The 52,218-nt window shown below is 50.4% G+C and carries 48 protein-coding genes and 1 pseudogene; 23 read left to right on the top strand and 26 right to left on the bottom strand.

Going from position 1 to position 52,218, the window contains the following annotated elements:
- The 5 genes from AC0QH1_RS14075 to AC0QH1_RS14055 all read left to right on the top strand — a co-directional run.
- Positions 1 to 1,941 (top strand): CHAT domain-containing protein (locus AC0QH1_RS14075; protein ID WP_324631795.1); only part of this gene is annotated, 1,941 nt, incomplete at its 5' end.
- Positions 1,942 to 2,145: 204 nt separating this feature from the next.
- Entirely contained in the window at positions 2,146 to 2,862 is a 717-nt protein-coding gene (locus AC0QH1_RS14070) for a hypothetical protein (protein WP_324631794.1), read from the top strand.
- Between the two features lie 177 nt (positions 2,863 to 3,039).
- On the top strand, positions 3,040 to 3,855 hold the full coding sequence (locus tag AC0QH1_RS14065) for a DUF1822 family protein (RefSeq protein WP_324631793.1): 816 nt from the start codon (positions 3,040 to 3,042) through the stop codon (positions 3,853 to 3,855).
- Between the two features lie 430 nt (positions 3,856 to 4,285).
- Positions 4,286 to 4,732, top strand: coding sequence for a hypothetical protein (locus tag AC0QH1_RS14060; protein ID WP_324631792.1), 447 nt, complete (start codon positions 4,286 to 4,288; stop codon positions 4,730 to 4,732).
- 317 nt (positions 4,733 to 5,049) lie between these two features.
- Positions 5,050 to 5,805, top strand: coding sequence for a gamma-glutamyl-gamma-aminobutyrate hydrolase family protein (locus AC0QH1_RS14055; protein ID WP_324631790.1), 756 nt, complete (start codon positions 5,050 to 5,052; stop codon positions 5,803 to 5,805).
- Positions 5,806 to 5,906: 101 nt separating this feature from the next.
- Here AC0QH1_RS14055 and AC0QH1_RS14050 read toward each other — a convergent pair whose 3' ends face one another.
- The 3 genes from AC0QH1_RS14050 to purS all read right to left on the bottom strand — a co-directional run bounded on the left by AC0QH1_RS14050 (position 5,907) and on the right by purS (position 8,107).
- Positions 5,907 to 6,986 (bottom strand): tetratricopeptide repeat protein, encoded by a 1,080-nt coding sequence (locus tag AC0QH1_RS14050; RefSeq protein WP_324631789.1) that lies wholly within the window; start codon positions 6,984 to 6,986, stop codon positions 5,907 to 5,909.
- 135 nt (positions 6,987 to 7,121) lie between these two features.
- Positions 7,122 to 7,820 (bottom strand): phosphoribosylformylglycinamidine synthase subunit PurQ, encoded by a 699-nt coding sequence (gene purQ / locus AC0QH1_RS14045; RefSeq protein ID WP_324631788.1) that lies wholly within the window; start codon positions 7,818 to 7,820, stop codon positions 7,122 to 7,124.
- The gene (gene purS, locus AC0QH1_RS14040; protein WP_324631787.1) at positions 7,817 to 8,107 is read right to left on the bottom strand and encodes a phosphoribosylformylglycinamidine synthase subunit PurS; all 291 of its coding nucleotides are present in this window, start codon (positions 8,105 to 8,107) and stop codon (positions 7,817 to 7,819) included. The genes purQ and purS overlap by 4 nt, the downstream gene beginning before the upstream one ends.
- A 165-nt stretch (positions 8,108 to 8,272) precedes the next feature.
- Between purS and AC0QH1_RS14035 the strand changes: the two genes are divergently transcribed.
- On the top strand, positions 8,273 to 8,680 hold the full coding sequence (locus AC0QH1_RS14035) for a Fur family transcriptional regulator (RefSeq protein WP_324631786.1): 408 nt from the start codon (positions 8,273 to 8,275) through the stop codon (positions 8,678 to 8,680).
- 228 nt (positions 8,681 to 8,908) lie between these two features.
- Here AC0QH1_RS14035 and AC0QH1_RS14030 read toward each other — a convergent pair whose 3' ends face one another.
- Both AC0QH1_RS14030 and AC0QH1_RS14025 read right to left on the bottom strand, forming a co-directional pair.
- Positions 8,909 to 9,877 carry an SPFH domain-containing protein gene (locus AC0QH1_RS14030; RefSeq protein ID WP_324631785.1) on the bottom strand — a complete coding sequence of 323 codons (969 nt, stop codon included), beginning with the start codon at positions 9,875 to 9,877 and terminating at the stop codon, positions 8,909 to 8,911.
- 106 nt (positions 9,878 to 9,983) lie between these two features.
- Positions 9,984 to 10,412: an NfeD family protein gene (locus AC0QH1_RS14025; RefSeq protein WP_324631784.1), complete on the bottom strand. Its 429-nt coding sequence runs from the start codon at positions 10,410 to 10,412 to the stop codon at positions 9,984 to 9,986.
- Between the two features lie 356 nt (positions 10,413 to 10,768).
- Here AC0QH1_RS14025 and AC0QH1_RS14020 point away from each other — a divergent pair, with 356 nt between their 5' ends.
- Both AC0QH1_RS14020 and AC0QH1_RS14015 read left to right on the top strand, forming a co-directional pair.
- Complete coding sequence (locus AC0QH1_RS14020) at positions 10,769 to 12,670, top strand: protein phosphatase 2C domain-containing protein (protein ID WP_324631783.1); 1,902 nt, start codon at positions 10,769 to 10,771, stop codon at positions 12,668 to 12,670.
- A 178-nt stretch (positions 12,671 to 12,848) separates the two neighbouring features.
- Positions 12,849 to 13,073: a ferredoxin-thioredoxin reductase variable chain gene (locus AC0QH1_RS14015; protein WP_324631782.1), complete on the top strand. Its 225-nt coding sequence runs from the start codon at positions 12,849 to 12,851 to the stop codon at positions 13,071 to 13,073.
- A 107-nt stretch (positions 13,074 to 13,180) separates the two neighbouring features.
- Here the strand turns inward: AC0QH1_RS14015 and AC0QH1_RS14010 are convergent, their stop codons facing one another.
- The 9 genes from AC0QH1_RS14010 to AC0QH1_RS13970 all read right to left on the bottom strand — a co-directional run bounded on the left by AC0QH1_RS14010 (position 13,181) and on the right by AC0QH1_RS13970 (position 23,293).
- On the bottom strand, positions 13,181 to 13,408 hold the full coding sequence (locus AC0QH1_RS14010; protein WP_324631781.1) for a hypothetical protein: 228 nt from the start codon (positions 13,406 to 13,408) through the stop codon (positions 13,181 to 13,183).
- Positions 13,409 to 13,831: 423 nt separating this feature from the next.
- Positions 13,832 to 14,626, bottom strand: a complete 795-nt coding sequence (locus AC0QH1_RS14005; RefSeq protein WP_324631780.1) for a YdcF family protein — start codon at positions 14,624 to 14,626, stop codon at positions 13,832 to 13,834.
- Between the two features lie 273 nt (positions 14,627 to 14,899).
- Positions 14,900 to 15,916, bottom strand: coding sequence for a cytochrome d ubiquinol oxidase subunit II (gene cydB / locus AC0QH1_RS14000; protein WP_324631779.1), 1,017 nt, complete (start codon positions 15,914 to 15,916; stop codon positions 14,900 to 14,902).
- Between the two features lie 8 nt (positions 15,917 to 15,924).
- Positions 15,925 to 17,367: a cytochrome ubiquinol oxidase subunit I gene (locus AC0QH1_RS13995; protein WP_324631777.1), complete on the bottom strand. Its 1,443-nt coding sequence runs from the start codon at positions 17,365 to 17,367 to the stop codon at positions 15,925 to 15,927.
- Positions 17,368 to 17,659: 292 nt separating this feature from the next.
- Complete coding sequence (locus AC0QH1_RS13990) at positions 17,660 to 17,950, bottom strand: hypothetical protein (RefSeq protein WP_324631776.1); 291 nt, start codon at positions 17,948 to 17,950, stop codon at positions 17,660 to 17,662.
- Positions 17,951 to 18,090: 140 nt separating this feature from the next.
- Positions 18,091 to 19,635, bottom strand: coding sequence for a bifunctional aminoglycoside phosphotransferase/ATP-binding protein (locus AC0QH1_RS13985; protein ID WP_324631775.1), 1,545 nt, complete (start codon positions 19,633 to 19,635; stop codon positions 18,091 to 18,093).
- A gap of 212 nt (positions 19,636 to 19,847) precedes the next feature.
- A complete protein-coding gene (locus AC0QH1_RS13980; protein ID WP_324631773.1) occupies positions 19,848 to 20,837 on the bottom strand; it encodes an adenosine kinase in 990 nt (329 codons plus the stop codon).
- Between the two features lie 193 nt (positions 20,838 to 21,030).
- Positions 21,031 to 21,693 (bottom strand): 50S ribosomal protein L25/general stress protein Ctc, encoded by a 663-nt coding sequence (locus tag AC0QH1_RS13975; RefSeq protein WP_324631772.1) that lies wholly within the window; start codon positions 21,691 to 21,693, stop codon positions 21,031 to 21,033.
- A gap of 256 nt (positions 21,694 to 21,949) precedes the next feature.
- A complete protein-coding gene (locus AC0QH1_RS13970; protein WP_324631771.1) occupies positions 21,950 to 23,293 on the bottom strand; it encodes an adenylosuccinate synthase in 1,344 nt (447 codons plus the stop codon).
- A 221-nt stretch (positions 23,294 to 23,514) separates the two neighbouring features.
- Here AC0QH1_RS13970 and AC0QH1_RS13965 point away from each other — a divergent pair, with 221 nt between their 5' ends.
- Positions 23,515 to 24,570, top strand: a complete 1,056-nt coding sequence (locus AC0QH1_RS13965) for an adenosine deaminase (protein ID WP_324631770.1) — start codon at positions 23,515 to 23,517, stop codon at positions 24,568 to 24,570.
- Between the two features lie 197 nt (positions 24,571 to 24,767).
- Here AC0QH1_RS13965 and AC0QH1_RS13960 read toward each other — a convergent pair whose 3' ends face one another.
- The 3 genes from AC0QH1_RS13960 to AC0QH1_RS13950 form a co-directional block, all read right to left on the bottom strand.
- Positions 24,768 to 25,298, bottom strand: coding sequence for a Uma2 family endonuclease (locus tag AC0QH1_RS13960; RefSeq protein ID WP_324631769.1), 531 nt, complete (start codon positions 25,296 to 25,298; stop codon positions 24,768 to 24,770).
- A gap of 39 nt (positions 25,299 to 25,337) precedes the next feature.
- Positions 25,338 to 25,934: a Uma2 family endonuclease gene (locus AC0QH1_RS13955; RefSeq protein ID WP_324631767.1), complete on the bottom strand. Its 597-nt coding sequence runs from the start codon at positions 25,932 to 25,934 to the stop codon at positions 25,338 to 25,340.
- 307 nt (positions 25,935 to 26,241) lie between these two features.
- Positions 26,242 to 26,403, bottom strand: a complete 162-nt coding sequence (locus AC0QH1_RS13950; protein WP_324631766.1) for a hypothetical protein — start codon at positions 26,401 to 26,403, stop codon at positions 26,242 to 26,244.
- Positions 26,404 to 26,483: 80 nt separating this feature from the next.
- Here AC0QH1_RS13950 and AC0QH1_RS13945 point away from each other — a divergent pair, with 80 nt between their 5' ends.
- Positions 26,484 to 27,728 (top strand): family 10 glycosylhydrolase, encoded by a 1,245-nt coding sequence (locus tag AC0QH1_RS13945; RefSeq protein WP_324631765.1) that lies wholly within the window; start codon positions 26,484 to 26,486, stop codon positions 27,726 to 27,728.
- A 57-nt stretch (positions 27,729 to 27,785) separates the two neighbouring features.
- Here AC0QH1_RS13945 and AC0QH1_RS13940 read toward each other — a convergent pair whose 3' ends face one another.
- Entirely contained in the window at positions 27,786 to 30,473 is a 2,688-nt protein-coding gene (locus AC0QH1_RS13940; protein ID WP_324631764.1) for an ATP-binding protein, read from the bottom strand.
- A 507-nt stretch (positions 30,474 to 30,980) separates the two neighbouring features.
- On the opposite strand from AC0QH1_RS13940, the pseudogene AC0QH1_RS13935 reads away from it, so the two are divergent.
- Positions 30,981 to 31,578: pseudogene (locus AC0QH1_RS13935) on the top strand (HD domain-containing protein).
- A gap of 14 nt (positions 31,579 to 31,592) precedes the next feature.
- On the opposite strand, the gene AC0QH1_RS13930 reads toward AC0QH1_RS13935, so the two are convergent.
- Positions 31,593 to 32,468, bottom strand: a complete 876-nt coding sequence (locus tag AC0QH1_RS13930; protein WP_324631763.1) for a lipid kinase — start codon at positions 32,466 to 32,468, stop codon at positions 31,593 to 31,595.
- 265 nt (positions 32,469 to 32,733) lie between these two features.
- Here AC0QH1_RS13930 and AC0QH1_RS13925 point away from each other — a divergent pair, with 265 nt between their 5' ends.
- A complete protein-coding gene (locus AC0QH1_RS13925; protein WP_324631762.1) occupies positions 32,734 to 33,888 on the top strand; it encodes a DUF262 domain-containing protein in 1,155 nt (384 codons plus the stop codon).
- Positions 33,889 to 34,015: 127 nt separating this feature from the next.
- On the opposite strand, the gene AC0QH1_RS13920 is transcribed toward AC0QH1_RS13925, so the two are convergent.
- Positions 34,016 to 34,936: a histone deacetylase family protein gene (locus tag AC0QH1_RS13920; RefSeq protein WP_324631761.1), complete on the bottom strand. Its 921-nt coding sequence runs from the start codon at positions 34,934 to 34,936 to the stop codon at positions 34,016 to 34,018.
- Positions 34,937 to 35,091: 155 nt separating this feature from the next.
- Between AC0QH1_RS13920 and AC0QH1_RS13915 the strand changes: the two genes are divergently transcribed.
- From AC0QH1_RS13915 to lnt, 3 genes are all read left to right on the top strand, one after another.
- Positions 35,092 to 35,244, top strand: a complete 153-nt coding sequence (locus AC0QH1_RS13915; RefSeq protein ID WP_324631760.1) for a hypothetical protein — start codon at positions 35,092 to 35,094, stop codon at positions 35,242 to 35,244.
- 357 nt (positions 35,245 to 35,601) lie between these two features.
- Positions 35,602 to 38,190 carry a DNA gyrase subunit A gene (gyrA, locus tag AC0QH1_RS13910; RefSeq protein WP_324631759.1) on the top strand — a complete coding sequence of 863 codons (2,589 nt, stop codon included), beginning with the start codon at positions 35,602 to 35,604 and terminating at the stop codon, positions 38,188 to 38,190.
- Positions 38,191 to 38,450: 260 nt separating this feature from the next.
- Entirely contained in the window at positions 38,451 to 40,037 is a 1,587-nt protein-coding gene (gene lnt / locus AC0QH1_RS13905; protein WP_324631796.1) for an apolipoprotein N-acyltransferase, read from the top strand.
- A gap of 105 nt (positions 40,038 to 40,142) precedes the next feature.
- On the opposite strand, the gene AC0QH1_RS13900 is transcribed toward lnt, so the two are convergent.
- From AC0QH1_RS13900 to AC0QH1_RS13890, 3 genes are all read right to left on the bottom strand, one after another.
- Entirely contained in the window at positions 40,143 to 40,376 is a 234-nt protein-coding gene (locus tag AC0QH1_RS13900) for a hypothetical protein (protein WP_324631758.1), read from the bottom strand.
- 270 nt (positions 40,377 to 40,646) lie between these two features.
- Positions 40,647 to 41,642, bottom strand: coding sequence for a CBASS cGAMP-activated phospholipase (locus tag AC0QH1_RS13895; protein ID WP_324631757.1), 996 nt, complete (start codon positions 41,640 to 41,642; stop codon positions 40,647 to 40,649).
- Between the two features lie 73 nt (positions 41,643 to 41,715).
- Positions 41,716 to 42,096: a dihydroneopterin aldolase gene (locus AC0QH1_RS13890; RefSeq protein ID WP_324631756.1), complete on the bottom strand. Its 381-nt coding sequence runs from the start codon at positions 42,094 to 42,096 to the stop codon at positions 41,716 to 41,718.
- Positions 42,097 to 42,528: 432 nt separating this feature from the next.
- On the opposite strand from AC0QH1_RS13890, the gene AC0QH1_RS13885 reads away from it, so the two are divergent.
- Positions 42,529 to 42,978, top strand: coding sequence for a DUF4864 domain-containing protein (locus AC0QH1_RS13885; RefSeq protein ID WP_324631755.1), 450 nt, complete (start codon positions 42,529 to 42,531; stop codon positions 42,976 to 42,978).
- Positions 42,979 to 43,214: 236 nt separating this feature from the next.
- Here AC0QH1_RS13885 and AC0QH1_RS13880 read toward each other — a convergent pair whose 3' ends face one another.
- Positions 43,215 to 44,285, bottom strand: coding sequence for a M28 family peptidase (locus tag AC0QH1_RS13880; RefSeq protein ID WP_324631754.1), 1,071 nt, complete (start codon positions 44,283 to 44,285; stop codon positions 43,215 to 43,217).
- A 391-nt stretch (positions 44,286 to 44,676) separates the two neighbouring features.
- Here AC0QH1_RS13880 and AC0QH1_RS13875 point away from each other — a divergent pair, with 391 nt between their 5' ends.
- From AC0QH1_RS13875 to AC0QH1_RS13865, 3 genes are read left to right on the top strand one after another with little or no spacing between them, the layout of a single operon-like run.
- Positions 44,677 to 45,147, top strand: coding sequence for an ATP-binding protein (locus tag AC0QH1_RS13875; RefSeq protein WP_324631753.1), 471 nt, complete (start codon positions 44,677 to 44,679; stop codon positions 45,145 to 45,147).
- Positions 45,148 to 45,167: 20 nt separating this feature from the next.
- The gene (locus AC0QH1_RS13870) at positions 45,168 to 46,277 is read left to right on the top strand and encodes a TRAFAC clade GTPase domain-containing protein (protein WP_324631752.1); all 1,110 of its coding nucleotides are present in this window, start codon (positions 45,168 to 45,170) and stop codon (positions 46,275 to 46,277) included.
- A 12-nt stretch (positions 46,278 to 46,289) separates the two neighbouring features.
- Positions 46,290 to 47,081, top strand: a complete 792-nt coding sequence (locus tag AC0QH1_RS13865; protein WP_324631751.1) for a hypothetical protein — start codon at positions 46,290 to 46,292, stop codon at positions 47,079 to 47,081.
- Positions 47,082 to 47,356: 275 nt separating this feature from the next.
- Here AC0QH1_RS13865 and AC0QH1_RS13860 read toward each other — a convergent pair whose 3' ends face one another.
- Positions 47,357 to 47,506: a hypothetical protein gene (locus AC0QH1_RS13860; RefSeq protein WP_324631750.1), complete on the bottom strand. Its 150-nt coding sequence runs from the start codon at positions 47,504 to 47,506 to the stop codon at positions 47,357 to 47,359.
- A 42-nt stretch (positions 47,507 to 47,548) separates the two neighbouring features.
- On the opposite strand from AC0QH1_RS13860, the gene AC0QH1_RS13855 reads away from it, so the two are divergent.
- Positions 47,549 to 48,784 (top strand): LL-diaminopimelate aminotransferase, encoded by a 1,236-nt coding sequence (locus tag AC0QH1_RS13855; RefSeq protein ID WP_324631749.1) that lies wholly within the window; start codon positions 47,549 to 47,551, stop codon positions 48,782 to 48,784.
- 306 nt (positions 48,785 to 49,090) lie between these two features.
- The gene (locus tag AC0QH1_RS13850; RefSeq protein ID WP_324631748.1) at positions 49,091 to 49,744 is read left to right on the top strand and encodes a Uma2 family endonuclease; all 654 of its coding nucleotides are present in this window, start codon (positions 49,091 to 49,093) and stop codon (positions 49,742 to 49,744) included.
- On the opposite strand, the gene AC0QH1_RS13845 is transcribed toward AC0QH1_RS13850, so the two are convergent.
- A complete protein-coding gene (locus AC0QH1_RS13845; RefSeq protein WP_324631747.1) occupies positions 49,741 to 49,926 on the bottom strand; it encodes a hypothetical protein in 186 nt (61 codons plus the stop codon). The two genes, AC0QH1_RS13850 and AC0QH1_RS13845, sit on opposite strands and share 4 nt — an antisense overlap.
- A 178-nt stretch (positions 49,927 to 50,104) precedes the next feature.
- Here AC0QH1_RS13845 and AC0QH1_RS13840 point away from each other — a divergent pair, with 178 nt between their 5' ends.
- Together AC0QH1_RS13840 and AC0QH1_RS13835 are read left to right on the top strand one after the other, a co-directional pair.
- Complete coding sequence (locus AC0QH1_RS13840) at positions 50,105 to 51,241, top strand: AAA family ATPase (protein ID WP_324631746.1); 1,137 nt, start codon at positions 50,105 to 50,107, stop codon at positions 51,239 to 51,241.
- Positions 51,238 to 51,807 (top strand): hypothetical protein, encoded by a 570-nt coding sequence (locus AC0QH1_RS13835; RefSeq protein WP_324631745.1) that lies wholly within the window; start codon positions 51,238 to 51,240, stop codon positions 51,805 to 51,807. Before AC0QH1_RS13840 ends, AC0QH1_RS13835 begins: the two co-directional genes overlap by 4 nt.
- Positions 51,808 to 52,218: the final 411 nt, after the last annotated feature.

Genomic DNA, 52,218 nt, shown 5'->3' with positions numbered 1-52,218 from the left:
GACCTGCCCACCGGCGATCGCGCCGCCCACCTGCAACGGGCAATTGAGTGCTACCAAGCCGCCCTCACCGTCTGGACGCCGGAGCTCTTTCCCCTGGAGTGCCTGCAAACCGCTCGCAATTGGGCCAACCTAGAATTTACGGAAGGGCATTGGCAAGCGGCCTTAACCCAGTACCAGGTTGCCATTGAAGCAATCGAACGGTCTCGCCGTTCTGCCCTCAGTGAAGACCGTCGGCAGCAGATTGTGCGAGAGTCTCTTCATGTTTACGAAAACGCCATCCAAGCGGCTATCAACCTCAACCGCATCTCCACCGCCCTGGAAATCGTGGAACGAGTGAGAGCCAAACGCCTGGTAGACTTGATGGCCACTGCCGACCTCTATCAAGGGGGCGATATCCCCCGGGAAGTGCGGCAATGCCTGCAACGTCTGGACGAGTTAGACGGGGAAATCCTGCAAAAACGTCAGGAATACCGGGAACCAGAAACGGCAGACAACCCCCCATCGCCAGGGGACGACCCGCAGACCCCCTCCAAGTCCCGGGTTTCTCACCGCCGCCAACTGCGCGCCGCCACGGAGGTTACGGTTGAAATTACCCACCTGGAAGACCAAAAACAAGCCATCCTCGACCAACTCAGCGGCATGGATGAAGCGGTTGCCAAACTGCGGGAACTCCAACCGCCGAAACTGGCGGATTTTCAACCCCTCCGGCAAGAGAAAACCGCCCTGCTGAGCTTCTATACCACCGATGCGGATACTCATATCTTCATCCTCCGCCCGGGAGCGCACCAACCCCACTGCTTCACCTGCAAAGGACAGGGCTACGAAACCCTACAAGGGTGGTTGTGGGAAAAGTGGGTGGTTCCCTATGCCGGGTATGGCGGGCAGAACGAGAAACCCAAACCGCGCAAACAAAAATGGAAACGGGAATTCCCCAGATTGCTGGCCGAACTCTCCCAACGACTGGAACTCGATCGCCTGATTCGAGAGTACCTGGAAGACATGGAGGAACTGGTGCTGGTGCCCCATCTGTTGCTGCATCACATCCCCTTCGCCGCCTTGCCCTTAAATACCGCGAAACAAGGCCAATCCCAGGCGCAACAGCCCACGGCAGCGGCTTTCCCCGAAACATATCTGGGAGATAAATTCCTTCTGCGTTATGCCCCCAGCTTGCAAGTGCTCGGCTTTTGCCACAATCGCCCCTCGGTTTCCGATGCCACCTATGCCACGGCAGAAAACGCCACCGATGACCTGCCTTTCAGTTGTTTTGAAGGGATGAAAGTGGCGGAACTGTTCCAGGTTGACCGACAACGGCGACTCATCGGGGCCAACGCCACCCGGGAAGCGTACCGCCAGTTACTCGCCACTGCCAACTGCCTGGTCAGCACTCACCACGCCCAAAGTCGCTTTGACAATCCTCTGGAGTCCGGGTTGCGGCTGAGTGATGGCACAATTAGCGTCAGTCAACTGTTTTCTCCGGCTTGGCGTTTCCGGCAACTGGAGGAGGTTTACTTGTCTTGTTGCGAAACCGGCCTATTTCTGCCCCGCAGTGGAATTGACGAACCGGTGGCGGTGAGTACCGGCTTCCTCTGTGCCGGGGCGCGGGGGGTGATTGCCAGTCAATGGTCGATTTACGATTGTTCCTCGGCGTTGCTGTCCAGTTTGTATCACAAATACCGCCAGCAGGGGCGGAATCGTCCCCGGGCGCTGCAACTGGCACAACGGGAGATGCGGCAAATGACCGGGGCGGAGTTTCGCGAGCATCACAGCAAGGCGATGAAACGGGCGGTGAAGGCGGAAGGGGAACGCCTCGACAAGAACGGGAAACCAGTGGAACCAGCAACCGATGCAGAAAAGTTGATTCGCCAGTATGCAGCGGATAAGGGATGCCCGTTTCAGCATCCCGTGCATTGGGCCGGTTTGGCGTGCTATGGATTGGGGTGAATCCGCTGGTGAGCGTGCCCTCCCCTCCATGACGGTGGGATCTGCACGTAGATGGATTGGGGGGGGAGGCGGAGCCTCGAGCGGGGCGTTCCCAGCATGTGCTGGGAACGAGTTAAACAGCCAATAGTTTCTTTTACTGGGAGGTCAAACATGCAATTGATGAGGGATAATCGTTTCCAGTCCACTAACTTGAGGAGGGGAACGGTGACAGAGGATTTGAATCATCCTATCCACGAAGAGTTGAAAGGGATTTTTCGCGAGGCGTTACGGGCGAAGTCAGCCAAAGCGCGCAAACGCCTGCGAAAGCAGGGATTGCGTCGAATGATGCAAGCGCCACCGGGCTGTTTTTGGCGGGGGGAAGCCCCGCAGTGGGATAACGACCTTCTCTATCTGGAAGCTTCCCATCGCGCCTGGGACTACATCGAGCGCAAAATCAATGGTGAGATTCGCGGGAAAGGGACGGCGGCGGAAAAAGCCTATGACCCGGATAAAGGCGGTGCTAGCCCGATTACCCTTTGGAATAAATATTGCAAGGGAGAGTATCGCAGGTTCCGGCAAGAACACCAAGCGTCGATTCATTCTCACCCCAGGGATGCCAGAACGGGAGAACGCCTGAATCTGGATGAGGTGGCTGTTCCCGATGGGGATATCCCGCGACTGGAATTGGTCCGCGAGGAGTTTGAAACCGACCCTACCGGGGAGTTACGGAGAACGTATGTCCGCAAGAGTCCACCGCCTCCGATTACGGCGCAAGCGGTGCTGCTGAAGATTTATGATTGTGCGTCTTGTGGGGAAAAATGGACTTTGAAAACAGTGGCGGCAGCGTTTGACATGCCGCCAGGGGCGATGAATTCAGCCTGGAGTCGCACTCTGAATCCGCTACTGAAACGGATGGGCGATCGCCTTCGCGATCGAGTTTAATCTCATGTCTGGAGCGATTCTCACGAAAGGAATGAGTCGGCGCGGGGGAACGATGGCGCTGTGGCGCATGGCTTGGCTCGGGCTGGCTCACGTGCGATTTCTATCCCGGGCGTTGATTGTAATTTCCCCATTTTGTCGATTGCTTTTGCACACTCACAGTATTTGAAGAGGTTGATTATGACTGCCGAACTGAACGTGGCACAATTTGGCCAAAGGGTTCCGATTCCCCCGAGTTTACACCAGCGCCTCGCTGAGTTGACCGCTGGTGTGAGTCCGGAACGAGTGGAGGGGGTTCGTCAACGGGCGATCGCTGTTTGGGTGGTGGCTCGCTATCTGAATCGTTTTGGCTATGATTGTCGGATAGATAACAGCAGTGCTTGGAATCTCTATTTGCAGGTTCTCTCAGATTTTGCAGAGTTAGAGATTTTTGAGGACCAGTGCTTTTTAGGAACGGTGGAATGTCTGCTACTTCCGCCGGATGTGGAAAGTTTGGAGATTCCGGAACATTTGGTGATGGGCGATCGCATCGCCTATGTTGCAGTGGAAGTGAACCCGCAACAGACTTGGGGGGCGATCGTGGGTTTCACCCCGGCCCTAGAAACCGAGTTCCCAGAACTGAGCTTCGAGCGAGATGAACTCTTTTCCGCAGATAGACTGTTAGATTTACTGGAAATGGCCGAACCCTTGGCAGAAAATGCGGTTTTTTCTGAGTTAGAATCCTATTGGGAAAAACAACAGGCGAGTTGGTCGGAGCAACGGCGACAAGCGATCGTGGCCAAACTCGAGCGGGTTTTACTGGTAAAGGATATTGAATCGTTACAACTCGCATCAGCGGCTCAGGAATTAGAAGCCTTAATCCATGAAGACACTGGGGGCACGGTAGACCGAGAATTGGCATTCAGGGAGGAGGATGACAGGGAAAGCGGCGATCGCGCTGAGTTATACTCGATTTTGCGGCGAATTTTTCACTCTGTGCGAGAGGCGTTAGAATAAATACCAGCTTGGCTGGAAAAAGCCCCGCCCCCAGGGTGGGGTTTTTGCGTTCGGAGCCGCTCTGAGGCGAGTTATGTGTGGTTTGTCCTATATTTTTGGCCTGAATGATGGGGAGGAAATATAAGCAGGTGGCAGGCGGTGTGCTGACAGTGAGTGAGTCTGTAGGAAGGTTGAAAAAATGGCATGGGCGAGCGATGGGGATATAATATCTGGCGGGTTGGCAAAAAGGCGGGGGTTGAGGGCGGTTGATAGAATGAGGCAGAGCTTCGGGTGGGGTGCCTCTGCTGCACCGGAGAAGGAGCGATCGCGAATCACTCAAGGGAGTTAAACGGCGCGAACAATTCTGATGGATATGCCCTGCGGCGATCGCAACGCATAAAAAATCGCCTCCCAATAATAAAAAGAGTGTTACCTCAAAGAGGACAGGATTATGACCGATCGCGTAGATTATCATCCCAACTGTGGCGATCGCCGGTTTCCCAACCCCACTCGCCAAGGCTCGAAAGTGCGAGTCTGCCAGCACTTCACCCGCCACATCCGCGTTTTAATTCCCACCACCGAGGATATCGACCATCCCGCCAATACCGCCGCATGGGTCGATCGTGCCAATCAGCTCTTCTCAGCGCATTTTGGTGGAGCAACCTGCAAACCAGCCGCTTTGGGCTTTTACATCAGCGAAAATCACGGATTGGTCAAAGAAACGGTGTTTGAAATTGAAGCTTGGACGACTGAAGTGGGTCTGAAACAAGCGAAAGCAGCCCTTGAGGAGTTATTGGCCGAAATTTTAGTAGAATTGGGTCAAGAGACGGTGTTTTTGGCGGTTAATAATGAAGCCTATTTGGTGACATTAGCCCCGGGCAAAACTCAGGCGGCTTAATGCGATCGCCAGAGTTACAGGGTGCAAGGGTTCGTAGAAACTCTATTTGCATGCAGATATCTTCTAAAAACGGTTTGAGCATCATGGCCAAGGGCAATAAACCCATGAGTTACTGTTTTCCCAGATTAAGGTGTGTGGCCCCCGCGACTGAATGGGTAGGGCGATCGCCCAATCGAATCCGGGGGTCACGCACCAACGCCTAACAGCCATAAAAAAACGCCAGCCGATCGCGAATTTTTCCGGAAAATGCGATCGGCTATACTGCTTTTCTCTGTCAAACCCCGAATATAGCAATAGACCTTTCAACCCATTGAAATATGACGCAATCTCTAAAAGCACCCCTTGTGGGAATTACCACCTCTGGTCGAAATGGAGCCACCGCTTTTTCCCTGATGGCGATCTATGTGGATGCGGTGCGTGCGGCGGGTGGCGTCCCGGTGATGTTACCGCCGGGAGAACCGGATCCGGAGGCGATTTTAGACCGATTAGATGGTTTGATTTTATCTGGCGGTGGGGATATCAACCCCGCCTTATATAACGGGACGGCGCACGAATTCACCTACAATATAGACCGAGAGCGGGATGAATCGGAACTGGCTTTGGCACATTTGGCACTGGATCGAGATGTCCCGGTTTTGGGAATTTGTCGAGGGATGGAACTGCTGGTGGTGGCCTGTGGCGGCACGTTAATTGCTCACATACCGGATGAGTATGGCACGAAAGTCAACCATCGCCTGAATCCCTCCCCGGGACTTCTTTATCCCTCGCAGCACTATGTGAGAGTTGCGCCGGGAAGTCGTCTGGCGGGGATTGTGGGGAATGCGGAATTGGCGGTGGTGTCGTGGCATCACCAAGCGGTGCGGACGATTCCGCCCGGTTGGCGAGTGGTGGCACATTCGGTGGAAGATAACGCGATCGAGGCGGTGGAACATCAGCACTGTGGGTTTGCGATCGCGGTTCAATGGCATCCGGAACTCTCGCCGGGGGATACTTCTCATCAGCGGATCTTTCAATCCTTGGTCGCCGCAGCACGTCAGCGATCGCAGTTGCCCTTCCAAGAAGCGATCGCCTAATCAAGTGCGGTCGTGCTTGTGCGAACTTCGGCGAGGCGCACCCTCGGGAGTGGCGTTCCCCCCTCGGGGGAACGAGGCCAACGAATCACCCTGTCAGGGGCTTAATTCCCTGCCGAAGCTTGACGCAGATTGTACTGTGCGGGTTGGTAATTCGGGTCTAATTCAATCGCCCGCTCAAACTGGACGATCGCCGCTTCAGTTTTCCCTTGCTCTTGCAGCACCAACCCCAACCCATTATAGGCCAAAGTGTGAGCGCTGGCGGGTAAGGCGGGACGATCGGGGTAACTGAGGGCTTGCTGATAAGAGGCGATCGCCTCGTCGAGATTGCCCTGCTGGCGATAGACCACCGCCAAACCATTATACGCCGTTGCCAGTTCCGGTTCGATGGCGATCGCCCGTTGATATGCCTGCAGCGCTTCATCCCAATTTTCTTGGCGGCGGAACATCACCCCCAAGTTATTATATGCTTCTGCTAAATTCGGATTGATTTCCAGGGCTTGACGATATGCCGCGATCGCCTCGTCGATTTTATCCTGACTTGCCAGCGCTAACCCCAAATTCAAATAAGCCTCGGGATACTCGGCATTATACTGAATCGCTTGCCGATAAGTCGCGATCGCCTCATCCAACTGATTCTGACGTTGCAGCAAGAGACCCACTTTCACATAGGCTTCTGCGTCGTCGGGATTGAGTTCGATCGCCCTGCCATAGGCCGCGATCGCCTCATCCAGTCGATTGGCCGCACTCAGTGCCACCCCTAAATTATAATAAGTCTGCGCTTGATTGGGATTGATTTGCAGCGCTTGGCGATATGCCGCGATCGCTTCCCTGGCATTATTCAACTCATTATACGCATTTCCCAAATTATTATAAGCGCTGGCATTCTCCGGATCGATTTCCAGGGCATTGCGATAGGCGGCGATCGCATCCTCCACTCGCTCCTGATAAAATAAAGACAGTCCCAACCACACATAAGCTGCCGCATCATTGGCATCCTGGGCAATCACCTGACGCCAGATTTCTGCCGCCGCGTCAAAATTGCCCGCATTAAATGCGGCATTGCCTTGCTGATAAAGCTCTTCCACAGTTTGACCTACTGCCAATTGTGGCGTCATCGCCACGGACAAGGCCATAACTAAAGCCATTAACTTCGGCGATCGCACGGGTTCACCTCCATCCATTGTAGCCGAATAAAACGCAATGTATCCTCTAACTATTCCACCTGAAATTACCAGTAGAAAAACGGGCTTGCAGCTAAGAATCAAACCGGGAGAGTCATCAAACACTCTCCCGCCACCCCCCACATTTTACCCGGATTAAACTGCGGCAAATGCAGGGCTTAACAAACTTTCAAACAACTTTCTGCCATCGGTGGGACCGAGCATGGGATCCGAGGCGCGTTCCGGGTGGGGCATCATGCCCAACACATTCCCTTGGCGGTTGCAAATCCCGGCAATATTGTTCAAAGACCCATTGCAATTCCCCGCCACATTGACTCCCCCGGCGGGCGTACAATAGCGGAAGACTACTTGGTGATTGTCTTCCAGTTGCGCCAGGGTATCTGCATCGGCATAGTAGCGCCCCTCGCCATGCGCGATGGGAAGGGAGACCACTTCCCCGGGGGAATATGCCGAAGTCCAGGGCAAATCGGTATTTTCGATTTTCACCGACACCGGATCGCAGATAAAGTGCAAATCCCGGTTGCGGATCAGCGCCCCAGGTAGGAGTCCCACCTCAGTTAGCACTTGGAAACCGTTGCAAATGCCCAACACCAGTTTGCCGCTTTCGGCATGGTTGATAATTTCCGGCATTACCGGAGAAAACTGGGCGATCGCGCCGCAGCGCAGGTAATCCCCGTAGCTGAAACCTCCCGGGAGAACCACCACATCGAGATCCGAGATATCCGTTTCCTGATGCCATACCAAGCGCGTGGGTTGGTTGAGCAACCCTTGCGTCACCCACACCACATCGCGATCGCAGTTCGAACCTGGAAAAACGACTACGCCAAATTTCACGCTTTTGCCCCCGCATTCATGGTTGCAGACACTTCATTCAAATCGAAGCGATAATTTTCAATCACCGGATTTGCCAAGAGTCGATCGCAAATCCGATCGAGTTGTTCTCTCGCCTCCTCTTCGCTACCCGAGGAGATAGTTAGTTCGATGTACTTGCCAATCCGTACCCCCTCTACATTGTCATATCCCATATTTTGCACCCCAGACTCTACAGCGGTTCCTGCCGGATCCAACACCGAGGGACGCAGAGTAACATAGATATGAGCCTGATATTTTTTTTGAGTCACAGCGATTCGCCCTCAATTCTTGCGATAATGCTTAACAGTTGCTGGTGTCTCTTTCATTTTAATCCCCGAACTCGCAATATTTGCGTTTTCGTTTTTCACCTCTTGTGGTGTTAAATTATTAATTCACCCAGGCTCACCCAGAAAAAGCCGATAACCACAGTGACCATGACAGTCAAACGCACTCGCTCTCAAGAACGGATTCTCAACCTGCTTACCACCCTGGATCGCTCGATTTCGGCTCAGGATATGTATGTGGAGCTACGCAAGCGCAATCAAGGGGTGGGACTGGCAACGGTGTATCGCGCCTTGGATGCGTTGAAGCTCGAAGGAGTGGTTCAGGTGCGGACGTTGGCAAATGGCGAGTCTGTTTATAGCTGCATTCATCAAGACCAGCATCACTTGACCTGCTTGCAATGTGGCGCATCCATTCCGATTGATGAGTGTCCGGTTCACGAGTTAGAAAACCAGCTACAAACCACGCACCAGTTCAAAGTATTTTATCATACTTTAGAATTTTTTGGTCTGTGCGATCGCTGCGCTCTCGAACAGGAAAAAGACTCCACTGCAGAATAGAATTCTCCGAGGTTGTGTACTGCTCACCCCCCACCTAAAGCGAGGGATTTTCTGTGCTTTTTAAGGGTTAAAAATCGACTCAAAAAAGCCGACTAAATCTCGAATTGAATAACTTTTTTAAAAGATATTTTTCGGGGCAAGCGAGGAATTTTTTGGTCGGAGAACGAGTCAAAGAATCACGAAAGGATGAAGGAAGTTATTTTTCCTTCATCCTCGGGGGTTTAGCCGTTAGACGGTTTCGCTATTGTTCGGTTGTTCGCTGACAATCGAGCGCATGCCTTCCAAGGTAGCTGGGATAGTGCGCGGGTCCATAAACATCACCTTACTGCTATCGCTGCTGCCAATTTTCAAGCCCATTTCAATATAATTTTGAGCCAGTAAAAATTGTAGGGATTCGCGAGCTTGCGGGTCAGTTTTCAGGGTTTTGGCAATAATTTGCAGTGCTTCTGCAGTGGCTTGAGCTTTCAGCACTTGTTCTTGACGTTGAGCTTGTGCTTTGAGAATAATCGCCTTTTGTTGCGCTTCAGCATCGAGAATAGCTGCTTTTTGTCGTGCTTCTGCATCTAACACTTGCGCCTCGGCTTTACCTCGGGCATTGTTAACCGCAGAATCCCGTTCCCCTTCCGAGGTTAAAATAGCCGCGCGCTTGCGACGTTCCGCCGCCATTTGCAATTCCATCGAATCCTGGACTGCCTTCGAGGGAACGATATCGCGCAGTTCCACCCGCGTCACTTTCACCCCCCAAGGGTCAGTAGAGATATCCAGTTCTCGCAACAGGATTTCATTAATTTCCGTGCGGGCGGTAAAAGTTTGGTCCAGTTCCAGTTTGCCCATTTCCGAGCGAATTTGAGTCAGCACCAAATTGACCATTGCCGACTGGAGATTTTCTACCTTATAATAGGCTTTCTCCATATCCATAATCCGCCAATACACCACCGCATCCACGGTAATTGCCACGTTATCCCGAGTGATACATTGCTGCGGGGGAATATCTAATACTTTTTCGCGGATGGTTTCTTTGAAAACCACTTGGTCTAAAAAAGGCAGCACAAAGTTGAGACCGGGTTCGAGTTTTTTGCCGCTATATTTTCCCAAGGTTTCCACCAAGGCTTCGTTTCCTTGGTTGATGATTTTGACCGAGCCGGCGATGCCAGAAAATCCGAAAAGAGCGGCAGCAATGATAAAGATTGATTCCACGTTAAACCTCCGGGTTTGGGTTTGTTAAAATCGTCGTATCGAGGGAGAATAGCGGGGATTTAACCCCAGGGGAAGCCTCAGAAACGCCGGATTAGAAAAAAGCGATTTACGAATGCAGGAGAGATTCGGGAACGACAACCAAGGTATTGCCTTGGCGGCCCACCACCAGAACTTTTTGATTGGGTGCGATCGCCAGTTGGGGGTCGTCGCAACGCGCTCGCCAGGAGTTACCATCGTAGAGGATCCGTCCCGCTTCTCCGGGGGGAATTGCGGTTAAGGTTTGGGCCTCTTGGGCGTCGGCGAGGGTATGAGGGAGTTTGCCGCGAGACAGGATCCGGCGGGATAAGAAAATCGAACCTGCCGACAGTGCAATCCACAGTACCACCTGGAGGGCGAAATTCGGCACCACCAGAGCGATAGCGGCGACGGCGAGGGCACTCAAACCCATCATAAATTCCACGAAAGCGGTGGGGACAAACAGCTCCATCAAACAGAGAATTGCCCCCAGCAATAACCAAAGGATTGTTGGACTCATTTGATAAACCATCTGTAATAGAGTCGGGGTGGCGTTGATTGGCATAATGTCACCTTATGGGGTGAGGTTGGTATGGCGGTGCAACCTGCGCGATCGCGATCGCCGTGCTTGCGAGAACTTAGGGATAGAATTAGGGTGATGTTTTTCTAGTCTAAACGGCATCCCCGATCCAGTAAGGGGTAATTCATCCAGTGTCTCTAGAAAAACCGAGAGCCGATCGCCGTTGTGGGTATCCCGGACCGAAGCAGAGTGTATTTCGTTCCGGTCAGCTCAAATCCGTTTTAGCTGGTGTCAGCCCTTTGATGCTAGCGCGATCGGGCGCTCTTCACACTGTTGTGTACCACCTCGTCTAGTTTATGAGCAGTTTTGAGCCGCTGTTGTCTTGCCCTAATCCCGCTTGTGGCAAACCGGATAACGCCTTGGGGAGTCGGTTCTGCGAATCCTGTGAAACCCCGCTGATTTATCGCTATTTGTGGGCGGTGGGGTCAGCGGCGGCCCAGTATCGCGAGGAATGGGTGGGCGATCGCTATGCTGCGATCGCGCCGCAAATATGGCTCGATACCCAACCGGCAACGCCACCGTTTTTCCCCGAAGACCTGCCAGAAGCGATTCTTCCCTATCTCAAATTATATCCACTGCAACTCCACATTCCCCAAGTGTATGGCTTTTGTCCCCTGGGGGACCAAACCCAATCGGCAAATCTGCTATTACTCGAGAATGCCCCCATCGATGGCAAAAGCGGCACCCTCTATCCGGCAATGCTAGACCTGTGGTCGGAAGCGCCACCGGTGCGCCAAGTCTATTGGTTGTGGCAAATTCTGGAATTGTGGACGCCCCTGGTAGAAGTCGGGGTCGCCTCGAGCTTACTGCAAGCGGACAATATCCGGGTGCAGGGGTGGCGCGTGTGGTTGCGCGAACTCTATGCTGATGCGGGTTTGATTACCAAACCGGATTTGCAGGATCTCGGCTATCACTGGTTGACTTGGGCGGGCAAGGTTCCCCCACCCCTGGGCGATCGCCTGCAAGACATCGGCAAGCAAATGCGCCGTCCCGATGCGGATTTATCCGCCATTCTCCCCCAAGTCAATCAACTGCTGCTCGAACTGGCGGGTCAGTTGCCCTTGCGCTGGCGCGTCGCCGGTCTGAGCGACTCTGGCCCGCACCGACACCACAATGAAGATGCCTGCTATCCGACTTTAGCCGATTTATCGCAAGACGGACAAAAAAGCAAGACCCCTCTGCTCGGTCGCTTGTCGATGGTCTGCGATGGCGTCGGGGGTCACGAAGGCGGTGAAGTGGCTAGCCAACTCTCGGTAGAATCGCTCAAACTGCCTATCCAAGCGTTGATGGCCGAAATTGCCGACCAACCGGATCTGGCCAGCCCAGAACTGGTCAGCGAGCAACTCGAAGCGATTATCCGAGTGGTGAATAACACGATCGCCGCCCAAAATGACCAGCAAGGACGCGCGGAACGTCAGCGCATGGGCACCACCTTGGTTTTGGGTCTTCAGCTTCCCCAATCGGTGCGAAGCGAGGAGGGCATCGAGAGCGAAAACGGTCACGAACTCTATCTCGCTCATGTGGGGGACACTCGCGCCTATTGGATTACCCCCCATTACTGTCAGCGCCTCACGGTGGATGATGATGTGGCCACGCGCGAAGTCCGAATGGGGCGATCGTTTTATCGCGAAGCCCTGCAACGACGAGACGCCGGGGCGCTAACGCAAGCCCTGGGCACCCGCGATGGGGAACTGCTGCGCCCCCACATTCAGCGCTTTATTGTGGAAGAAGATGGTCTGCTGCTGCTGTGCTCTGATGGGTTGAGCGATAACGATCTCGTGGAGCAGTATTGGGGGGATTTTGTGGTCGATGTTCTCAATGGGGAGATGTCTGTGGAAGAGGCGGTCCAAGGTTGGCTAAATCTGGCGAATGAAAAAAACGGTCACGACAATACCTCGGTGGTTTTAACCTATTTCCGCATCTCTCCCGAAAAGTTGGTGCTGTTCGATCCCACACAATTGCCCTCCGAGTCTTCCGAAGCGGAAATGTCTCGCGCCTCTCAAGCGCTGCTTTATGAGGAGGAGTCTTCCGAGGAAACCGACAGCGGCGATCGCCCCGCTTCCTCCCCCTGGAAAATCCCCCTGCTGTTAATCGGAGTGATGCTCGTCAGTGCTGTGGTCGGCTTTGCTCTATGGTGGCAACTCGCCTCCCCCGGATCCGATTCCTCACCGACACCTATCGAAAATCTCGATGAATAATTGCTCTGTCTTCCCCACCCTGTAGGGGTTTGGGGTGAATTCTTCATGCAGATTCACCGCCTCATCCCTTAACCGGGGTCTCGATATGAGAAGATAGAAAAGCTGTTTGAGAAGATACTGTAAACTTGCACTGTTATTCGGTGCAGAAAGTTAGAGACACAACACCAGGTTTAAGGATATGAAAGTTGGCGATCGCGTTCGCGTCATCCAGTCTGTTATCGTGTACCACAGTCCCAAAAATCGCAATCAACCCTATGACGTACAGGGTGAGGAAGGGGAAGTGATCGGCTTCGCTAACGAATGGCAAGGCAGACCCGTTAGCGCTAACCTACCCGTGCAAGTCCAATTTGATAAAAAATTTAAGGCCCACTTCCGAGAAGATGAACTAGAGGTTATCTCTTAGGCTCTTCTCTTGCCATCGGATTTGTGTCGCCGAACCTTTCCCCACTGATTTCGGAGCGATTTTCATTAGCAATTAGCACCCGCTAATTGCTAATTTATAATTAAAATTTATCTTTTGCCTCGGCTAAACCAACCCAAAATATTGATGTCCCCCCGCATTTTCTCCAATTCTCGGCGATGACATTCTGCACTGTCCCGGTACCACTGGCAATAATTCTCAAACTCTTCTCGATATTCCAGTTCTTCGTAAAACTCCCGCGTGACTTGCGCCGCTTGCAAGCTTTCAGCGAAATTTTGCGGCGTTGGCGTGATTTGAGGAAACTCTTTGGGAAGCATAATTTTTTTCTATAAGCGCTTCATCTATCATTCCCCACCGTCTCAGGATTCCCGATCGATGGACTTCCATCTTAGCACTCGCCTCTGACAAAGGAGAGAATTTAGAATTTAGAATTTAGAATTTACAATTAGGAATGGGTCGAGAGCAGCAATTGTGCTAAAAAAGCAGCCTGAAAAGTGCGATGGTTCGCCATCCCGTTGTTTTTTGTATAAAACTCGAACCCTAAAATCGCACATAAAGTAATTTATAGCATGTTTTATGCACGAACGACCGAGAGAAAATGTAAGGACACGACACTGCCGTGTCCTTACAGGCGGCAGATATCTATCGATATGCCAGAGACAAAGTATCATACGGATGAGTCCGCGTAGGCGGACGAAGAAAAGCCCAGGCGCGATTTCAATCGCCCCCTTTTTATCGCTTCAAATCCATCCTTTCAGACGATAAACCACCATTCCGATGTATTCTTTCAGGGATTTGGTCGTTTCTTGCAGGCGGTAAGCATCGGGGAAGATATTGAGCAGTGTGGATTGCCAAGTGCCTTTTAGTTCTGCGAGTTCTTGTTCCGACACTTGAAAATCCGTGGGTGCGGGTATCGCTTCGATGCCTTGACGTTTGAAAACCAGGAGCGATCGCGGCATGTGAGTGGCGGAAGTCACCAGCAAAACGCGCTTTTCGATGCCCTTTTCTTCCAGCAGTTTTCTGACTTCTACGGCATTTTGATAGGTGTTGAGGGCATTGGGTTCTTTCAGGATAGCAGACTCGGGAACACCCATTGTTTCGAGAATGCGCGCCATATCTTCCGCTTCCGGCGGACCGCCCCCTTTCCACTCGATGCGCCCGCCAGAGAGGATGACCACCGGCGCTTTTCCTTGGCGGTATAATTGGGCACCATGCAACACGCGATCGCCCGCTTCGTTCACATCCACCCAGGGGCGCGGGGGAATTGCCGGTTTAGTGGCACCCCCCAGCACCACGATCGCCGCCGCGTTGGGCAACTCATCGGTGGGCACATGCTGCGCTTCCAGCGATCGCACTATCCCATAACTCACCCAACTATTACTGCTCAATAGCAACAGAACCAATGCACCTGCGATCGCCCCGGCGGCCCATTTCGGGCGCTTCCACAACGTCACCAGCGCCACCACCATTAACAAACAACTTAACCCCAACGGATACACAAATATCGGCAACAGCTTGGACAAAAATAAAAACATCTTTCCCCCAGAGAATTTTCCAATCAGAACTACTCAATTACAGTAGCAGCATCCGAGAAATACTGGATATTTCCTCCCCACCCCTAAACCCACTCCTTCCTAATCTCTACTTACCCTTGTAGGGTGGGCAACAAGTTGCCCACCCTACGGTATTATCCCGCATTTTCCCAATAAAAAAGCGCCTGGGAGACGATAAGATTCATCCCCAAGACGCGAATCTAACCGATTAAAACTGTTAACAGAGACTAGAGCGATCGCTAGGCAGAGCGCAAATTATTCCCCGCCATAGCTGCCGCTCGTCACCTTGCCCCGGAAGACAAAATATTGGTACAGATTGTAGAACAACATCACCGGAATCAAACCCCCAATCCAGATAATCATAAACACCAGAGAACTCGGATCGGCAGCCGCTTGGTAAATGGTGATTTTCGTGGGAATGATGTAGGGAAAGACAACCAAAGCCAACCCGATAAACGTCAGCAAAAAGATAAGAATCGTCCAAATAATCGGCGTTCTTTCTTTCTGTTGGTTCAGACTTCTTAACAGCAGCGCCACCAACAACACCCCCAGAAGCGGAATCAGGGCAAAGATATAAATTTGCGGCTGATGAAACAAGCGATCGCGGGCGTACTCGTAAAACACCGGCGTCGTAATCGTAATCAAAATAGCCCCTACTAGAGTCGTCCAAGCGGCAATTCTCGCCGTTTTATAGTGAGTTTGCTGCAACTCTCCGGTGGTTTTCCAAATCAAGTAAGTCGAGCCAATCAAAACATACCCTTGAATCAGCGTTAAAGCCACCAAAACCGATTGCCAGGTCAACCAATCCCAGGTGCTACCGATAAAATGACCCGCATCATCCACACGAATTCCCGATAGCACTGCGCCGAGGGATAACCCTTGACCCAGTGCAGCCAAAAAACTGCCTCCGCCAAAGGCTACATTCCAAAAAAACTTGCGGGTTGCTTGCTCGCGGAACTCGAACGCTACCCCCCGAAAAATAAAGCCAAACACCATGATAAAAATCGGGATGTACAACGCATTGAGAATCGTGCCGTAAGCGAGGGGAAACGCGCCAAACAGCGCGCCGCCCATCAACACCAACCAGGTTTCATTGGCATCCCAAATATTGCTCAAACTGGTCATCAAAATGCCGCGTCGTTCCTCAGAGGAAGCGGTCAGAGACAAGATACCCACCCCTAAATCAAACCCATCGAGCATGACATAGAGGAAGAGGAACAACGCCAAAATTGCAAACCAAACTTGCGGCAAAAAATAACTGAGCGTTTCCATACAACCTCCTATTGTTGTGTTTCGATGGGACGTTGGTCCGGAACGAATTCTCCGGGTTTGGTTTCCACGGCGGGTTTGCCTTCCACTCCGGGGACGGGAAGTTTAAAATTCGGTCCGCGTTGGATAATGCGACTGCCAAAGTACAAAGCAGTAAAAAATAACACCGTGTAAACTGTGGCAAAACCAGTTAAAGAGGTTAAAACATTGCTCGCTGGCAGGTTAGATACGGCATCCACCGTGCGGATTTGTTCGTAAACCGTCCAAGGTTGTCGCCCCACACAGCGCACGATCCAACCGGATTCGATCGCAATATAACCCAGGGGTGCAGCGGCAATCCAACCCACCATCAGCCAGGTTTGTTTTTCAATGTTACCCTCGGATAATTGTCCGCGCACCCATTGAATAACGCTGAGAAACATCAAGCCGGCGAGGAAAAAGCCAATCCCCACCATAATCCGAAAAGAGTAGTAGATTAAACCTACCATGTGCGGTCGGTCTTCGGGTTGCCATTCTTTCAAACCTCGCACGGGATAGGGCAATTCTTTTTTGAATTCCAGTATGTAGCCCAAGGCGTTGGGAATGGTGATTTCCCAGTCATTTTGTTCGGCGGTTTCATTGGGAATGGCTAACATACTCCAGTCTGCAGCTTGTCCGGCGGGAACCGTTTCCCATTGGGCTTCCATTGCGGCAAGTTTGGTGGGTTGATAGCGGTAGACTTGTTCGCCGCTTAAGTGTCCGATATAGATTTGTAAGGGAGCTACGGCGATCGCCACGGCTAAGACTATTTTGAAGGCTTTGGAAAAAAAGGCTTCGTGGCGCTTTTTGAGAATGTACCAGGCGCTAATTCCGCCAATCACAAATAAAGAGGTTTCCAATGTGGCAAAGAACATGTGCAGCACGCTGACTGCCATGAAGGGATTTAAAATTGCCTCAAAGTAATCTTTGACCACAAATTGCCCCTCTACCATTTCCACGCCGGCAGGGGTTTGCATCCAGGAATTAGCTGTTAGAATCCAGAAGGTGGACAGGTTGGAGCCAATGGCCACAAAAATGGTGGAAATATAGTGAATGATGGGATTGACTCGCTCCCAGCCAAACACCATAATGCCTAAAAAGGCGGCTTCGAGCATGAAGGCCCAGGAGGCTTCAAACCCGATGATGCTGCCAAAAAAGTTCCCCACCGCTTCGGAAAAGGGTGCCCAGTTGGTGCCAAACTGAAATTCCATCGGCACCCCGGAGGCGACGCCAATGCCAAAGTTAAGCACGTAGAGTTTCGCCCAAAAGCGGGCGTGGTAGTAGTAGTCAGGGTTTCGGGTTTTCAGCCACAGCCCTTCAACCACCACCAGGTAAATGGACATGCCAGTGGTCAACACGGGCCACAACATGTGGAAGATGGCAGTCAGCGCAAATTGTAGGCGCGACAGCACTACGGTGTCTGAGAGAAATTCCATGTGTATGTTTGCTTAGGGTATTGAATTGCCAATCTCAGCTAGTCTACAAAATTTTTTGGGCGATCGCTCGCTCTGCGATCGCCCTTTGGGGGATTTGTCTCGGAAATGATACCCCCTGTCCTGAATTCTGGCGGCTTGAGGACACCCCCCAAGCACCGATGAAATCCCCACCTGCGCGTTGCAGCGATCGCCCTTGTCTTCCCCCAGGGAAGGCAGGGTTGTCGCGCGATCGGCACTTCATTTTTTTAAATTCCTATAGATTGGCTGATTACCGATACTTATTCGCAGAACATTACAATTTCTTAAACTCTTGATTCTCTGTTTTTTCCAACCGTTCTTTGGTCACATTTGCTAAGCTTTTCTGCTGCTCGAAAGTTGGCTTTGGTGTGGGAATATCCGTCATCTGCCACCAAGCCGCACTCAATCCCCCTGCCACTCCCGCGATCGTGCCTAGCACAATACTGAAAAATCTAGAATACCCCAAAAACGCAAAGGCAAACATAAAAAACAACCACAATTGTAATCCCCGGATAATTCCTTGGCTCACTGGGGATGGTTTTTTTTCTTTTTTTTCTTCTGCCATTTTCTACCTGAAATAGAGAGGTTTTTAAGCAATTAAACAAATAATTTTACTTGCGTAGAGACGCGGGATTAATCGGGTCTCTACGCGAGGGTTGCCCAGCTCATGCTAGGAACAAGGTAATCCGGTGGGCAGTGCCCACCCTACCCCTTGACTTGTTGCAGTTGGGATTCTAGCGATTGGGTACTGTCGATTGTTTGCACGTAAACTCGTTCCGCTTCGGTAAAGGGTTCGGCAGCCGCTTGCTGACTTTCCAGGAGATTGGCGGTGGCATCGGAAACCGCTTGAGAACTGCGCTGGTTGAGCCTTTCGCGCAAGACGGGCATCGGGGCGCAACAGTGTAAAATCTTCAGATTAAATCCCTGTTTTTCTGCTGCGGCGATCGCCTGTGCGCGCAACCCCTGGCGGTCGTATTTCGCATCTAAAATCACCGGATATCCTTCCCGGGCCAACATTAGCCCGAGTTCCAACAGTTTTCCATAGGTTTTTTGCGTCATTTCTGCGGTATAAATCTCGTCCCCTCCGCGCTGATGCAGGGGAATGCCGGCTAGATGTTTTCGCACGGCATCGGAACGGATGTGAATGGCATTTATTCTTCTGGCTAAACGCCGCGCCAAGGTACTTTTTCCCGACCCGGATAACCCGGACATTAAAATTAACCGTCCTTGTTGCTGCTGAGTGTATTTCCAAGCTTGTTGGTAATAATTGGCTGCAGTAGATTGGGCGTTGTGTTTTCTTTCATCAGAAATATTGGGGTCGTCGAGGAGAAAAGAGGTGACTTTGGCGCGAACGTAAGCTTGCCGGCTTAAATATAGCGGTAGCACTTGCAAGCCGGACCAATCGCCGGTATGTTCGATGTAGGTATTTAAAAAGGCATTGGCTAAATCCGGGCGTCCTCGGGAGTCGATATCCATGACGGCAAAGCCAATATCGTACATGACATCGACGAAGCGGAAGGTTTTGTTAAATTCGATGCGATCGAACAGGAAGATTTTATCGGGCCAGAGGGCGATATTTTTTAAATGTAAGTCGCCGTGACATTCGCGAATGCGATCGCCGTCTATGCGCTGTTGGAACAGTGAGGGTCTGCGGTCAAAAAAGCGATCGCTAAATGCCTTGGTTTCCTGAAATTGCGTTTCGGTTTGCGGCCCGCCGATATAGCATTCGGTTTGTTGGTAGTTTTCGTCAATGGCTTTGCGAATTTGCGACACTGTGCCATAGCTGCGAATTGTCTCATCGGTGCGGGTTTCGGCGTGGAAATTGGCCACGACTCGCCCTAAGTCTTCCATGTGTTGTTCGGTCAGCGCCCCCCGTTCGAACAGGTTGATAAAGAGGGCATCTTGGGGAAATTGAACCATTTTGACGGCATATTCTACGATGTTGCCCTTGCCATCGAGTTGGTAGCGATCGCCTAAAGATGCGATCGCCACTACATCCAGATAAACCTGGGGGGCAATCTGTCGATTCATCCGCAATTCTTCATTACAAAAATGATGCCGTTTTTCTAATGTGGAGTAGTCGAGGAAACCAAAATCGACATTTTTTTTGACTTTGTAGGCATAATCCCCCGTCAGGAGTACGAAAGAGGCATGAGTCTGCATCAGCTTGATGGGCTGTTGCACCGGATGGGGATAGAATTCGGGCTGCAACATGTGTTCGATAACGGGGGGCAGTGTTGTTTCGCTCATTTCTATCCTGAATGTTTTGTCAATTGTAGCGCAAACAAAAAACCAGGGAGAGTTCCCTGGTTTTTTTGACAAACGAAGCGGATGTTGGAGTTGGGGTTGGCGATCGCCCTGTGAGTTTCCAGAGGTGGTTTGGTCGCAATTCTGGGCGCGACTGGCGCGTTTTCGCCCCCGAATCTCCCGAATTAACCGCTACCCTGGGTGGGGGATTTGGGTTAAATTTCGGTTAACAAAGATTGAGTTACTTCTTTGTCCAAACGCGGTCCATAAGAGGTAACGAGGCGGGCGGATGCCAATGAAGCTAATTTGCCCGCGCGTTCGAAACTCATGCCGTTGGTGATGCCGTAAAGAAAAGCACCGGCATACATATCTCCCGCACCTACGGTATCGATCGCGTCAACCTTCACCCCTTCGATTTCGATGAGGTTTTGGCCATCAAAAATCAAGGAACCTTTCGGTCCGAGGGTGATGGCAAAGCAGGAGGTGAGGGTTTTTAGATATTCGATCGCCACCTTCAGGTCATCGGTATCCGCCATTATCGAGGCTTCGGTTTCGTTGGCAAAGATAAAGTCAATTCCCTCGCCAATGATTTCTAAGAGACCTTCTTTGAAGAATTTAATCATGTTCGGATCCGACAGGGAAAGGGCCACTTTTTTCCCGGCTTTTTTGGCGGAATCGCGGGCAGTAATGGCAGCGGCTTTCCCGGTGGGGGAACTGACGAGATATCCTTCGATATAGAGATAGTCAGAATTGGCGATCGCTTCGGGAACCAGTTCTGAATCGGCAAAGTTGGCGGTAATGCCCAAATGAGTGTTCATGGTGCGATCGGCATCGGGAGTCACGAACACCAAACAGGTGCCGGTGATCCCGGCGGCGCGCGGATGCACGGTTAAGTTGCTGTCTACACCGTTGCGAATCAGGTCTTCGAGATAAAAAGCACCGATTTCGTCTTTGGCTACTTTGCACGAGTAAAAGGATTTCCCGCCAAATTGACTGATGGCGATCGCGGTGTTTGCGGCGGAACCCCCACAGCTTTTTTTACAAGGGCTGCTGCTCAATTGCTCTAGGATTTCTTTTTGGCGATCTTCCTCGATTAAGGTCATTACGCCTTTCTCGATTTTCATCGCTTCCATCTGCTCGGGGGAGATTTCGTATTCGATATCTACCAGAGCATTTCCGATGCCATAAACGTGGTATTTGCTCATAAATCTAGAAGTGTGAATTGAGTGTGGTAAAACCTTTAGGGGTGTTCCACACCCACCTTACAAATGAAAAAGGAAAAAGGCAACCGTTGTTTCAGTCGCTTTTTCCTTTTTAATGCTTTCTTTGGGTGAATTGAAAGCTGGAGCGAGGCGCGATCGCCACTATTTGAGGACAATATGAAAGCGATCGCGGGTTTTATTCTTCGCCGCTCGGTTCCTCGTCGGTCTCGCCATAGGATTCCAGAAGGGAAGCCACCTCTGGGGATGTCTCTTCCGCTTCCTCTTCTTCCTCTTGCGCGGTGACTCTGGGAGCCAAAATGGTCGCGACCGTGCGTTCTGGCTCCAGTTGCGGGGTGACGCCTGTGGGCAACATCAGTTCGCCAACGTGGATCGACTCTCCCATTTTTAGTTGGGAAACGTCGATTTCAATCGAGTCGGGAATATCATCTGGCGCACATTGGATCGGCAATTCGGTGACGACCAGATCCAACATGCCCCCTTCTTGTTCCACGCCATAGGCTTCGCCGACGAAGTTTAACGGCACCACCAAATCCAGGCTGGCTTGAGCGGCGACGGCAAAAAAGCTGACGTGGTAAAGGAAGGGTTTCCACGGATGGGTTTGCACTTCCCGCAGAATCGTTTTTCCTTTCCAGGAGAGGTCGGGAACGGATAAATCGATCAGGGTGTTGTTCACCGAGGCTTCTTTGAGCAGTAGTTCTGCTGTTTTCGCATCGATGGTGAGGCAGACGGATTGAGCTCCCTGATGCCCATAGAGGGTGGCGGGGATTAATCCCTCTCTGCGTAAGGCTTTCGGCTTGCTGCCTTCGGCCCGTTTTTGACATTCAACTGTTACTGCCATCTTTCTGATTACGGGTTACGGGTTACTGGTTCGTTATAACTGAGGCATGGCGCTGCTCGACTCGCCCCCAACGGGAGCGACAAAACGCCACAATCTCCTATCCTATCAAATTCTGGATAGACAATTCAATTGCACTTTTCATCCATCGCCCGTGGGGCGATCGCGTGATGCTCTCGAATAGATGCGATCGCCGCTCTCGAACGATTCAGGGCGGAAACATCCCGGACAAGAGCCTGGTTTTTCCCCGGCGAAACACTTAGGCGTTTGTGTTTTCCACTGGGGTGCCGTTGGCATCCAATAAGGCGCGTTTCGGTCCGTGGATGGGGTCTTCGACGATGATGGTTTGGTCGCGACTGGCCCCGAGGGAAACGATCGCGATCGGCACTTTCATCAATTCCGCCAAGAACTTCAAATAGTCCAGGGCTTGTTTGGGCAAATCGGACAGGTTGCGGCAGTGCATGGTAGACTCCTTCCAGCCCGGAAGGGTTTCGTAAATCGGTTTGCACCGGGCAAACTGACGGGCACTGCTGGGGAAGTTTTCGCAGCGCTTACCGTCGATTTCGTAAGCGACGCAGACTTTCAGTTCCTCGAGTTCGTCTAACACGTCGAGTTTGGTGATCGCAAGGCAGTCCATGCCGTTGATGCGAACCGCATACCGCCCGATGACCGCATCGAACCATCCGCAGCGCCGTTTGCGTCCGGTGGTGGTGCCGAATTCCGCACCGCGATCGCACAGTACATCCCCAATGCCTTCGGTCATTTCGGTGGGAAATGGCCCTTCTCCCACCCGGGTGGTGTAGGCTTTTGCCACCCCAATCACGCGATCGATGGTGGTCGGTCCGACCCCTGCCCCCACACAAGCACCGCCGGCTACGGGGTTGGATGAGGTGACGTAAGGATAAGTCCCGTGATCCAAGTCCAGCAGGGTGCCTTGTGCCCCTTCAAATAAAATATTGCGCCGATGCTGCACTGCGTCGTAAATTTTTAACGAGGCATCCACCACATGAGGCCGCAGGCGATCGGCATATTCGCTGTACTGCTGGATAATCTCTTGCGGATCCAACGGCGGTAAATCGTACAGCTTCTCCAGAATCGTATTCTTGTAGTTAATCGTCCAGTGGAGCTGTTTTCGCATCCCTTCCGGATCCATCAAATCCAGGATCCGAATCCCGGTCCGCTCGGATTTATCGGCGTAGGTCGGGCCGATGCCCCGTCCGGTGGTGCCGATTTTATGCGTCCCGCGCCGCTCTTCCGATGCCCGATCGATGAGGCGGTGGTAGGGCATCGTCACATGGGCGGTTTGCGAAATTAATAGGTTTTTCGTGGAAATATTGAGTTCTTCTAGGCGTACGAGTTCTTCTATTAAAATTTTCGGATCGATGACGGTTCCGGAACCAATAATGCATTCGGTTGCCGGATAGAGGATGCCAGAGGGAATCAGGTGCAGTTTGAAGGTCTGGTCTTTTACCACGACCGTGTGTCCCGCGTTGACCCCTCCTTGGTAACGTACTACAACATCTGCTGACTTGCTCAGCAGATCGGTAATCTTGCCTTTTCCTTCATCGCCCCATTGGGCACCTATTACTACGACGTTAGCCAAGGGTCTTACAAGCGAAAGTTTACACAATCTACGATTATCATCCTAGAGTGTCACGCTTGTCAAATAAATTTTCGTTAAGATTGGAGTTACAAATCGTAATCTTTCGATCGGGGCTGAGGGCTTGAAGGCGATCGCAATTTTGCGCTATGCTAGCTAGAATGCATCTACACCCCTCACCGATCGCGTTCATCTATTATTATTGACAATCCTGAGAGGTTATTGTGGCTTTATATGCTGAACTGCACCGACATCTAGGCGGTTCGGTGGTTCCTCGCATTCTCTGGCGCTATTTTCAGCGTCACGATCCGGCGTTGGGCCGTCGGTTTCCCGAATACCCGGCGTTTGAGGAATTTTACACCAAACCGCGCAATACCCTAGATGAGTATTTAGAACTACACACCCTGGTTGAAGGGGTCCAAACTATCGAAACTTTGCCGTATTTTATTTATCGGCTGATTCGGGGTGCTTATATTTTTGAAAATCTAGCGTACTTGGAACTGCGCTACACCCCTTATCTACGAACTTCGGACCAGTTGAGTCAATCTGCCCGGATCGACCAAATGGCGGAGATTGTGGAGGTGGTGGGGAAAGCGTCTGAGGTGAACGAGTACCCGATCGTCACTGGCCAAATTTTATGCATGCACGCCCGTTTGCCTTATGAGGTGAACCGGGCGATCGTGGATTTGGCCCATCAAAAATCAGAGTATGTCTGTGCGGTGGATTTAGCCGGTGGCGACAATCACTACGGCGATCGCCTGGATGAATTCATCCAATTATACGACTATGCCCGCACTCTGGGCATCAATACCACTGGGCACCTTTACGAAACTCCCGAGGGCTGCTATCCCGAATTGCTCCCTTATTTAATGCGAATCGGTCACGGGATTCAAATTCCCCTGAAGCATCCGGAATTATTAACTGAAGTGGCCAAAAGGGGTCAGTGTTTGGAAGTCTGTCCGACGACCTATCTCAAAACCGGCACCCTCGATGACCTCAAACAGTTAAAAATCGTCTTCGATCGCTGTTTCGAGGCGGGAGTGGATATTGCCATCTGCACCGATAATGCCGGCTTGCACAACGTCCGCCTACCGTTCGAGTACGAAACCTTGCTGACTCGAGATATCATCGATTTTCGTCAAATGCAAGCCTGTCAGCAAGCCGCATTCCGTCATGCCTTTGCATGGCCTCATCAGCAACCACCTGCTGAAATATTAACCGATTTGTTGAAACCGGAAACCCTACCCCTCGTCCCTGCAGTTCCTCTGGGTCAGGGCTAAAACTCTGGTGAATTCACCCCACATCCACTCGCAGTGGGGTCTTGGCAACCTCGCCCCCATCAGGGGGCTTTTTTCTTGGGGGAGAAGGGATCGAGAGATGAAAATCTCTCCCTCCTGACTCCTGACTCCCTCTCATCCGCCTATCCCCGCCTGCAATACCTGCACTGCGGTTAAGGATGAGCGCGGTTCCCACTGTTTCAACAGTGCAGAGGCGATCGCTGCAACCCCTCATACACCGCTTCCTCATAAAGTCCTGCCACCAAAGACAATACCGTAATTCGCTCCTGCATCGGGTCAACAATCCAATACTCAGCAATTCCTCTCGCTTGGTATTGCGATCGCTTGTAGCGATAATCTCGCGCCTCATTTTCTCCCCCCTGACTCACCACCTCAACTACCAACTGCGGTGGGGGCATATCTAGCGTCACCAGAGAACGATTCGCACCCGCCAACTCCTCCGTTAACTCCTCCGTTAACACCATCAAATCCGGGAGACGCACCGTTGCCCGCCTACCACTCACCACCACTTCTGTCTTCATCGTCAATCGAGAAAATGCAATCCCGAGTTGGGCAAAATACACCAACAAAAAGGTGGCAATTCGTCGATTTATCTCGCTTTCGGTGGGCATAGCCAGCAGTTTCCCATCCTCGAGTTCATACCGGGTATCCGTGCGATCGTCATAGTTGAAAAATTCCTCTAAAGACATGATTTGCGCTGCGATCGTCATTCTCCCCTCCTCCCACTTTCAATAAAGTATCCCTCTACTTTAGGCGTCTGATAGTTCTGCCGATTCCCTCTCCAAGTTAACCTCCTCATAGAGTTCCGCAAAAGCTACCGTTAAATTAATGCTTTCCAAGGTAAAATTTTCATCAGTGGCGCTATAAGCATGAAACAGCCATCCCCCGACTTCGTTGCGTCGGAAAATTTCCACTCGTTGGTGTCTGGTATTGACTAACAGGTATTCTTCTAAACTGTCTAAAGTTTGGTAATCGTTGAACTTATCCCCTCGGTCAAAAGCTTCGGTACTCTCCGAAAGCACTTCAACAATCAGTTTGGGAAAGCGTTTATAAGTCGATGTTTCTCGGTCTTGCGGGTCGCAAGTCACGAACAAATCGGGATAATAGAAGCAGTTTCGTTGTTCCAGTCGGGCTTTGACCTCGGCAAAATAAACGCGACACTCCGTTCCGCGTAGGTGGCTGCGAATCAGCATGGCCAAGTTTAAAGCAATGGTGTTATGGGTGTCGGTTGTTCCTGCCATTGCGTAGACCTCGCCATTAATATATTCATGTTTTATGGCGCTTTGGCTTTCCAGTTCTAGGTATTCTTCTGGGGTTAGGTTTTGATGGTCAGAAACAGCAATCATAAGGGGTAATTCCTCTCCGTTAGGTCTGGTTTTCATTGGGAATTCTACTAAGCACTCATGCCAAATAAATTGCCCATCCATTTTTGAGGTTTGTAGGGTAGGCAGTTCCTTGAATCAGTTGCTATTGGCACCTCGCTCATCTGGATCTGCCCACCATACCCACTGCAATTATTTTTGCCCGAGTACATATCATTATAGAAGAGTTTGAAGAAACCGTGAAAGTGCTGTAGCCAGGTGGGCCGCAGGGATGGCAGTTGGCGCAACTGTTGCGCGTTTGGGGCGATTGAAATCCCACACTTTTAGGGTGCTATTCGCGTCCCTGGGGGCAGGTTAAGGGTAAGGCGCGATCGCTTTTCCCTCTCGCCAACTCCTGACAGCTATTCTCCGCCTCACCGCCAGATTGACAAATCCGCACTATCGGAATATTATGATGGCTAATAGAATAGCCTTGCCAATGTTTGGCCAGCACAAACACTTATCATCCCTGTGGAACTGCTGGTACTGCGTACAACTCAATTCTTCGACAATCTGAGAAATTATTAACAAATTATGTCCGCCAAAAAGAAAGAACCCAGTGGATGTGGATGTGCAAGCATTCCGTTTTCGGTCATCCTCCTCATCTTCGGTGGGGGATATTGGTTATTCACCCAGCGAGAACATTTAGAACTGAGTCGGTTTTTACCCACCGATTTACCCAGGAATATTCCCTTTTTGAATGGAACGCCTTCTACAGAAGCGACCCCCACAGTTCCCCCAGCGCCGCACACATCGAATCCGCCAGCAGATTTACCGACAAATCCAATTCCTTCCCCAGCGCCGCCGGGGCAAAATGCGGAAAATAACCCGCCAGCAAATTCACCGGAACCCACACCCACTGCAACCCCCTCAACACCGCAAAGTCCTGGGGAGAAAAAAGAGATTAGAGGGATATATTTGAGTCGCTATCAAGCCACGAATAATGCCAGCGAAAAAACCATTCGCGAACGAGTGCGATACTATCGCGATCGCGGCATTAACACCATCATTCATGGCGTCTGGGGAAATGCCTGCCCGATGTATAAAAGCGAAGTCATGCGGGCGAAATTCGGCTATCAAAGTTGTCCGAATGAGTTTCAAGACCGATGGCTTCATTGGTTGATTGATGAAGCGCACAAACAGGGAATGGAAGTGCATGCATACTTCGAGAAAGGGATTAAAATAGACGAAGAAAGTCCGGTATTCGATATCGCGGTTGAGCGAGGCTGGATCGTCCCGGGCATCGATCGCACCCATCCGGGAGTCGAGCATTACGTGCTAGATGTGAGCCAACCGGAAGTCGCGAAATTTTTTACCGATATTCTGGTCGAGTTTGTCACCCAATACCCTACCATTGATGCGGTGCAATGGGATGATTATTTGGGATATCATGCGGAGTTACCCGGAAAAGTCGATCGCACCCCTCAACTCACTAACTTTGTAAAAAATGCGATCGCTGCCATGAAAGCCGCCAATCCCTCGGTTAGCTTTGATATTTGTCATCATAACCCCTACTGGGCGAAACGATATTTTGCAGCGGATTGGCAAACCTGGGGGGTCGATCGCGTGTTTATTCAAGTGTATGGGGAAAGGAACTTTAAAGATGAACTGAAATATGTAGAAGCCCATGATGGAATTTCCATTAGCGAGCGCCAATTTAATCGCTTAGAAGAATTAGTGGACAACCCAAAAATCGAAAATATTTTGTTTTTTCCCCTGTCTGGAAAGCCGGAAAAAATGGCGGATACAGTGAATCGTTTAACCAACCAGATTAACTAGAACGTTGCTTCAGGTCACTTCAGCAATGCCCACCCTCATGTGGGGAATAATTGTAACTCACAACTGCAGGAATTCCGGTGGATTCGCGATCGCCCTTACAAAACGGCGATCTACAAGCTGATATTGCTTTTCCGGAAGCCCGAAGCGGCACAATACCAATCCAGAAGACACTAACCCATCTAATACCGCATCCAGCCGATCGCGTCCTTCTCCTATCCACGCTGCCAATTCTGTGCGCGTCTTGCGGGGACACTCGCCCTTGGATACCGAGTGCGGGCTATGTTGCGCCAAACCCTGGAGAATCAGACGCACCGGGGGATTGTGCTGGTTTCCCCAGTAGGCGATCGCCGCTTCCATAAATCGTTCCAGCAGTTTTTCGACCCCGCCATATCGCAAGTAGTCATCCAGAGTGGTTATCTGTTCTGCTTCCAGTTGCGTTCCCACAATTTGCAACATCAGCGATCGCACCCGGTTTCCCCCCTCCGCCAAATCCCGCACCAGGCGATCGCGCAAAGCGGGGTCTACGGAGTAGGGAGTGCCTTCAATCGCGCCGGCGATGGCGATGCGCGCCTCATCCAGGGATAAATTCTCTAGATGGTAATAAGAGCCTTCCCCCTGGGAATTGGCCATTAATTTCAAGGATTGTAGGCGATTGTCCCTCAAAAAAGCGGGCAGATACTCGTCGCGCCAGCACAAAATCAACTTCAGGAACGGAATATCGAGACACTCACCTAAAAAGCGATCGAAGGCTTGACAAAACTCACGAGTTGTAGTATAATGAGAATCCTCTTCCACCCAGTCCAAAATCAGCACCGTTAACAGATTGGCATCCACATTGTTCCATAAACGCTCCAGAACCGCTGGCAATGAAGGCTCGGCTTGCGCCTCAGCAATCTCAGATAAGCCCGCATCCGCCAGTGCGTTGACCAATCCTCGGCACAAAGCCGCCACCCAATCGGCATTAACCTGCACCACCACCGGCAACGCCACCTTGACCCCGATCGCCCGTTGTGCGAGAGCGGGAGCCAAACCCGCCCGCATCAGGGAGGTTTTGCCGACGCCCGGTTGCCCGCAAACTATCGTGAGCTTGTAATCATCGCGGCTGATGCGTTCCAGCAAGTGGTGGATTTGAGAGAATCGGCCAATTTTATCCCTAGTTTTTGCAGCAGCCGGATCCTGTAATACAGAAGGAACCGGCGAGTGTTTCTGCAAGACGCGCGCCGGGTTAATGGGGTGACGGCGCAGGAGCAAAGGTTGGCCGCCGATAAAGGCAGACAATCTATACTGATAGGCGATCGCCCGATAACGGCGATCGCATTCCAGGGCTGCAACCCCCTCGCCACTTTGGCAATACAGCGATCGCAACTCCTGCACGATGCGAAGGTAAAGCGGCGGGTCGTACTCCGGTTTCGTCTGGGCTTGAGCCGTTTCCAGGATTTGGAGCGCCACGGATATCTCACCCAACGCCGCCCGCGATCGACCCAGCAGCAGTAAATACCAACCGCGATGATAGCACCAGGCCCAGTGCAAACAAGTGTATTCGCACACTGTAGTTGCCGCAGCATAGGCATTGCCGAGAATTTCCAGCGCCCTTAACGCTTCTTCCTTGGCGATCGCCCAGCGGGCGCGACACAGGGCCACCTGAGCCAAAAAGCCGCGATCTTGTGCCTGGGCGATCGGATCCGGGTAGCGATCGTGCAGGGAAAGCGCCCGCGCCGCCACCGGTTCGAGTGCGGCGATATCTTCTTGTCTTTGCAGCACTTCTCCCAACGCATTGATAAACTTAGCCACCAAATCCGCACGCCCGCAGCGATCGAACGCCTCAACACAGGCTTGAAAATAACGCCGTGCTTCTTCCCACGCAGCCGAAGCGATCGCCCCGCCGTGCAGTACCCCCGCCCGATGCCAACAGACCCCCAGATAAAATAACACGCAACCGGCGCGTTCTAACGCCCGATTCGGGAGTTTAGACGGCGAGTCCCCTGGCGCGCCGGATTGCCAAAAGGCGAGACTGCTTTCGTAATGTTCCCGGGCCGTTTCCAGGGCGTCGCGGGTATAAGCGTCCCACCCGCGCACGAAATCCAAACAGGCTTGCAATTCCGAATCGAGCGGGTTTCCACTACGTTGAATATCTTGCAAGGCAAAAGTTGATTCTCGGCGGTGGTTATCGCTTAACAATTCCAGCACTGCATTGGCTTGAATTCGATCCGCACCGGCATCTAAAATACACTGGAATAAAATTTCCGCTTTTTCGCGCAATAAAGCCACCGCGCGATCGGGAGCGATCGCGAATTTAATCGAAGGAGGTCCCCAACTCTTGAAATCCGGGCAAAATCGACTCAATTTGTGCAGCAGATCGTCCGCCACCCACAACACTAAGGGAAAATGAAACTCTTCTAGAAATAACGGGCGTTCTTGGTTGAGGCGCGTCAGCAATTCATCAATGGCCAATACCGATTCTAATCCCACCACCATCAAAACTGATGGGCGATCGGCGGGGTTTAATTCTTCTTTTATCGTGCCGTAAAGCGTTGTCGCAGATGGCGATAACCGCAGGGTTTGCAGGGGAATCGGACAGTGGCGTGACAAGCGTTGGATCGTTTCCCATTGCAAATCCGAATAGTTGCAGCGCACCAAAATTAACGCAAATTCTCCTTCTGCAGATCCCAACGCGATCGCCCGGGATAACGTGTTTAACGAGCGCGAGTTGTATGCCGCTACATCTTCGGGTTTTTGTGTTTCCATATTAATGTCCATTCGCGTTTCGGGGCGAATAAATTTCCGCCAAACGGAGCTTTGGCTAGCCGGTGCAAGGGGTTAATTCTTCCCAGCGCTTGACTGACCCACCGGACAATCCCGAAGGGATACGGGGGCGCGGATGAAAAACCGCATTCCTTTATTATAGAAGCACGAATCGATTCGCGTCACTTCTGGGGTTCAGGCACCCTTTCGGAGCCAGCTTCAATCGCCCCAAAATTTGAGGCTATCGATGCCAGATTGCTCAATTCCTCTAGCGGGATGTTACGGATAGAAATAGTCCGGGGGAGGCATATTATTTTACATAGAGCAAATCTCCACTAACAATTCGAGGAATGGTTTAGAGAAATTCCCCTTCGGGGTGGAAACCATTGGGAAGTCATTTTAGCTTAAAATGAGCCAGAGGGGAAAATGTTGTTTTGATGCTTCGCTGTCAAACCTATGCCATTTTAACCTTCGCCTTTTAACTTTAAACAGTCTAAACACTGCTATCTGATGCTTTCAAAGCGATTTAACGAAGCCCTGACTTTTGCGGCGGACCTGCATGCGACCCAAACGCGCAAGGGATCCGGAGTGCCTTATATTGCCCATTTGCTGGGAGTTGCCAGTATCGCCCTAGAATATGGGGCGCAAGAAGACGAAGCGATCGCCGCCTTACTGCATGATGCGATCGAGGACCAAGGGGGAGTCGCCACCCGGGAAGACATTCGCCGTCGCTTTGGGGATACCGTCACCGCGATCGTGGAAGGCTGCACCGACGCTCACACCACCCCGAAACCCCCGTGGCGAAAGCGCAAAGAAGCTTACATCGCCCACCTGCATCATGCCTCTCCCGCTGTTATACTGGTCAGTGCGGCAGACAAGCTGCACGGCGGCGCGGTCGATCCTGCAAGATTATCGAGTGGTGGGCGAACAACCAAAGAACCGCTTCAAAGGCGGCAAATCGGGCACCTTGTGGTATTATCGTTCCCTGGTGGAAACATAACGCAAGGTGAGTTCTAGTGCGATCGTGGACGAATTAGACCGGGTGGTTAGCCAACTCGAAGCCACCGTAGCACCTTCTGCAGAGGGGGAAACTGAGGCGGTTGGGTAGCGCCCCAATGGGTCTCAATCGCGCCTTTGCGGCACAAACACCCGCAAGGCATGAGGTAACACGCGAAACGAGGCGGGGGTGTGGGTGGTGAGTTCCCCATCGGTATCGATGGGGCGCGGTTTTCGGGTAACGATCTCGATGTCTTGACCTTGCAAGGTATGGATGCCTTGCGCCGTTTTGCCCCGTAGCATCGCCGGTAGCACTCGGAGCATTTCCCACCAGTGGCGGATTTCGATACAATAAAGATCCAGACGTTGGTCGTCAATTTGGGCATCTTCTGCCACCACTAAGCCACTGCCGTAATAGCGACCGTTGCAGATGGTGATTTGAATGGTTTTGACGGAATAGGTCTGGGTTGGGGTGCGAATTTTTGCCCGAAAAGGACGCGATCGCAATAGCACCTGCATGGCGGTGAAGGCATATGCCAGTACCCCGAAATGGCGCTTGAACCGCTTGCTCACGGTGCGATTGATTTCGCCACTGATGCCAATACCGGCTACATTGAAAAAATATTTGCCATTCACCCACCCCAGGTCAATCGATCGCAGATGACCCCGGGCAATAATGGCACAGGCTTCCGGTAACGCCGAGGGAATGCCGAGACTGCGCGCTAGATTGTTCGCGGTGCCCACGGGGAGAATGCCCAAGGGAAGTTGCGTCTCGAGCAATCCCTCGATTGCGGCATTGATGGTGCCGTCACCACTGGCAATAATTACCGAATCCACCTCGGTTTTATAGCGGCGGATCAGATCGCTCAAGTCCTGCGGGGCTGCAGCAGAGACTTCGATGAGTTCAAATCCGAGTGGTTGCAGAATTTGTAGCGCTTGTCGTTGTGCTAGCAGTCCTCTTCGCGCATGAGGATTGACCAATAGCAGCGATCGCTGAGTCATAGGGGCTTTTGTGTGTGATCTGGGTGTAAAATTTTTCAGATGGTTCCTTTTAGGATGACAGAAATCCCACGGCGATCGCCGGTTAGTGAAAAACTGAGTGGTAAAAAATGCTTGATTTCCAACAAACTGTTACACTGGAAAAATGAAAAATCGCCCGCAACCGTTGCCTTTACGGTTACGTCCCCCGGAACTCGGAACACCCAGCCAGTACAAATAGCTCTATAGCTATAGAGAGCAAGCAACGCGCAGAACAAGGAGGGAGGCCATGCTCGAACAAAATATTGGCGATCGCGCAAATCAAAACAACAGCCAGGAAATACTCGAACAACAATTTGAAGTGGAAGACGAAGAAGAACTCGGCGAATTCGACATTCCCTTGAAGGAAAGAAAGCTCGTCACTCACCCTTACGATTTTGTCATCCGAACGCTCAAAGCACAAATCGATGACAATACGCTGGTTTTGGCAGACAAGTTTCAGCGACGTCACGTGTGGGACCGCACCAAATCCAGTCGCTTGATCGAGTCGCTGTTGCTCAATGTTCCGATTCCAGTTTGCTATTTCGCCGAATTGAATGATGGCTGCTATAGCGTCATCGACGGTCAGCAGCGCCTAACGGCAATTTATCGCTTTTTGAATAATGAGTTTCCCCTGCGCGCCTTGAAAGTGCTTCCGGAAATTAACCGGAAGAAATTCCAAGATCTCGACATGGGATACCAACGCTTGCTATTGTCGCGCACGATTCGCTGTATTGTTATCCTCAAAGAGTCCCACCCGGATATTAAATTCGATGTCTTTGAACGACTCAATAGCGGTTTTGTGCCCCTCAATGCTCAGGAACTTCGCAACAGCGTTTTTCGGGGCAAGTTAAACGATTTAATTCTCAAACTGTCGGAGGATGAGGTTTTCCAAAAAGCTCGCCGGGTGAGTGGCATCGACAAGCGAATGCAAGACTGCGAAATGATTCTGCGCTTTTTTGCGTTCTTTTTCGATCCGATCGCCTATCGCGGCACCTTGTCTCGCTTTCTCGATAGCTATTTGCAAAGCGGCATTAACTTCGATGAAGAAACCCTGGAACATCATCGCGAAGTTTTCCGCAAAACCATCGACGATGTTTTCTATGTCTTTGGCGACCAAGCGTTTCGACGCTACAATCCCGAGGTGGGATGGGAAAAATCGATTAACCGCGCCATTTATGACGTCATTATGCTGACGTTTGCTTCTTTGGAGTCCGAGGCGATTCGCAGCAAAAAAGAGGAGATTATCGAGGCACTCAAAAAAGTCTGTATCGACCCGGAGTTTGATGAAGCGATTACCTCTTCAACGAAAAATAAAGAGCGGATTCAAACGAGAATCAACAAGTGGCGCGAGGCGCTGTGGCAAGTTGGCTTAGAGGTACCGCCGCTCAAAATTGGCAAATAATCCCCTTGCCGGTTGCGGGTTGTGGCGAGCGCGATCGCGCGATCGCCTGCTGGACGGTAGAGACGCCCGAAAGCGTCTCTACAAACGGTTCTAAGCCGCTCTGAATCGGCGGTTGGCCGCGCGACGCCTAGGCCAAGCAGCGCCCGATTGTTGCGACAACCGATTGACTGAGGGCATCGAGATGATAGCCCCCTTCGAGTCCGAAGACAATCCGGCGCGTCAGTTGCAGGCAGTAATCCGTAAAGATGCCGTAATCTTCCGGTTGCAGGTTGATGCTGGCTAACGGATCCGAGGCACAGGCGTCATATCCGGCGCTAACAATTAATAAATCCGGTTGAAAACTCGTTAAAAACGGCATCACTTTCGACTCGAACATCGGCTGATAGTCAGCCCGGGTGCTTCCGGCGGACATGGGTAAATTGAGGACGTTGTGATGCTGACCGGTTTCGCTAGCGTCACCGGTACCGGGATAGCAAGGGGACTGATGGAGGGAACAGTAAGCCAGTTGGGGGTGGCTTTCGATCGCCGCTTGGGTGCCATTCCCGTGATGAACGTCCCAATCCAGGATAGCCACCCGGTTTAAGCCGCACTGTTCGATCGCGTAATACGCCGCGATCGCCGCATTGGAAAACAAGCAAAACCCCATTCCCCGATCGCGTTCTGCATGATGTCCCGGGGGACGCGCCAACACAAACGCCGGTTTTCCCGTCGCCAAGGCGCGATCGACCCCATCAAGCCACCCACTCACCGCCAGCAACGCCACCTCGTAACTGTGGGGAGAGACCACCGTATCCATATCCACTCTCCCACCGCCGTGATGGGCCAACACTTCAACCTCATGGATGTGGCGCGGCGCATGCAGGCGCTCGATCGCCGCCATCACCGATCGCTCCTCCACCGGCGTGGGCAGTTCCCACTGGATGCGATCCGCCCAGGGAGAGGCTTTGAGCGCTTCGACAATCGCACCCAAGCGGGCGGGACGTTCCGGATGCGATCGCCCGGTTTGGTGCAGTTGAAATTCATCCGAATAAATGACTGGTAGTTTCATCGAGCTTGACATTTGTTACCTTTTCAACTATTGATATCTTGCCGGACTTTCCCCACCTGTGCCAAGGGTGGAAAGCCGGATGGAGAAAGGAAGAATTAAAAAGTAAAAATTAAGAAATTCGCCAGGTTTAACTATCAACTCCCCCTCGCCTTTTCATGTCACTTCAATCCCCCTTTCCTGGCGTGCAGTTTTTATTGCCAGAGTTGGCCCAGGCAAGGGAAACGCCCTCCCGTCGGCTTCCGCCGCGATCGCAGCCCAGGATTGTCATTGAACCAGCATCAGAAGCCCTACAGGCGATCGCCGAATAGAAAGCGGTTTGAGAGAAACCGACAGACCCTCAAAAACGATGGGGTTTGACTATGGATTTTATCGAGAATTTTGATAAAGATTCCCGCCGATTACAACAGCCTTTTCCGATGTTCGGGAGGGCGCGAAATCCAAGCCAATCCGGGGGGTCATCCCGGGCGATCGCGGCAGGGGATTCCTGGGTGGTTGCCACCGGGAAAATTTCCGGCAGCTATTGAGCCAGAAAAGCCTCGCTAGCCGGGGGGAAATATGATAAAATAATATCAGAAAATAGGAAAGATTTAGAAGTCAGGTAGTAGGTGAAGCTTTTTTTTCGCCATTGCTACCTTTCCTCTTACAAATTTGGAGTTTTTCATCTTATGACAACCTCCCAGGAGCGGATACTCCCAACGGATCTGCGTAACGAGATGCAACAGTCCTACCTAGAATACGCCATGAGCGTGATTGTAGGGCGGGCACTCCCAGATGCCAGGGATGGTCTCAAGCCGGTACACCGCCGCATTCTCTATGCCATGCACGAATTGGGCTTGACGCCAGACCGCCCGTTCCGCAAATGCGCCAGAGTTGTTGGGGAAGTGCTGGGTAAGTACCATCCCCACGGCGATACAGCGGTTTACGATGCCTTGGTGCGGATGGCGCAGAATTTTTCCATGCGATCGCCCTTAATCAACGGACACGGCAACTTCGGATCCATTGACAACGACCCGCCGGCGGCGATGCGTTACACCGAATGTCGCCTGCAAGCCCTCAGCACCGATGCGATGCTGCGGGATATCGACCAAGAAACCGTCGATTTTCTCGATAACTTCGACGGATCCCAGCAAGAACCGATCGTGCTACCGGCGCGAATCCCCCAACTGTTGCTCAACGGTTCCTCCGGAATTGCCGTGGGGATGGCGACCAATATTCCCCCCCACAACCTCGGGGAATTGGTGGATGGATTGATCGCCACGATCCACAACCCCGAGATTACCGACATCGAGCTGATGCACTACATTCCCGGGCCGGACTTTCCCACGGGAGGACAAATCCTCGGCGTCAGCAGTATCCGGGAAGCCTACACCACGGGACGCGGTTCGATTACCATGCGCGGCGTAGCCGCAATTGAAGTCATCGAACAGCGCGGACGTCCCGACAAAAACGCGATTATCGTCACCGAATTACCGTACCAAACCAACAAAGCGGCGCTGATCGAAAAAATCGCCGAAATGGTGAACGAGAAGCGCTTAGAGGGGATTTCGGATATTCGAGATGAAAGCGATCGCGACGGAATGCGAATCGTCATCGAACTCAAACGCGACGCCTATCCGCGCGTGGTGCTCAATAACCTGTACAAACAAACCCCCCTGCAGGCCAACTTTGGGGCGAACATGCTGGCGTTGGTGGAAGCCGAACCGCAACTGCTGACCCTGAAACGATACCTGGAAGTCTTTATCGAATTCCGGATCCAAACCATCGAACGGCGCACCCAGTACGAACTGCGGAAAGCCGAACAACGCGATCGCCTCTTACAGGGATTATTGATCGCCCTGGATAACTTAGATGCAATCATTGCCCTGATCCGAGGCGCAGCAGATACCCCCACCGCCAAACAAGAATTAATCGACTCCTTCGGACTCACCGAAGAGCAAGCCGACGCAATTTTACAAATGCAATTGCGACGCTTGACCGCTTTAGAAGCCGAGAAAATTCAACAAGAACACGAACAACTACAAGTCACGATCGCCGACTTGCGCGATATTTTGGCACGGCGCGAACGGGTTCTCGAAATCATCGAAACCGAAGCCCTGGAAATCAAAGAAAAATTTGCCACCCCGCGCAGAACCGTCATCGAACATGCCGAAGGGGAAATCGATCCCACCGACTTGATCGCCAACGAAAAAGCGATCGTGATGATGACCGAACAAGGTTACATCAAGCGAATGCCCGTCAACACCTTCGAGGCACAAAGTCGCGCCACCCGAGGCAAATCCGGCACCAAAATGAAAGAAGATGATGGGGTGGAGCATTTTCTCACGTGCCGGGATCACGATAAGGTGCTGTTCTTCAGCGATCGCGGCGTGGTTTACTCCCTCAATGCCTATCAAATTCCCACCGCCTCTCGCACCGCACGCGGGGTAGCTATCACCCAAATGCTCCCCATTCCCCTCGCCGAAAAAATCACCTCGATGGTGGCGGTGGAAGAATTCACCGACGAGGAATTCTTGGTGATGCTGACCCAAGGCGGTTATATCAAAAAAACGGCACTTTCTGCCTTTAGCAATATCCGCGCCAATGGGTTAATTGCCATTTCCCTCTCCGAAGGAGATTGCTTGCGCTGGGTGCGAAAAGCCAGACTCGACGATACCATCATTATCAGCTCGCGCAAAGGAATGGCAATTCATTTCAGAGCCGATAACGAGCAATTGCGTCCCCTAAGTCGCGCCACCCGAGGGGTCAAATCCATGAACCTCCGCAAAGGGGACGAAATTATCAGCATGGATGTGCTACCCTCCCAAGTGAGTGCCCAGATGGCTGCCCTAGGCGATGAAGAACCCGAAGTCGAAGACAATCTCAACGGCGACAGCGAAGATTCCGAGACCGAAGCAGAAAGCAGCTTTACCGGTCCTTGGGCATTAGTCATTACCACTGCAGGGTATGGTAAGCGCGTCCCGGTGAACCAATTCCGCCTGCAACGGCGCGCCGGAAAAGGCGTAATTGCGATTAAATTCCGCAACGAAAAAGACCAATTGGCTGCCCTGCGAATCGTCAACGAAGATGATGAGTTGATGATGATTACTAGCCGTGGCATCATTATTCGCCAAGCCATCAAAGCGATTTCTTCCCAATCTCGTGCCGCGCGCGGCGTCCGAGTCCAGCGCTTAGATGCCGATGATGCGATCGTGGGCGTCGCCTTAGTTCCCCTATCCGGTGAAGAAGACGAACCGATAATTGACGAAGAGGAATAAGATTTCCTTTCCTTAAACTCCTGCTTAGGGGTTTTTACGTGCAAGCGTAAAGGCGGGTTCACCTCATTTTTTGCTCAATGCAAAGCCTTTCGGTGAACCCGCCTATATTTCCATAGGGTGGGCATGGCTCACCCTACCTTGAGATAAGTAACTGGGCATTGCTAAATTCCAAGAAAAAACCCGTGGCCAAATTTATCGCTAACCCCCTAAAACCCCAAAAATTATGGAAATTTGCCGCCGCATTTGTAGGTGGCATTTTGATGGGAATTACCCCCGCCCCGCTCAACCTTTGGCCTTTGGCTTGGATTGCCTTAGTTCCCCTGTGGGTGTTGGTGGTGGAAGAAGGCACAAAACGCCCTCCCATCGCTTTCTTATCCAACCGGGAAACCAAAAGCAAACCGGTGAACGGGTGGTTTTTTCTGTTGCCCGTATTGTGGGGAATTGCCTATCACGGACTCGCCCTATTTTGGATTACCGGCATTCATCCGATGACCTGGTTGGGGGTGCCCTGGTTAGCCAGTTTGGCGATCGCCAGCTTTTGTTGGGTCTTTATTACCCTATGGGGCGCGGGTTTAGTCCTCATTTGGGCATTGGGTCAAGGGTTATTTGCCGCCAAATTTGCCCCGCTTTCCTCCGCCTTTTTTTCCCCCTTCCTGCGCGTCTTAATCGGGACGACACTTTGGTGTAGTGTGGAATATTTAGGCAGTTCCACCTCCCTGTGGTGGACCTCTTTAGCCTATACCCAAAGTCCGACGAATTTAGTGATTTTGCACCTCGGTCAGCTCTCCGGAACCACCGCCGTAACGGCGGCGATCGTCGCCGTCAATGGATTAATTGCCGAAGCTTGGATTGCATGGCAGCAACATGCCCATCCACCCATTCAGGGTAGAAAAACAACGACTACCTCGGTTCAAAACCTGCTGATTTTCCTCGCAATTATTCTGTTTTTAGTATTGCATTCTCTCGGATTTTTATTGTATCGCATCCCCCGGATAGACCCGGCGGAAACTGCTTTAACTGTGGGGATTATTCAAGGGAATATTCCCAATGACATTAAACTGAATTCCGAGGGATGGCGGCGCGCCTTAGCCGGCTATACCAGCGGTTATCAAGAACTGGCCGATCGCGGCGTGGATGCCGTCTTGACCCCGGAAACTGCTTTGCCCTTTTTATGGACGAAAGACAATCGGCGCTACAGTGAATTTTATCGGGCAATTTTAGACAAAGGGGTGCTGGCGTGGGTGGGCACCTTTGGCAAGGAAGGAAATCGGATTACCAACAGTTTATTTACCGTAACCGCAACCGGAGAAACCTACAGCAGTTACGATAAAGTGAAGTTAGTGCCCTTGGGAGAATTCATTCCCTTTGAGGAGATTTTGGGGCGCATTATTAACCGCCTGTCTCCGTTGGAAGCGCAGTTAAAAGGGGGGAATCCGAATCAAGTTTTCGACACGCCATTTGGCAGGGCGATCGTCGGCATTTGTTACGATTCGGCCTTTTCTGCCCTGTTTCGCCGTCAAGCTGCTGCAGGGGGAGAATTTATTATTAGCGCCTCTAACGACGCTCATTATACCGCAGCAATGGCAATCCAGCACCACGCGCAAGATGTGATGCGGGCGATCGAAACCGATCGCTGGGCAATTCGGGCCACCAATACCGGCTATTCGGCAATTGTCGATCCCCAAGGTCGAACTCGCTGGATTTCCGAACTGAATACCTATCAGTTACATAGCGCAACGATTTATCGCCGACAAACCCAAACCTTATACGTGCGGTGGGGAGAATGGTTGTTAGGTCTGTTGTGGGCAATTTGCGCGATCGCCTTCATTTTGTCGAGGAGGCAATAAAAAGCGGGCGATTTTAATCGCACCTTTTTTACAGCTATTTCTCCCGAGAGATATAAAGGTGGGCAATGCCCACCCTACCACTTATCGCAATAGAATCGCCTAAAATTATTCGCTTAATTCTTCAACATTCGGCTGAGGTTCTATGGATTCCTCGGCGTTGAAAATAGAAACCAACCAAACCGCTAATATTCCTACGCCAACAATGAGTAAAAAGCCAACCAGGATATTCAACTGCTTTAATGCTTTGCGCGTGGTGGGCATTTCTGCAAAATTGGCCGACTCGTGAGAAATGGATTCCTCTGCCGGATCGCGGGTGCGAGGGTTGTTTTGGGGAGTCATAATAGAGTGGTAGATTGACGGCTGGACTCTCTCCATTTTGGCTCACCGACGGAGCGATCGCCCTCTACCGGAAGAGTGATTCGAGTTCATTTCATCCCGCCGCCATCCTTGCCAGAAAAGGGCAAGCGAAAATAAACCTGTAGAGAGGCGATTTGAAAATCTTCTCTACAGGTAAAGCGCGTTTATTTTTTTCCGAAACTCAGCCTTAGCTGAGGAACAACCCTAGAAAATGGAAGGAAATTTTAGGGTTAATGGGCAAGGCGTTTGAAGCTACGCATTAAACCCTTCCAAGGATTCAGAAGGGGGAAATGTGAAGCATAAATTCAGCCAGTCAACTACATCGGGTAGGTTCATGTAAGCATCGGCGGCTTCAATTAAATTGCTCAGGTTTTCTTTACTGGCATCGTCCATTTCATCGCTCAGCGGTTTGCGAGTTAACTGTCGGTCTAGAGGGAATTGCAAGCGAGCATAACGAGCGCGATCGCCAATTATGTAGTCCGTGATATAGTGATACACTTCACAGGGGGCATCGGTCATTACTTTCACCACGCGCCCATCCCAGATCCATTGCAAAGTGCCCCAAGAGCGCGCCTGTTCCCAGGGAATCACGCTAGTTGCCGCTCCCGTACCCACAGAAAGGACTTCCAAGCTTTCCAGAGGATTACCCAGACGAATCGCCTCAGCAACCGCGCAGGCGGTGGGGTTATTGGCAGCTAAACCGCCATCGATCGCGCTGATAATTTTGCCATTGAGTTCTAGGCGATGGGCGGGGAAAAACGTGGGGGCGGCGGTGGAACAAACGCAGGCTTCCCACAACGGAATTTCGGCAAATTTTTCCTTCCAGCTTTTAAAAATAAGTGGCATTCGACCAATGGTGTCGTAGCTGGTGATTAAAAGCTTAGGTTTGGTAACGTCATCAAGTAGCTTATCGCCCAATAAATCTTTGAGCATTTTCACCAGTCCTTTTTCGGAGAATTTGGGTGCAGAAGGACCGTATTGTAAGAGTAATGGAAGTCGTTTAATCGTCCAGCGAGTGGTGTACGGAAAGACTTTTTTGGCTTTTTTGCGGTAGAGTTTGACGATTTTTTCGCAGGGAATTCCTAGTGCGATCGCAGCGCCCACCATTGACCCGGTTGAAGTACCTGCAATCAAGTCAAAATACTCATGCAGCGGAACTTGAATCCGTTCTTCGAGGTGCTGCAACATGCGGGCAGCTAGCACTCCGCGAATTCCGCCACCATCAATGCTCAATATGCGATAAGTCATTTGGCTTCTCCCGATCGATTAATAAGAGGGTTTTTGGAGTTGGTAATGGGTGAAAGGGTGAAAGGGTAATCCCCTACATTGCGATCGCCCCAAGTCTGATTTGGGTAGAATGATTTTCATGCTTAATTTTGCCACCAAAATCGAGAATTGGGGCATAGGGTTTGGTGACGCGAATTTTGACTTGTTTACCCCACTCGGCGCGCCGGCGAAGTCGGGCGATCGCTTCCGCCAACCGTTCGATTAAAGCGAAATTCGCGGTGTTGACCCGATGCTTAACCGTGGCGATGGTGTTGCGGTAGTCTAGGGTATCTTCCAGGCGATCGCGTTGACTCGCAGGTGCTAAATCCAGCCATAAGCGGAGATTCACTTCCAACCACTGAGCGAGTACCTGCTCTTTTGGCAAATACCCCACGCAGCTACAACAGCGAATTCCGGTAAGTTTAATGCAATCCATGAGTGACACCCTTTGATGTTGAAAAAATGTGAAAAACAGATAAAGTTCTTCGTTTTACTTAGTCAGATCTTTACAATACTAGGCTCAGGTTATCCGGATGGTTTTGCTAAAATGATGAAATAGCCGCCCCACTCGGCTCAGGAGGCGACTGGGTTCCAAGCTGGATCCTGAGTAGGCCCAGGGGTCACAGGTTCGTTGCAACCCTGCAATCCCTCTCCAATCCCCCTCCGGTAGGGTGGGCAATGCCCAACATGTTTTTTATGTTTAGTATATTTACGGCAATTGTGCGGCTTGCAAGAGTGCAATTTGGCGCTAAGTATAGAATTCCCCTGCCCTCCTCCTCGCGATCGCCCCCCAAAAACCTTCTCCTTGAACGATCGCCCCGGGAGGAATTACAATCAAAACTCGTCAACACCTGTAGAGGAGAAAACGGTGGAATCATTTCAGCCTTGGTTGTCTTATATCGGAATCGGCTTGGGTGCCCTACTCGGCGGGTTAGTTCTGGTTTGGATTATCGTTTCCGTTGCGATTTTTTTGCGAACTAAAGGACTGCCCCAGGCGATCGCGGCTTTTTTCACTCGCATTGCTGACGGAGATATCACAGGCGCTTATCAGTCCACCACCGAACGCTTGCAAAGTCGCACTTCCAAAAAAGAATTTGCCAAATTCGTGAAAACCAACAAACTGCACCAGTACCAGCGCACTACCCTCTCCATCCCCACCGTCGAAGGCAAGACCCATCGGTTAGAAGTCACGGTCATTACCAAAAATGGCCGAGAAATTCCCTTGTTGATGGAGTTAGTAAAAAGCGACGATGGATGGTTAGTTGATGCCCTAAACTATAACTACAATCCGCAGCAAACCGCTAAGTCAAATAAGTGAATTAGCGGCAAACCGGGGAGAATGAAGGCGTCACAATTATAATTTTCCTCTTGACTCGTTCCCCGGCTCACGGGCAACCCTCCCCGAGGCTCCGCCTTCCCCCCAATAAAGCTGCCAAATAAGTTAGTCAAATTGCTAGGAATTAAAAGGTTAAAAACCGGGTTGATGCTGCCAATTATTTGCTTTAACAAAGTAGGGAAATTAACCCGGTTTATCGCGCCTATTGAATCAGCATCCTAGCCGATTTTCCCATTCGCCAATTCCTGCACCACTCGTTCAATTCCGCCCACGACGCGGGCCAAACGGTCGAAATCGATTTTATCCGGCGTGTCTGCTATCGTGTGATAGTGGGGATAGCGAAACGGTGCCGTATCCGTCACCATTAATGCCGGATATCCCATCTGCCAAAATGGCCAACGATCGGACCAACCCGCCCCCGGAACATTACTTGGCATCGCCGCCCCTTCCGAGGGAAATTGCGTATGACTGCGGAAAGAACCCACCACCTGCTGCACCAGATTTCCCGAAGCAAGATTGCCGATAAAGGCAATAAAATTCCCCGTGATGGGATAGACCAAATTTAACAAACCCAGGGGATATTCTTGACTACCCGGCGCATCGGAATAATATCCGATGGTTTCTAAACTGAGCATGGCCACGATATTTTCACCGCGATCGCGACACCGTTTGGCATAAACCAAACTGCCCATTTCCTCGCTCCAAAAAAATGGCGGTTCCTCATTCACGAACTCCACAAATCGCAGCGATCGGGCCGTTTCCTTCCCCGCAAACCGCCGCGCCAGCGCTAACACCGCCGCCGCACCCGAACCATTATCGTTCGCTCCCGGCGCACCGACTACCGAATCGTAATGCGCGCCAATCACCACAATTTCATCCGGTTTTTTATTTCCGGTTATTTCCACTTCCAAATTATCGAATACTTGCCCGTGGATTTCATAACTTTGTCGCGCTACTTCATACCCGGATTCGGCAAATGAGCTTTCCAGATAATTGGCAACCGCCACTAAATTTTCGTAAAACATATAGTTGCGATCGCCAATCTCCGACCCGGCAATTCGATCCACATCTTGGCGCAGTTCATCCCGCAACACTTGCTCCGCCTGCGTCAGTTTCGGCAAATCTCCCGCAAAACTTTTTCCCGGCATTCTCACGACTGTAAACCAACTCCCGATTAAAACAACAGCAATAAAAACAAACAGGATAACCACTTTTATCGATGCAGCTTTAGTAAGCACTTTAAATTTTTTCCGGCGTTTGAGTCCCATTGCTTTCGCTTTCCTCTTCATTTCCAAGGTTTTCCCATTCCTTCCCCGGCAATTTCCCAGGAAACACCACTTGCAAGGTTCCACCTGGAGGGAACATTTTCCCCAAATCTATACCACAAATTTACCCAATTTTTTCCTAATCGATAGCAGGCTAATGGTTAAATTTTGTGTAGTTTTGCAACGAAAATTAGGGTGGGCACTGCCCATCCTACTGATAATAATCAAAACCCCAGGAGCGAGGTGGGCAGTGCCCACCCTACGGCTACGGCTACTTATAATAATGAAAGAAGCCGTCAGAGTTGGCGGCAGCAGTGCTTAATTATAGCACATGAGGCAGCAGGCAGTTTGGAATCAAATAATTCTGATAGCCTTAGCTGTGCGAGAAAACCAGTGTAAATGATAAAATACCCCAATGGAACTCATCATTTTTATCGGCTTGCAAGGGGCGGGTAAAAGCACCTTTTACCGCCGCAACTTTGCCCAAACCCATGTATTAATCAGTAAAGACTTGATGCGAAATAATAAAAAACCAGCCAGAAGACAAGCTCAGCTTATCAAAGAAAACCTGACCTCGGGCAACTCAGTGGTGGTAGACAATACCAATCCCACCCGAGAAGACCGCGCCGCGATTATCGATATCGCCAAAAATTACCCCGCGATGGTTATCGGGTATTATTTTCAATCTAAGGTGCGGGACTGCTTGCAGCGAAACCAACAGCGCACTGGCAAAGCAAAAGTTCCGGATAAAGCGATTTACATTACCCAGAAAAAGTTAGTTCTCCCCGATTATCGGGAAGGATTCGATAAACTCTTTTACGTTAAAATTGCCCCCAGCGGCGAATTTGCGATCGCGCCGTGGAAATTACCAGAAAACCGGGTATAATTTAATGGAGGGGTCGAGAAGTGGTTGCCACCAGGCGACGGATAAAAGTCGCTCGCGAATTGCCGATGAAAGCAGCGCATTCAGAGGCGATCGCGCTTTTGTTAGAACCAGGTAAAACGCGAACAACCATCCACAGAACACATCTAAACGGTAAAATTTTCAAGACCATGCACGAACTGAAATTGACGATGCTCGGACCGAGTGGGGTTGGCAAAACCAGTCTGTTAACGGCGATGTACGAGCAGTTTGAAAGCAATATCGGGTTCACCGACTTACAATTGACGCCAGATTTGGAAAGTTCGGCACTGCTGCAAGAACGGTTGGCAGAACTAAAAAACTTGCCCGATAGTTTTGAAACCAAAGGATGGATGCAAAGTACGGAAGATTATAAATCTTTTATTTTTGAATTGGGCAGAAAAGGGGCAACTCCTTCCTTGGAATTGCAGTTTCAAGATTATCCCGGCGAATATTTATCCGCCAGAAGTTCTCGGGAAGAGAAGAAACAGGTAGAAAGCTTTCTACGCGAATCGGCGGCGGTGGCGATCGCGATCGATACCCCCGCCCTGATGGAGAAAAATGGTCGGTGGCATGATACGATTAACAAACCTCAGCAAATTGCCAATTTGTTTCAACGGGTGTATCGGGAATTAGATGCGCCGAGGTTGGTCATTTTAGCGCCGGTTCGCTGTGAAAAATACCTGCAAAATGAAAAAACCACTGCGGAACTGGTGAGGCGCGTGCAGAGTGGGTATGCGCGATTGCTGGATTTGCTGCGATCGCCTTCTTTATTGCCCAATGTCGCCGTTGTCGTCACCCCCGTGCAAACCGTGGGAACCGTGGTATTTTCTCGCATCGAAGAGCAGGATAGCAAACCGCTGTTTATTTTCCGAAAAACCAGTCACGACGCCCAATACAATCCCCAAGATAGCGAACAACCCCTGCGCTATTTGTTGCGTTTTTTGCTCAAACTGCATTTGGATCGCCGCCAGTGGGGATTGTTTAATTTCCTCCGAGAATGGTTGAGATTAGATAGCCATCTCAAAGATGCGGTGCGCGAATTCGCTAAAGGCTGTAAAAATACTAGCGGTTTTGCAGTATTGCAGGGTGACAGTTGGCTCAATATTGGATAGGAGTTTTTCACGATGGAAATTTACGTCAGGAGTCGCGGGTTTTCTCAGGAAAATGGCTATTGCTGGGTTCCCCAAACCCCTTCGATTCTCACCACAAACCGGGTGACGGAATTAATTCAAAGCGAAGCACATTCTCTGGTTTTGGCCCGGTATGGGCGTCAGTTGTTGTTGCTGGTGACGGGGTTAGAGGCAAAAGGGCGACTGGATTTTCGCGATCGCAAAATCCGCAATTCCATCGCCTGGGTGGGGGAAGACTCCCCAGAAACCTCCACCCAATTAAGGGCGATCGCAGTGCGGGCATTACGCAGCTTTTTAGAGGCAGATAAAGCCGACAATTTGGATGCAGATATTGACCGCGCCATTGTCTTCGGCGGTGCAGATGGGTTTCAAGTCTCCTGGGAAGAACTCTCCCGCTTATCCGACAATCTCCCCCGAATGCAATCCTCCGGAAATCTCGAACGAGAACGGGAAGAATTGGCAACGGATAAAGTGGGAAATAACTGCGATTTTTTAAAAGAAGATTTAGCCGAAATATTGGAGTGCTATGCTTTACCGAAAAGAGAGGGAGTTTTAGTGGTGGTGACCGGAATTAAAAGCGAAGAGGCGATCGTGCAAGCCGGCGTATGGCGAGGCTTATCCAAAACGATTTCGACCCAAGATTGGAAAACCGTTCGCGAACGAAAGTACCCCCCAACTACCCCCAATGAACCCTTGGGAAAGTCTAACCCGCTCAATGAAACGGCAACTTTAGTGGCGGCGATCGTGGGCATCGCAATGGTCTTGTTTGGGTGGTTGTGGTTTTAGACAAATACCGCCCGGTTTCAAACGGGCGGCTCACTTAGATGAGGCTTCGATTGTTTTGTATATAAATTGTAATTTGCGAATTAATTTCGTATAAAACAAGTAGTGTAACTTCCCCGAACATTAACAGAATCTCTTTTCTAAGTGGATGAGGTAAAAAGGTGGCATTTGTCATTCCCGCGCAGGAGAGAATCCAGAAAAAATAACTCTCGCAGTAACTTAAAAAAACGCTCAATCATTCCCGGCAAAATAAGGAGTCAAGGAACCTATAAAAGGGTTTAATTTGCGCTTGTATGGCTAGAATAAGTTAGAAATTCTGGAAAATTGATGGTAAATTCCCCGCATGGGGCGCTGTAAAGGCGATCGCGGGAGAGTTTGGGTTTCCCCTGGGCGGCGATCGCAACTGCACCCTCTATCGGTAATGTCACCCTTTGCCGTAAACTGTACTACGGCGCTTGTAAGGATTGACTATGGCAACGATTAACGACAACTACTTGAAATTAAAAGCAGGCTACCTGTTTCCGGAAATTGCGCGACGGGTGAACACCTTTGCCCAGGCGAATCCGGAGGCGGAGATTATCAAACTCGGCATTGGTGACGTCACCGAACCCCTGCCCCAAGCCTGTTGCGATGCGATGAAGAAAGCGGTGGAGGAAATGGGCGATCGCGCCACCTTCAAAGGGTACGGACCCGAACAAGGCTACCTCTGGTTGCGCGAGAAAATTGCCGCCCATGACTTTCAGGCGCGCGGATGCGCGATCGACGCCACGGAAATCTTCATCTCCGACGGTTCCAAGTGCGACACCGGAAATATTCTCGATATTTTCGGCAAAGATAACAAAATTGCCGTCACCGATCCGGTTTATCCCGTTTATGTGGATACCAATGTCATGGCGGGGCATACCGGATCGGTAAACGAGAAAGGCGAATACGAAGGATTGGTGTATTTGCCCATCACTGCCGAGAATAATTTTACCGCCCCACTTCCCTCGGAAAAAGTCGATTTAATTTACCTGTGCTTCCCCAATAATCCCACCGGGGCCACGGCGACTAAAGAAGATTTAAAAGCATGGGTCGATTATGCCAAAGCCAATGGCTCTATCATTCTGTTTGATGCCGCTTACGAGTCCTTTATTACTGACCCCAATCTGCCCCATTCCATCTATGAAATTGAAGGGGCAAAAGATTGCGCGATCGAGTTCCGTTCCTTCTCCAAAAATGCCGGATTTACCGGAACTCGCTGCGCTTTAACTGTGGTTCCGAAAAGCCTCACCGGAAAAGCCGCAGATGGTTCCGATGTAGAACTGTGGAAACTGTGGAACCGTCGCCAATCTACCAAGTTTAATGGCGTGTCCTACATCGTGCAACGCGGTGCTGAAGCTGTCTACTCGGAACCCGGGCAAAAACAAGTCAAAGAACTGATTGGTTTCTATCTGGAAAATGCCAAAATCATTCGGGAAAAACTCACCCAAGCCGGCTTGACGGTTTATGGTGGCGTGAATGCCCCTTACGTTTGGGTGAAAACCCCCAATGGTTTATCCAGTTGGGATTTCTTCGATAAATTGCTCCAAAATTGCAATGTGGTAGGCACTCCCGGTTCTGGTTTTGGTGCGGCTGGCGAAGGTTATTTCCGCATTTCGGCATTTAATAGCCGCGAAAATGTCGAGTCTGCAATGAAGCGCATTACCGAAAAGTTTAAGGTGTAAGCGCGCTGTTTTATTCTCAGGTTGCGGTGGGCGATCGCCCACCCAACTTTTGTCGATCGTCAGCAGCAACAACCGGAGGTATTTGACGAGCCACAATAACAAATTACCCCGCCCCTTTTTACCAGTAAAATTCAGCTAACTGTGGCAGACATCTTTCGCTGGCTGCTAGAATAAACCCGATAGCGCTTCTGATTTGGGTGAGGATAGAGTTGCGCTAGATTATGGTGCCGAAATCCACTGGCAAAACTGACAGCATCACCCAGAGAAACGCGAGAGATAAATTAATCATCACTTTGGGTAATTATTATGACTGTTATTACTCCAATTGTCAAACCCGTTAGTCACATGCAACTGGCTCCCGGTAGCACCGTTACCATTCCCAACGTCAGTTGGCAAGAATTCGAGTCTCTGTTAGAGGAATTACGCGAAAAAAGAGCCGCCAGAATCGCCTACAGTCACAACACCTTAGAAATTATGGCTCCCTTACCCGAACAGGAAATCCCTAACGATCTGATTTCCGATATTGTCAAAACTTTGCTGAAAGCAACAGGCATAAGATATCAGCCTTTCGGATCGACCACCTTTAAACGAGAAGGAAGGGCAGGAATTGAAACCGATGCCAGTTTCTATATCCAAAACTATCAGCAGGCGATCGGAAAACGCCGACTCGAACCGGAGGATCCGCCACCGGATTTCACAATCGAAACTGATGTGACGTCTAAAACGACAATTGAAGCGTATAAAGCGATCGCAATTCCGGAAGTTTGGGTGTACCATAAGGGCATGCTGACTATCTATTTGTTCCGAGAAGGAGAGTATGTCACCTCAGAAACCAGTCCCACGTTTCCAGATATTGCGATCGCCGAAATCATTCCTACAGTTGTCGAACGCGCTTGGCAGGTGGGAACCTACGAAGCTTTAGCAGAATTTGAAGCACAAATGGCTGAAGGTGGAAGTTAAGAAGCGAAAAAGGCGATCGCATCCACACTATCTTCTAGAAGGCAAAAGAAATTTTGCCAGAGCGAAACAATCTGACCGATTTTGAAGACATGCGGCATGCGATCGGTTGCTAACAGTTTGCCAAAAACGTCAGTTGAGTGGTTAGAACTCGAGTTCCACTCCACTGTTGTTGACTCAGGCATCCGTGAGGAGGGCGCTAGGTTCAGTAAAAACAGGCACAGGCGATCGCCGTAGCCAGTTCAATGGTAACTGTTAATATTTGTTTATCTTACTTGACCCCTGGAGGCTTAATGCTCTATGCTAGTTTAGCATAGCTTTTTTAAACTTTTTCTCTCTCGCTTATCTATCGAAAACAATACCATGAAACTGGAAACTCTAGAGTATCACGATCGCGAATACAATTGGAAATTAGACCGGGTTGAGTTCAGCGCTAACCCAACTTTATTGGTGGGCAGATCGGGGGCGGGCAAAACACAAGTGCTTCGGTCAATTCATGCTTTAAAAAAAATTGCAAATGGGGGTTCTTTAAATGGAGTAAAATGGGATGCATGTTTTTTAACAAGTCAAGGTCAACGATATCGCTGGCAAGGAGAATTTGAAACCCAAAAACACTTATTAGGCAGTCAAGCCAAGTCGGACAAAGAGTATAAACTTATTAAGGAAAAACTAGAGAAAAGTGACAAAATAATTGTAGATAGAAGCGCAGAAAAAATACTTTTTAACGGAATACAAACTCCCAAACTATCCCCAAGCCAAAGCACCCTGCATTTGCTAAAACAAGAAGAAGAAATTAGTTTCGCAACCGAGGAAATAAATAAAATTATTTTAGCGGATTTAAAATACGGAGAACAGATTTCAACCCTTTCTGTGTCTTTGCTGAATCAGTACGAAAATGCTTCTTTAAAAGACATTCAAGAAAGCGAGCTTCCTCTTTCCCTTAAACTGTCTTTGGTGTATAGAACTTTCCCAGAGGTTTTTCAAAAAATCAAAGAAAAAGTTAGGGAAATATTTTCAGAAATAGAAGATATTAAAATAGAAGCGTTAAACCTTGACGATATTCCGGTTGTATTGGCTGAGTTGTTGCGGGAATCAACAGTGGTTTATTTTAAAGAAAAAGGAGTTAATGATTGGATAAAACAAGTTAACATATCTTCAGGGATGTTAAAAGCATTAATGTACGTCAGCGAACTTTATTTATCCCCCAAAGGGAGTTTAATTCTAATTGATGAATTTGAGAATAGTCTGGGGGTTAATTGTATTGACAGCATGACAGACATACTCCTTGAAAATAAAGAGTTGCAATTTATTATTACCAGCCATCATCCCTATATTATCAACAATATCAGTCCGAAGCATTGGAAAATTGTCACGCGGCAAGGTGGTGTCGTTCAGGTTAAAGATTCCCAAGATTTGGGAATTGCCAAATCAAGGCATAAAGCCTTTATTGATTTAATCAATATCCTGGAAGAATATCCTGAGGGAATAGAAGAGGAATGAATATTTATTTTCTTTTGGAAGGCAGAAGTACAGAAAAGAAAGTATATAAATCTTGGTTGCAATATATGCTGCCCGAACTTCAGAGAGTCAACCACTACGATGAAGTTTGGGAAAATAACTACTTTTTAATTAGCGCTCATGGGTACCCTTCTATTATCCATGAATATATTCCCGATGCAATAAGCAGAATAAAAGAAACGGGTAAGTATGAATATTTAGTAGTTTGTCTTGATGCTGATGAAGATACGGTAGAAAGTAAGAAACAAGAAATTGACAATTTTATTAAAACTGAAAATATTCAATTGGGGGATATAAAGTTAATTCCAATCGTTCAAAACAGATGTATTGAAACTTGGTTTTTGGGAAATCGAAAAATGTTCGACTCCAGGCAGCCGCTCCAACAGCCTTTACGAGATTATGTTCAGTATTATGATGTGTCGGCGAAGGATCCGGAGTTAATGGGAAATTATAATGATGACTACAATCATGCCGAGTTTCATTACGTTTATTTAAAAAAAGTGTTTGAAGCAAAGAATAGACGCTATACTAAAAAAAAATCCCGGTGATGCTCAAGAAAAATATTGTTTAGACCAACTTATTAACAGAATTGAAGGCGACTCACATCATTTAAAAAGCTTGAAAGATTTTATAGAATTTTGCAAGTTGATAAAAAGCCGACTATGTGAAGCTGGAGGTACCGATCGCCAAAATTAGTCTCGCCTGGATTAAGGGTTATGTCAGAAAAAATTGAAGGGTAAAAAAATATTAACTGCATAATAGGCTTCGACTTTCGCCACACTCTCCCCAGTTTGAAATCTCTCTATAGAACTGCTGAATTTTAACCTTGACGGCAACCCGCAGGAATGAGACCCCACATCGCCGCAATTTCAAGCTAAAATTAACTTAAATTCACCGATCGCTCTGAGTGCTATGACTGTAATTTCCGCCCTTAACCCCCCACCGCTGGAAAGTGGCGA

Source organism: Phormidium sp. CCY1219, from assembly GCF_055795085.1.
Note: the sequence above shows the minus strand (reverse complement) of the source record. Positions and strands in the feature narration are given on the sequence as shown.

Excerpts from the sequence above, each read along its gene's own strand:
- AC0QH1_RS14065 (WP_324631793.1), top strand. The coding sequence starts at position 3,040 with ATGACTGCCGAACTGAACGTGGCACAATTTGGCCAAAGGGTTCCGATT.
- AC0QH1_RS14060 (WP_324631792.1), top strand. The coding sequence starts at position 4,286 with ATGACCGATCGCGTAGATTATCATCCCAACTGTGGCGATCGCCGGTTT.
- AC0QH1_RS14055 (WP_324631790.1), top strand. The coding sequence starts at position 5,050 with ATGACGCAATCTCTAAAAGCACCCCTTGTGGGAATTACCACCTCTGGT.
- AC0QH1_RS14050 (WP_324631789.1), bottom strand. The coding sequence starts at position 6,986 with ATGGATGGAGGTGAACCCGTGCGATCGCCGAAGTTAATGGCTTTAGTT.
- AC0QH1_RS14035 (WP_324631786.1), top strand. The coding sequence starts at position 8,273 with ATGACAGTCAAACGCACTCGCTCTCAAGAACGGATTCTCAACCTGCTT.
- AC0QH1_RS14025 (WP_324631784.1), bottom strand. The coding sequence starts at position 10,412 with ATGAGTCCAACAATCCTTTGGTTATTGCTGGGGGCAATTCTCTGTTTG.
- AC0QH1_RS14020 (WP_324631783.1), top strand. The coding sequence starts at position 10,769 with ATGAGCAGTTTTGAGCCGCTGTTGTCTTGCCCTAATCCCGCTTGTGGC.
- AC0QH1_RS14015 (WP_324631782.1), top strand. The coding sequence starts at position 12,849 with ATGAAAGTTGGCGATCGCGTTCGCGTCATCCAGTCTGTTATCGTGTAC.
- AC0QH1_RS14010 (WP_324631781.1), bottom strand. The coding sequence starts at position 13,408 with ATGCTTCCCAAAGAGTTTCCTCAAATCACGCCAACGCCGCAAAATTTC.
- AC0QH1_RS14005 (WP_324631780.1), bottom strand. The coding sequence starts at position 14,626 with ATGTTTTTATTTTTGTCCAAGCTGTTGCCGATATTTGTGTATCCGTTG.
- cydB (WP_324631779.1), bottom strand. The coding sequence starts at position 15,916 with ATGGAAACGCTCAGTTATTTTTTGCCGCAAGTTTGGTTTGCAATTTTG.
- AC0QH1_RS13995 (WP_324631777.1), bottom strand. The coding sequence starts at position 17,367 with ATGGAATTTCTCTCAGACACCGTAGTGCTGTCGCGCCTACAATTTGCG.
- AC0QH1_RS13990 (WP_324631776.1), bottom strand. The coding sequence starts at position 17,950 with ATGGCAGAAGAAAAAAAAGAAAAAAAACCATCCCCAGTGAGCCAAGGA.
- AC0QH1_RS13985 (WP_324631775.1), bottom strand. The coding sequence starts at position 19,635 with ATGAGCGAAACAACACTGCCCCCCGTTATCGAACACATGTTGCAGCCC.
- AC0QH1_RS13980 (WP_324631773.1), bottom strand. The coding sequence starts at position 20,837 with ATGAGCAAATACCACGTTTATGGCATCGGAAATGCTCTGGTAGATATC.
- AC0QH1_RS13975 (WP_324631772.1), bottom strand. The coding sequence starts at position 21,693 with ATGGCAGTAACAGTTGAATGTCAAAAACGGGCCGAAGGCAGCAAGCCG.
- AC0QH1_RS13960 (WP_324631769.1), bottom strand. The coding sequence starts at position 25,298 with ATGACGATCGCAGCGCAAATCATGTCTTTAGAGGAATTTTTCAACTAT.
- AC0QH1_RS13955 (WP_324631767.1), bottom strand. The coding sequence starts at position 25,934 with ATGATTGCTGTTTCTGACCATCAAAACCTAACCCCAGAAGAATACCTA.
- AC0QH1_RS13945 (WP_324631765.1), top strand. The coding sequence starts at position 26,484 with ATGTCCGCCAAAAAGAAAGAACCCAGTGGATGTGGATGTGCAAGCATT.
- AC0QH1_RS13940 (WP_324631764.1), bottom strand. The coding sequence starts at position 30,473 with ATGGAAACACAAAAACCCGAAGATGTAGCGGCATACAACTCGCGCTCG.
- AC0QH1_RS13930 (WP_324631763.1), bottom strand. The coding sequence starts at position 32,468 with ATGACTCAGCGATCGCTGCTATTGGTCAATCCTCATGCGCGAAGAGGA.
- AC0QH1_RS13925 (WP_324631762.1), top strand. The coding sequence starts at position 32,734 with ATGCTCGAACAAAATATTGGCGATCGCGCAAATCAAAACAACAGCCAG.
- AC0QH1_RS13920 (WP_324631761.1), bottom strand. The coding sequence starts at position 34,936 with ATGAAACTACCAGTCATTTATTCGGATGAATTTCAACTGCACCAAACC.
- AC0QH1_RS13915 (WP_324631760.1), top strand. The coding sequence starts at position 35,092 with ATGTCACTTCAATCCCCCTTTCCTGGCGTGCAGTTTTTATTGCCAGAG.
- gyrA (WP_324631759.1), top strand. The coding sequence starts at position 35,602 with ATGACAACCTCCCAGGAGCGGATACTCCCAACGGATCTGCGTAACGAG.
- lnt (WP_324631796.1), top strand. The coding sequence starts at position 38,451 with ATGGGAATTACCCCCGCCCCGCTCAACCTTTGGCCTTTGGCTTGGATT.
- AC0QH1_RS13900 (WP_324631758.1), bottom strand. The coding sequence starts at position 40,376 with ATGACTCCCCAAAACAACCCTCGCACCCGCGATCCGGCAGAGGAATCC.
- AC0QH1_RS13895 (WP_324631757.1), bottom strand. The coding sequence starts at position 41,642 with ATGACTTATCGCATATTGAGCATTGATGGTGGCGGAATTCGCGGAGTG.
- AC0QH1_RS13890 (WP_324631756.1), bottom strand. The coding sequence starts at position 42,096 with ATGGATTGCATTAAACTTACCGGAATTCGCTGTTGTAGCTGCGTGGGG.
- AC0QH1_RS13880 (WP_324631754.1), bottom strand. The coding sequence starts at position 44,285 with ATGAAGAGGAAAGCGAAAGCAATGGGACTCAAACGCCGGAAAAAATTT.
- AC0QH1_RS13875 (WP_324631753.1), top strand. The coding sequence starts at position 44,677 with ATGGAACTCATCATTTTTATCGGCTTGCAAGGGGCGGGTAAAAGCACC.
- AC0QH1_RS13865 (WP_324631751.1), top strand. The coding sequence starts at position 46,290 with ATGGAAATTTACGTCAGGAGTCGCGGGTTTTCTCAGGAAAATGGCTAT.
- AC0QH1_RS13855 (WP_324631749.1), top strand. The coding sequence starts at position 47,549 with ATGGCAACGATTAACGACAACTACTTGAAATTAAAAGCAGGCTACCTG.
- AC0QH1_RS13850 (WP_324631748.1), top strand. The coding sequence starts at position 49,091 with ATGACTGTTATTACTCCAATTGTCAAACCCGTTAGTCACATGCAACTG.
- AC0QH1_RS13845 (WP_324631747.1), bottom strand. The coding sequence starts at position 49,926 with ATGCCTGAGTCAACAACAGTGGAGTGGAACTCGAGTTCTAACCACTCA.
- AC0QH1_RS13840 (WP_324631746.1), top strand. The coding sequence starts at position 50,105 with ATGAAACTGGAAACTCTAGAGTATCACGATCGCGAATACAATTGGAAA.
- AC0QH1_RS13835 (WP_324631745.1), top strand. The coding sequence starts at position 51,238 with ATGAATATTTATTTTCTTTTGGAAGGCAGAAGTACAGAAAAGAAAGTA.